Source organism: Campylobacter portucalensis (genome assembly GCF_009690845.1).
Taxonomy (GTDB): domain Bacteria; phylum Campylobacterota; class Campylobacteria; order Campylobacterales; family Campylobacteraceae; genus Campylobacter_B; species Campylobacter_B portucalensis.
Genome location: NZ_VWSJ01000011.1, coordinates 1 through 45,074, shown reverse-complemented (window position 1 = coordinate 45,074; position 45,074 = coordinate 1). Strand labels below are relative to the sequence as shown.

At 30.1% G+C, this 45,074-nt stretch carries 43 protein-coding genes and 6 tRNA genes; 9 read left to right on the top strand and 40 right to left on the bottom strand.

What is annotated here, in order from left to right; all coding sequences use genetic code 11:
* The first annotated feature begins 381 nt into the window (after nucleotides 1-381).
* Genes F1B92_RS04280 through F1B92_RS04265 form a run of 4 tightly spaced genes read left to right on the top strand, consistent with a single transcriptional unit; the run spans nucleotide 382 to nucleotide 4,041 of the window.
* A complete protein-coding gene (locus F1B92_RS04280) occupies nucleotides 382-1,497 on the top strand; it encodes a bifunctional 2-C-methyl-D-erythritol 4-phosphate cytidylyltransferase/2-C-methyl-D-erythritol 2,4-cyclodiphosphate synthase (protein ID WP_326833091.1) in 1,116 nt (371 codons plus the stop codon).
* Entirely contained in the window at nucleotides 1,494-2,378 is an 885-nt protein-coding gene (locus F1B92_RS04275; RefSeq protein ID WP_154570656.1) for a DNA-binding transcriptional response regulator, read from the top strand. Before F1B92_RS04280 ends, F1B92_RS04275 begins: the two co-directional genes overlap by 4 nt.
* Nucleotides 2,356-3,528 (top strand): sulfate adenylyltransferase, encoded by a 1,173-nt coding sequence (locus tag F1B92_RS04270; RefSeq protein ID WP_154570655.1) that lies wholly within the window; start codon nucleotides 2,356-2,358, stop codon nucleotides 3,526-3,528. The genes F1B92_RS04275 and F1B92_RS04270 overlap by 23 nt, the downstream gene beginning before the upstream one ends.
* A 12-nt stretch (nucleotides 3,529-3,540) precedes the next feature.
* On the top strand, nucleotides 3,541-4,041 hold the full coding sequence (locus F1B92_RS04265) for a phosphatidylglycerophosphatase A family protein (RefSeq protein WP_154570654.1): 501 nt from the start codon (nucleotides 3,541-3,543) through the stop codon (nucleotides 4,039-4,041).
* 411 nt (nucleotides 4,042-4,452) lie between these two features.
* Here F1B92_RS04265 and F1B92_RS04260 read toward each other — a convergent pair whose 3' ends face one another.
* The 29 genes from F1B92_RS04260 to hemB form a co-directional block, all read right to left on the bottom strand.
* The gene (locus F1B92_RS04260) at nucleotides 4,453-4,839 is read right to left on the bottom strand and encodes a Rha family transcriptional regulator (RefSeq protein ID WP_154570653.1); all 387 of its coding nucleotides are present in this window, start codon (nucleotides 4,837-4,839) and stop codon (nucleotides 4,453-4,455) included.
* Nucleotides 4,840-6,262: 1,423 nt separating this feature from the next.
* Nucleotides 6,263-6,820 (bottom strand): MOSC domain-containing protein, encoded by a 558-nt coding sequence (locus F1B92_RS04255; RefSeq protein ID WP_229770917.1) that lies wholly within the window; start codon nucleotides 6,818-6,820, stop codon nucleotides 6,263-6,265.
* A gap of 211 nt (nucleotides 6,821-7,031) precedes the next feature.
* Nucleotides 7,032-7,841, bottom strand: a complete 810-nt coding sequence (locus F1B92_RS04250) for a transporter substrate-binding domain-containing protein (protein WP_154570652.1) — start codon at nucleotides 7,839-7,841, stop codon at nucleotides 7,032-7,034.
* Between the two features lie 217 nt (nucleotides 7,842-8,058).
* Nucleotides 8,059-8,706 (bottom strand): uroporphyrinogen-III synthase, encoded by a 648-nt coding sequence (locus F1B92_RS04245; protein ID WP_154570651.1) that lies wholly within the window; start codon nucleotides 8,704-8,706, stop codon nucleotides 8,059-8,061.
* The gene (locus F1B92_RS04240) at nucleotides 8,707-9,519 is read right to left on the bottom strand and encodes a carbon-nitrogen hydrolase family protein (RefSeq protein WP_154570650.1); all 813 of its coding nucleotides are present in this window, start codon (nucleotides 9,517-9,519) and stop codon (nucleotides 8,707-8,709) included. It lies immediately after the preceding gene.
* A gap of 25 nt (nucleotides 9,520-9,544) precedes the next feature.
* Nucleotides 9,545-9,621, bottom strand: a tRNA-Arg gene (locus tag F1B92_RS04235).
* Nucleotides 9,622-9,769: 148 nt separating this feature from the next.
* On the bottom strand, nucleotides 9,770-11,845 hold the full coding sequence (fusA, locus tag F1B92_RS04230) for an elongation factor G (protein ID WP_154570649.1): 2,076 nt from the start codon (nucleotides 11,843-11,845) through the stop codon (nucleotides 9,770-9,772).
* A gap of 15 nt (nucleotides 11,846-11,860) precedes the next feature.
* Nucleotides 11,861-12,331, bottom strand: coding sequence for a 30S ribosomal protein S7 (gene rpsG, locus F1B92_RS04225; RefSeq protein WP_154570648.1), 471 nt, complete (start codon nucleotides 12,329-12,331; stop codon nucleotides 11,861-11,863).
* Nucleotides 12,332-12,397: 66 nt separating this feature from the next.
* Nucleotides 12,398-12,772, bottom strand: coding sequence for a 30S ribosomal protein S12 (gene rpsL / locus F1B92_RS04220; RefSeq protein WP_326833090.1), 375 nt, complete (start codon nucleotides 12,770-12,772; stop codon nucleotides 12,398-12,400).
* A 99-nt stretch (nucleotides 12,773-12,871) separates the two neighbouring features.
* Entirely contained in the window at nucleotides 12,872-13,270 is a 399-nt protein-coding gene (locus tag F1B92_RS04215) for a DoxX family protein (protein ID WP_154570647.1), read from the bottom strand.
* A gap of 51 nt (nucleotides 13,271-13,321) precedes the next feature.
* The gene (gene rpoC, locus F1B92_RS04210) at nucleotides 13,322-17,833 is read right to left on the bottom strand and encodes a DNA-directed RNA polymerase subunit beta' (protein ID WP_154570646.1); all 4,512 of its coding nucleotides are present in this window, start codon (nucleotides 17,831-17,833) and stop codon (nucleotides 13,322-13,324) included.
* Nucleotides 17,826-21,965 carry a DNA-directed RNA polymerase subunit beta gene (gene rpoB / locus F1B92_RS04205; RefSeq protein ID WP_154570657.1) on the bottom strand — a complete coding sequence of 1,380 codons (4,140 nt, stop codon included), beginning with the start codon at nucleotides 21,963-21,965 and terminating at the stop codon, nucleotides 17,826-17,828. The genes rpoC and rpoB overlap by 8 nt, the downstream gene beginning before the upstream one ends.
* Before the next feature lie 100 nt (nucleotides 21,966-22,065).
* The gene (gene rplL, locus F1B92_RS04200) at nucleotides 22,066-22,440 is read right to left on the bottom strand and encodes a 50S ribosomal protein L7/L12 (protein WP_154570645.1); all 375 of its coding nucleotides are present in this window, start codon (nucleotides 22,438-22,440) and stop codon (nucleotides 22,066-22,068) included.
* A 20-nt stretch (nucleotides 22,441-22,460) separates the two neighbouring features.
* Complete coding sequence (gene rplJ, locus F1B92_RS04195) at nucleotides 22,461-22,940, bottom strand: 50S ribosomal protein L10 (RefSeq protein WP_154570644.1); 480 nt, start codon at nucleotides 22,938-22,940, stop codon at nucleotides 22,461-22,463.
* A 93-nt stretch (nucleotides 22,941-23,033) separates the two neighbouring features.
* The gene (rplA, locus tag F1B92_RS04190; RefSeq protein ID WP_154570643.1) at nucleotides 23,034-23,735 is read right to left on the bottom strand and encodes a 50S ribosomal protein L1; all 702 of its coding nucleotides are present in this window, start codon (nucleotides 23,733-23,735) and stop codon (nucleotides 23,034-23,036) included.
* A 57-nt stretch (nucleotides 23,736-23,792) separates the two neighbouring features.
* Nucleotides 23,793-24,218: a 50S ribosomal protein L11 gene (gene rplK, locus F1B92_RS04185; protein WP_154570642.1), complete on the bottom strand. Its 426-nt coding sequence runs from the start codon at nucleotides 24,216-24,218 to the stop codon at nucleotides 23,793-23,795.
* A gap of 18 nt (nucleotides 24,219-24,236) precedes the next feature.
* A complete protein-coding gene (gene nusG / locus F1B92_RS04180) occupies nucleotides 24,237-24,767 on the bottom strand; it encodes a transcription termination/antitermination protein NusG (RefSeq protein ID WP_154570641.1) in 531 nt (176 codons plus the stop codon).
* A 7-nt stretch (nucleotides 24,768-24,774) separates the two neighbouring features.
* Nucleotides 24,775-25,005 carry a preprotein translocase subunit SecE gene (secE, locus tag F1B92_RS04175; protein WP_154570640.1) on the bottom strand — a complete coding sequence of 77 codons (231 nt, stop codon included), beginning with the start codon at nucleotides 25,003-25,005 and terminating at the stop codon, nucleotides 24,775-24,777.
* Nucleotides 24,972-25,047 (bottom strand) — tRNA-Trp (locus F1B92_RS04170). Before F1B92_RS04170 ends, secE begins: the two co-directional genes overlap by 34 nt.
* 9 nt (nucleotides 25,048-25,056) lie before the next feature.
* Entirely contained in the window at nucleotides 25,057-25,215 is a 159-nt protein-coding gene (gene rpmG / locus F1B92_RS04165) for a 50S ribosomal protein L33 (RefSeq protein ID WP_154570639.1), read from the bottom strand.
* A 60-nt stretch (nucleotides 25,216-25,275) separates the two neighbouring features.
* Nucleotides 25,276-26,475 (bottom strand): elongation factor Tu, encoded by a 1,200-nt coding sequence (gene tuf / locus F1B92_RS04160; protein ID WP_154570638.1) that lies wholly within the window; start codon nucleotides 26,473-26,475, stop codon nucleotides 25,276-25,278.
* Nucleotides 26,476-26,541: 66 nt separating this feature from the next.
* A tRNA-Thr gene (locus F1B92_RS04155) sits at nucleotides 26,542-26,616 on the bottom strand.
* A gap of 119 nt (nucleotides 26,617-26,735) precedes the next feature.
* Nucleotides 26,736-26,812, bottom strand: a tRNA-Gly gene (locus tag F1B92_RS04150).
* Between the two features lie 10 nt (nucleotides 26,813-26,822).
* Nucleotides 26,823-26,907 (bottom strand) — tRNA-Tyr (locus F1B92_RS04145).
* A 47-nt stretch (nucleotides 26,908-26,954) separates the two neighbouring features.
* Nucleotides 26,955-27,030: transfer RNA gene (locus F1B92_RS04140), tRNA-Thr, on the bottom strand.
* A gap of 105 nt (nucleotides 27,031-27,135) precedes the next feature.
* Nucleotides 27,136-28,392: a (Fe-S)-binding protein gene (locus tag F1B92_RS04135; protein WP_407643629.1), complete on the bottom strand. Its 1,257-nt coding sequence runs from the start codon at nucleotides 28,390-28,392 to the stop codon at nucleotides 27,136-27,138.
* On the bottom strand, nucleotides 28,392-29,756 hold the full coding sequence (gene hemN, locus F1B92_RS04130; protein WP_154570636.1) for an oxygen-independent coproporphyrinogen III oxidase: 1,365 nt from the start codon (nucleotides 29,754-29,756) through the stop codon (nucleotides 28,392-28,394). The genes F1B92_RS04135 and hemN overlap by 1 nt, the downstream gene beginning before the upstream one ends.
* Before the next feature lie 11 nt (nucleotides 29,757-29,767).
* A complete protein-coding gene (locus F1B92_RS04125) occupies nucleotides 29,768-30,235 on the bottom strand; it encodes a DUF2603 domain-containing protein (protein ID WP_154570635.1) in 468 nt (155 codons plus the stop codon).
* Nucleotides 30,236-30,282: 47 nt separating this feature from the next.
* The gene (gene hemB, locus F1B92_RS04120; protein WP_154570634.1) at nucleotides 30,283-31,254 is read right to left on the bottom strand and encodes a porphobilinogen synthase; all 972 of its coding nucleotides are present in this window, start codon (nucleotides 31,252-31,254) and stop codon (nucleotides 30,283-30,285) included.
* A 153-nt stretch (nucleotides 31,255-31,407) separates the two neighbouring features.
* On the opposite strand from hemB, the gene ribA reads away from it, so the two are divergent.
* The 4 genes from ribA to F1B92_RS04100 are packed head-to-tail and all read left to right on the top strand — an operon-like array spanning nucleotide 31,408 to nucleotide 33,076.
* Nucleotides 31,408-31,986 (top strand): GTP cyclohydrolase II, encoded by a 579-nt coding sequence (ribA, locus tag F1B92_RS04115; protein WP_326833089.1) that lies wholly within the window; start codon nucleotides 31,408-31,410, stop codon nucleotides 31,984-31,986.
* Nucleotides 31,979-32,515, top strand: coding sequence for a 16S rRNA (guanine(527)-N(7))-methyltransferase RsmG (gene rsmG, locus F1B92_RS04110; protein ID WP_154570633.1), 537 nt, complete (start codon nucleotides 31,979-31,981; stop codon nucleotides 32,513-32,515). Before ribA ends, rsmG begins: the two co-directional genes overlap by 8 nt.
* Nucleotides 32,508-32,705, top strand: a complete 198-nt coding sequence (locus F1B92_RS04105) for a hypothetical protein (protein WP_154570632.1) — start codon at nucleotides 32,508-32,510, stop codon at nucleotides 32,703-32,705. The genes rsmG and F1B92_RS04105 overlap by 8 nt, the downstream gene beginning before the upstream one ends.
* Nucleotides 32,705-33,076 carry a hypothetical protein gene (locus F1B92_RS04100; protein ID WP_154570631.1) on the top strand — a complete coding sequence of 124 codons (372 nt, stop codon included), beginning with the start codon at nucleotides 32,705-32,707 and terminating at the stop codon, nucleotides 33,074-33,076. Before F1B92_RS04105 ends, F1B92_RS04100 begins: the two co-directional genes overlap by 1 nt.
* 77 nt (nucleotides 33,077-33,153) lie before the next feature.
* Here F1B92_RS04100 and F1B92_RS04095 read toward each other — a convergent pair whose 3' ends face one another.
* The 11 genes from F1B92_RS04095 to bioB all read right to left on the bottom strand — a co-directional run bounded on the left by F1B92_RS04095 (nucleotide 33,154) and on the right by bioB (nucleotide 41,494).
* A complete protein-coding gene (locus F1B92_RS04095; protein WP_154570630.1) occupies nucleotides 33,154-33,309 on the bottom strand; it encodes a hypothetical protein in 156 nt (51 codons plus the stop codon).
* Between the two features lie 73 nt (nucleotides 33,310-33,382).
* Entirely contained in the window at nucleotides 33,383-34,978 is a 1,596-nt protein-coding gene (gene argS, locus F1B92_RS04090; RefSeq protein ID WP_154570629.1) for an arginine--tRNA ligase, read from the bottom strand.
* Nucleotides 34,978-35,193 (bottom strand): twin-arginine translocase TatA/TatE family subunit, encoded by a 216-nt coding sequence (gene tatA / locus F1B92_RS04085; RefSeq protein ID WP_154570628.1) that lies wholly within the window; start codon nucleotides 35,191-35,193, stop codon nucleotides 34,978-34,980. Before tatA ends, argS begins: the two co-directional genes overlap by 1 nt.
* Nucleotides 35,194-35,211: 18 nt before the next feature.
* A complete protein-coding gene (gmk, locus tag F1B92_RS04080; protein ID WP_326833088.1) occupies nucleotides 35,212-35,823 on the bottom strand; it encodes a guanylate kinase in 612 nt (203 codons plus the stop codon).
* Nucleotides 35,823-36,566: a hypothetical protein gene (locus tag F1B92_RS04075; RefSeq protein WP_154570627.1), complete on the bottom strand. Its 744-nt coding sequence runs from the start codon at nucleotides 36,564-36,566 to the stop codon at nucleotides 35,823-35,825. The genes gmk and F1B92_RS04075 overlap by 1 nt, the downstream gene beginning before the upstream one ends.
* Before the next feature lie 75 nt (nucleotides 36,567-36,641).
* Nucleotides 36,642-37,286: an ABC transporter ATP-binding protein gene (locus tag F1B92_RS04070; protein ID WP_154570626.1), complete on the bottom strand. Its 645-nt coding sequence runs from the start codon at nucleotides 37,284-37,286 to the stop codon at nucleotides 36,642-36,644.
* Nucleotides 37,287-37,288: 2 nt separating this feature from the next.
* On the bottom strand, nucleotides 37,289-38,341 hold the full coding sequence (gene tsf / locus F1B92_RS04065; RefSeq protein WP_154570625.1) for a translation elongation factor Ts: 1,053 nt from the start codon (nucleotides 38,339-38,341) through the stop codon (nucleotides 37,289-37,291).
* Nucleotides 38,341-39,132 (bottom strand): 30S ribosomal protein S2, encoded by a 792-nt coding sequence (gene rpsB / locus F1B92_RS04060; protein ID WP_154570624.1) that lies wholly within the window; start codon nucleotides 39,130-39,132, stop codon nucleotides 38,341-38,343. Before rpsB ends, tsf begins: the two co-directional genes overlap by 1 nt.
* 157 nt (nucleotides 39,133-39,289) lie before the next feature.
* Nucleotides 39,290-39,988, bottom strand: coding sequence for a polyphenol oxidase family protein (locus F1B92_RS04055; RefSeq protein WP_154570623.1), 699 nt, complete (start codon nucleotides 39,986-39,988; stop codon nucleotides 39,290-39,292).
* On the bottom strand, nucleotides 39,952-40,563 hold the full coding sequence (locus tag F1B92_RS04050; RefSeq protein WP_154570622.1) for a riboflavin synthase: 612 nt from the start codon (nucleotides 40,561-40,563) through the stop codon (nucleotides 39,952-39,954). Before F1B92_RS04050 ends, F1B92_RS04055 begins: the two co-directional genes overlap by 37 nt.
* Nucleotides 40,556-41,494 carry a biotin synthase BioB gene (gene bioB, locus F1B92_RS04045; RefSeq protein ID WP_154570621.1) on the bottom strand — a complete coding sequence of 313 codons (939 nt, stop codon included), beginning with the start codon at nucleotides 41,492-41,494 and terminating at the stop codon, nucleotides 40,556-40,558. The genes F1B92_RS04050 and bioB overlap by 8 nt, the downstream gene beginning before the upstream one ends.
* 86 nt (nucleotides 41,495-41,580) lie before the next feature.
* On the opposite strand from bioB, the gene mnmG reads away from it, so the two are divergent.
* Entirely contained in the window at nucleotides 41,581-43,443 is a 1,863-nt protein-coding gene (gene mnmG, locus F1B92_RS04040) for a tRNA uridine-5-carboxymethylaminomethyl(34) synthesis enzyme MnmG (protein ID WP_154570620.1), read from the top strand.
* Nucleotides 43,444-45,074: the final 1,631 nt, after the last annotated feature.

Sequence of the window (45,074 nt, the reverse complement as noted above, 5' to 3'; positions counted from 1 at the left end):
AGCATTTGAATCAAAAGGAATTCTATTAATTGCCGATATTAATCCAAGAGTTTGTAAAGCTGTTTGCATAAATTTCCTTTAAATTTCGTAGAGTTTGTATTGTATTCTTTTAGCATTTAAAATGTGCTTAAAAATTTAGTTAAACTATTAAACTGCACAACATTAAAGCTTTCACAATATAATTACAGTTTCAATGCTTAAATTTATTGTTTTGATTTTAAATAGTTCTAGATTAACTTTATCACTGCCGTTTGTTTTGTAGTTTATAAATAAATTTTATCAAATAATCCATTAAAATTTAAAGCCAATATTTTTGTTTAAACTAAGCTTTTTAAAAAGATAATTTAAGTATAATTGTAGCACTTTTAAAATGAAGGAAGAATTTTGGATATTGCACTTATTCTTTTAGCTGCTGGAAATTCCACTAGAATGGAGCTAGAAACAAAAAAACAATGGCTAAGAACAAAACACGAACCACTTTGGCTATATTGTGCAAAAAATTTCAAAAAAATGTATAAATTTAAAAAAATTATGATTGTAGCAAATAAAAATGAGATTAAATTTATGCGTCAAATTTGTGATGATTTTGAATTTGTTTGTGGGGGCGATGAAAGGCAGGTTTCCTTGCAAAATGCTTTAAATTTAGTGGATACAGAATTTGTAATGGTAAGCGATGTTGTAAGAGTTTATGTAAATAAAAATGTCGTTTTAGATATGATTGAAAATGCTTTTAAATTTGACTCTATTAGTCCTTATATTGGGGTTTATGATACAACTTATTTGGGGCTTGATGCAGTAAATAGAGATGAAATAAAACTTATCCAAACTCCACAACTTAGTAAAACAAAACTTCTAAAAAAAGCCTTAAAAAGTGGTAAAAAATTTACCGATGATAGTATGGCGATAAAAAGTGTGGGTGGGAGTTTAGGATTTATTAAAGGAGATAAAAGAGCTTTTAAAATCACAACAAAAGATGACTTAAAAATGCTAAATTTACAACCTCCATCAAGTGAAATTTTTACTGGAAATGGTTTTGATGTGCATAAATTTCAAGATGGTGATGGACTTATTTTGTGCGGTATTAAAGTGCCTTGTGAGTATAAATTTATAGCTCATAGTGATGGAGATGTCGCAATTCATGCCTTAATAGATGCTATTTTGGGGGCTTGTATGATGGGTGATATAGGAGAATTATATCCTGATACGAACGATGAATTTAAAGGAATTGACTCAAAAATTTTATTAAAAAATACATTAAAATTGATAAAAAATTTAGGATACACTCTTGTAAATGTTGATATAACAATAATTGCTCAAACTCCAAAATTACAAAATTACAAACACCAAATGAGACAAAATTTAGTTGAAATTTTAGGAATTGAAAGAGTAAATGTAAAAGCAACAACGACAGAAAAATTAGGCTTTGTTGGAAGGAGTGAAGGCATTGCTGTTATGGCTAGTGCTAGTGCTAGGTATTTTGATTGGATGGATGTATGAAAATTTTAATTATAGAAAATGAAGTTTATTTAGCTCAAAGCATAGCTACAAAACTTGCTAGTTTAGGGCATGATTGTGAAATTTTAACAAATATTGGTGATGTTTTAAAATGTGAAAATAAAGACGCCATTTTGCTTTCAACTGGAATTTTTGGCGAAAATATATATGAAGTCATCAAAAAATTTCAAAACTCAATCATAATCTTACTCATATCATACATAAGTAACGACACTGTTTCTAAGCCGATTAAAGCGGGTGCTAATGACTACATACAAAAGCCCTTTATGGTAGAGGAATTAATCAGAAAAATTCACCATTTTGAGGAATTTAAAAATATCAAAAAATTTAATGAATTTTATGTTAAATACCTAAATTCAAAATTTGATAACGTAATCTTGCCTAAAATATCTCTAAAAGATGTAAAATTTCCACTTTTTATAAATTCTCAAGATCAAATTTATGCAGATAAAATAGTTTTTTTATTATCACAAGAGCTTAAAAAACCATTTGAGTTTCTATCTTTTAAGGATAAAAATACAAAATCTATAATAAAAAATTCAACAATTCCTCTTTATATAGCTGATTTTTCAGGGTTAAATACCGCAGAAAAAGATGAAATTTTTAATATCATAGATAAAAAAGAGATAATCATCTCTAACACTAATGCAAATAATAAAATACCTTTTGAAACTATAACTATAGAAGATAAGCCTAATAAAATATATAGTGGCGATATTTTATCTATAGATGATTATTATAAAAGCATTATAATTTCTTATGAAAAATTATATTCAGATACTGAACTAGCTTTAAGGCTTGGAATTTCAAGAAAATCACTTTGGGAAAAGAGAAAAAAATATGGAATCAACAAAACAAAATAAAGCACTAAAAATTTCACTAGAAATTTATGGACTTTTTAAATTAATAGCTAATAAAATTTTATCAAACAAAAATCAACTTATGGATAAACATCAAATAGATGAAATTTACAAAAATGGCTATTTAGATGGAGAAATTATGCCATATGCTTTTATTTTTTCTCCAAATGAAGATAAAAATACAATAGCAAATTTAAAGCTAAATAGTTATGTAAATTTAAAGCTAGATAATAAAATAGTTGGTAGAATTTTTGTAAAATCTGTATTTAAATTTCAAAAAGAGTGGAAAAATATATCAATTTTTTGGGCAAATTCAGCACAATTTATGTCTGCAAATATAGATGAAAATGCACTTTGCATTAGCGGAGAGATAGAAATTTTTGATGATGATATAAAAAACATCAAAGAACAAATTTCAAATAAAATAAAAGAACTAAATGCAAAAAAAATAACAGCTTTAATGATGTGTGCAAATCCATTTCATAGAGTGCATGAAAGACTTGTTAGAATGGCTATTGATAAGGCTGATTTGCTTATAATTTTTTTGATTAGAAGTTTGAGGGAGGATAGATTAGATTATGAGCTTAGGCTAAAAACGATAAAGCATTTTATAAAAAATTTCTTACCAAATCAAATAGTAGCAGTCGTTCCGCTTAGAGATACAACTCTATTTACAGCACACAATAATCCTGAACTAGAAGCTATAGCCGCGTATAAATTTGGGGCTACAAAAATCGTAATAGGTCAAAATCACGGTGCTATTGGTATGTTTTTTGATGAAAATCAACCTTTTACAATTTTTGATAGAGTCAAAAATGCTCTAAATTTAGACGTTTTGGTGATGCCTGAGTATGTATTTTGTAATGAATGCAAGGCTATAGTAAGCACCAAAACTTGCCCTCATGGGCAACATCATCATATAAAATTTCATAGTCCTACAATAAGAACTTTGCTAAGAAAAGGGATTATGCCGCCTGAAATTTTAATGAGAAAAGAGCTTTCATCTATGATTTTAAGCGAACTTTTTCCAAATAGATTTGAAAATTTGCAACAAATTTATGATGAGCTTTTTCCAAATAAGGGGCTTTTAGAAATTCATAGTTATGAAGAATTTTACAAAGAGCTTGCAAATTTATATCAAATGAATTTATAAATAAGGATTAAAATGAATAAATTTAACACAAATAAACTTTTTTTAACTTTTTTTTATGTTGGATACATAAAGCCTGCACCTGGGACTTGGGGGAGTTTGGCTGGACTTGTGGTTGGATTTTTTGTGGCAAAATTTATCGGTTTAGAAACTCTATTTTTACTAGCGATTTTAATATGTTTAATTGCTATAAATTCTATAAACACATACGAAAAAAATGGTGGCAATCATGATGATTCTAACATAGTTATCGATGAAGTAGTTGGTATTTGGATAGCTCAAAGCATTACGCTTTGTTTAAACGAAAACTCATATCTAGCTTTGATTTTGTCTTTTGTGTTTTTTAGGGGTTTTGATATATTTAAACCATCAATTATTGGGCGAATTGATAGAAATGTAAAAGGTGGTCTTGGCGTAATGCTTGATGATGTATTAGCTGGATTTTTTGCTGGTCTTTTAGCTTTGATGGTAATGGGTGGGATGATTAAATTTGGATTTGAAAAATATATTTTTTAAAACTTTTTTATAGTTTTTAAGTTCATTTTGGCGTATTTTAAATATAAAAGTGATAAATTTAGAGATCCGCAAATACCTAAATTTATCCGCAATAGTGTAAAAATAGAGAAATATTTTAAAAAGACAAATGCGATATAGCAGAGGTTTGGTTTAGAAAATTTTCATATTAAATGAAAATTTTAAGTTTATAAAAATTCATAAAACTCACAAAATAGAGTGCAAAAATAAGCTTAAGTGATTTTTTAACTGCCAACTAAGGGTTTTTAAATAATTTTAAATACAATCCAAAATACTTAAAAATAGAAATTTCTAATGAGCTAAGATCTGTCGTTTTATTATTTAAAGTTTGCAATAAATATCAAATTTAATTAAAGTTTAGGCAATTAGTCATCAAATTTAATTGAAATGCTTTTAATATCTGTGGGCTTCTAAATTTGCTATTTTATCTGTGTAAAGACTAAATTTAAGGCGTTTATTCTCTTCCAACAGCAAATTAAACGCTTTTAAAAATTCAACTTTCCATTTATAGGCTTTCTCTCCTGTAAAGCCCATAACCAAAAGAGAAAAACCGTCACGAGTAAGATTATACATTGGTAAAGTTCGTCCTGTTGCGTCCTTGTATTCACTCAGCCGAAAATTTGGCTTAGTAAAATCATCTTGTGGTAAAGCTTTTATTGTGTCTAAAATATGCGTATGTCTTTTCTCGAAAACTTCAGCAACTTGTAGTGAGTTTGCAAAAACTTTATTATCTACTACTTTAAATTCAACCTCTACATTATTTATAATTATATTATTCATTTTATATCCTTTCTTGTTTTTGAAATTTCATTTTTCATTTTATTATAGTTATTTGCTAAATTTTTAAGAGACACAAATAACGTATAAGACAACTCCATTAAATCAATGTTTCCATTTTCGTCTTTAAAAGCCCTAGCTAACTCTAAAAATTCTTTTTTTTTAAATTAGGTGTTTTCATTTTAGCCTCCTTATAATATTGTTTATAACAACTGTAATCATTTTTTAGCCTTTATAGTTTTATAAATCCACACGCAAGTTATTATAAAAATAACACTCATTAAAATATCTAGCCACATTTTTACTCCTTTATGGTAAAATTATCAAGGGTATTAAGATAAAAGTTTTTTAGCCCCCGTTAAAGGGGTAGGATTTAGATAAATCCTAAAAGTCTTAAAATCCAGTAAAGGATTTGTAAAACTAATGCTAAAACTTGCAAGAACTTTAACATCTTAATACTCCTTGTTTTTGTTTCAAAGGTTGATTAGATTAACCTTTGATACTGTTTAAATTTAATTTGTGAATGTTAAGTGCGATATATGCAAGCAACAAAACCTCTATAGCTTCTATAATTTCACTCATTTTTAGCTCCTTATAGCTTAATGGCTATGTATAATAATGGCAATGAATTTACTAATCCTAAAATAGCATTTATTAGCTCCATTTTAACTCCTTATGGTATAATTGCCATAAGGGTAAAACAATGGTTTAAGGGGAACCACCCCTTAAGTTTATCTATGTTTGGCTAGATAAAGAATTAAAATCAAATCGATTATCGCGGTGGCTAGCTGGATAATCGCAGTGATTAATTCTATTGTTTTACTCCTTACTATAAAGCAAGTATTACAGCGTATTTGTTCGTAATAATACGAGATAGAAAACACTCTTAAATTCCCATTACACCTTATTTTTTTGAGTGGTTTGAAGAAAAAATTTATAATATTCTTAGACTACATTTAAACTCAACTCGTACTTTTAACTTAGCTTTGATAGTAAATTGCATTACAAAAAATGTAATATAAAGTCATCTATACTTTTAAAATTAAGTTTAATTTATCTTTTATATCGCACAAAAAAGCAAAAAATACTTTAAATTTAAGTCTGTTTTTCAAGTCCTTTATTTATATGAGTTAAATTTATTCTTACAATTTTTACCCTAAAATACTCCCTAGCTATCAAATATCATGTTTTCATCTATTTATCTACAACTCTTTAAAACATCGCAAATTTTAGCTATTTTGATGAAAACTCTTTAAAATTCTTCTAAATAATGATATTTTAAATTTATTAGCACTTAAGTTGAGTCAATTCTATCTGGTTTAATAAATCTCAAAGTCGAGATATTTATCTATAAAATTAGATAGAAATTAGAGTAAATTTATCAATTTTTCATATAGCTATCATCATAAATTCCTTTTAATCTACTCTAAATACTTCCATTCCACTCATTAGATAAAGTTTTGCAAATTTTTAATTTTTCAAATATATTTGAATTGTCATTTAGATTATAAAAAAGTTTGTTGAGTTCTAAAATACTTAAATTTACACTATATTTTTGGATTATTTTTACCTCATCACCACATTTTAAGATACTTTCTTCTAAAACCCTATAATACCACCCAGTAAGACCTGTTTCTATAATTTTGGCTGTGAAATTTTTGTGTTTAAACATCTTGCTTATCTTAAAGCAAGGTTTTCGTGGCTGACTAACCTGAATAACCAAAGAGCCTATTTTATGGATATCTTCGACACAAACACTGCTTTCATCAAGACCATTTATAGTTAAATTTTCACCCATATCGCCATAATTTATATTTTTGTTTAAGAATTTAGCCCAAATTTTGTAGTTTTTAGTAGAATTTGCAAAAATTGCTTTTTCTAATCCACCATGATTTTTTGTATCAAACACCATATCATTTTCAAAGCCAAATTTATTTGCATAAATTTTTTCAGTAATTAAAGTTTTTTCATAGCACTTTTCCATGGCTTTTCTAAGGAATTTTTATAATTCTTTTCTCCATATTCTCTAACTTCTCCAACTCCCACAAACTCAAGCTTTATCATAATCATCCTTTTTGGATATAATTATACTAGATTTTACAGAATTTTATCGCACAGGGTATAAAATCTTAAAAATTTAATTAGATTTTGAAGTATAAAATTTAAATCCGCACAAAATTTATGCGGATAAAATTTTAAAAAAACATATCATAAATAGAATCTACCAAAAAGTACTTCTTATCAAGAGTTCCTCTATAAAATGGTTCAAAAATTTCGCTATAAGCTTTTTGGAAAAAGCCTTCTTTGCTTAATTTTATGATAGTTTTATTGACAGCTTCTTTTAATTTTGGCGTATTTTTAGGCAAGCCAACAGACAAGTAGTGATCTTCTCCTATTTTTCTAAGAGAAACTACATAATCTTTATCCACCAAAGGATAAACGCCAACCATCTGTATCATTTGAGCATAATAATCAGCCTCGCCGGCTTTTAACCTAGTAAAACAATCTTTTGAGTTTTTACAATCAATAATTTGAAATCTTCCCATTTGTGTTAGATAAGTATATGAAGTCGTGCCTGGCACTGCTAAAATTTTCTCTCCAAATACGCTATTTAAAGAAGAAACTTGTTTATTTTTATGCGTCAAGATAGCATCAGACATTGAAAAATACGGTATAGAAAAATCTACCACCTTCTCCCTTTCAGGATCTTGAGCAAATGACGCTATTATGATATCAACGCTACCATTTTGCAAAAATTCTATCCTCTGCTTGGCATTTACTCCAACCAATTTTACCTTACCTCTATTTTCTAAAAGCTCATAGCCAATTTTTTTAGCCAACTCTACCTCAAAGCCCTCAAATTCTCCATTTGATGTAAGTTTTGCAAAAGGAAATAAATTCGTTCTAACGCCGATTTTTATCTCTCCTTTTTGTCTGATCTCATCTAAATCAGCAGCCAAACAAAACACAGCCAAACAAAATGCAAATAAAAATATCTTTTTCATTGCTCAATCCTTATTGTAAAATGGAGATTATTATAACATTTCAAAAAAAAAAAAAACGCTTAAAGTAATAATCATTTTAAATAAAAGTAAATATTTTTTCATAATTTTATAATTTTTCAAACAAAAATCATCTAATATCTTTAAATTTAGAAAATAGAGTTTAATAAACATGCGTCTATCTGCTATTATTTTTATTTTTTGAAAATTTATCTTGTTTTTAAAATGCTATAAATTTGGCTAATTTTATACACTCATTTATATTTTGTTTATCTGAAATAGATACATTTTTATAGCCCTTTAGCTCTTTTGCTGTTGCTTTGCCGATTGCTATTAGCTTATAGCTATCATCAATGTTGAAATTTTGCAAAAATCCTTTAACATTTGATGGAGAAGTAAAGATTAAAACGCTGTTTTTTGGTGGTATTTTAGATAAAATTTCATCTTTTGATAAATTTAAAATTTCTGTTTCATAAGCTAAAATTTCACTCAAATTTATATGATTTTTAATTAAAATTTCTCTTATATTTGAAACGCTATCTTTTGCTTTTAAAAAAATAACTTTTTTATTTTTTAAAAGAGGTATTATCTCGTGAGCAAATTCATTGCCGTGAGAATTTTTAGCTGTATAAATTTGAGTAAAACCAAAATCTAAAGCCGCTTTTGTAGTGCTTTGACCTATGCTAAAAACCTCTAAATTTACTAAGTTTATAGAGTTGTTTTTTAGGGCTTTGATGGAATTTTTAGACGTAGCAACTAAAGCATCAAAATCTGATAAATCAATACTAAAATTATAAAATTTAACACCACAAACTTTAATATTTTTAACCCTATCATTTTCAGTGTGAGAAACTAAAAAAATATCCATTTAATCAATCTCAAAAATAGGAAAATCTTTTATAAAATTTCTTCGCCTCAAAAGATTAATCTCGGCAAAAATACCGCACTCTTCATCTCTAGCTTTAGCTAAAATTCTACCATCAAAATCGCATATCATCGAGCAACCAATGGATGAAATTTTTGAATTTACATCTTTTGCTTGATTTGACACAACCATAAAACACGCATTATCAAATGCTCTAATTTGAGCCATATGATTGAAAATATCTCTTTCGAATTTAAGTAAATTTTCATCATTGAAAATTTTATTTTCCATAATCCAAGCAGTTGGTAAAACAAAAATTTCAGCCCCATTTTTAGCTAAATCTTTAAAAAAATTAGGATATCTTATATCAAAACAAATCCCAAGACCAACTTTGGCAAAATCAAACTCTACAACCCTCTTTTGATCGCCAGCACTTATTAAAGCACCCTCATTTCCGCCACAATAGTTATAAAGATGAATTTTTTTATATTTAGCTAAAATTTGTCCATCCCTATCAATAGCAAAAGTTGTATTAAAAAGCTTTGATTGTTCTTGCGTAATAACAGAGCCTGAAATGATATTTGTGTTGTATTTTTTGGCTAAATTCTGTAGCCTTTTAATAACATCTCCTCCATTTTCATTTTCAGGTGAATTTTGAAAATCAAAATGGCTAATATTAGTAGAAAAAAACTCGGGTAAAACAACTAAATCTAGCTTTTTATCGCTATTTTGTTTTATTAAATTATCTACTTTAGATAAATTTGCTTCTTTATCTCCAACTACTGAATTTATCTGAATACTTAAAACTCCTGCCATAAATTCTCCTGAATTATATTTGTAGTGGTGTCCTCAGCGAGATTCGAACTCACGGCCTCAAAATTAGGAATTTTGTGCTCTATCCAGCTGAGCTATGAGGACAAAAATTGTAATGAAAGCATAAATTTAAATTTAAAATTTATACGAATTTATCAACATTAACCTTGCGTTATAAATTTAAAACACAATTTAATAAACGAACATATTGTAAATTTAATCAATTAAACTAAGGGCAAAATCTGCCCTTAAATTAACCATTTCTTTTTTTAATTATCTCTTCACTAACGTTTTTTGGAACTTCTGCATAATGATCAAATTCCATCGAATATGTAGCACGACCTTGGGTTTGACTTCTCAAATCAGTTGAATAACCAAACATTTCTGAAAGTGGACAAAATGCATCTATTATTTTATTTCCGCCACGCTCGCTCATATTATTAACTTGACCTCTTCTTTTATTTAAATCACCTATAACATCGCCCATATAATCTTCTGGAGTTTCAACTTCAACCTTCATAATCGGTTCTAAAATAACAGCACCTGCTTTTCTAGCACCCTCCTTAAAGCCCATTGAAGCAGCAAGTTTAAATGCCATTTCGGAACTATCTACATCGTGATAACTTCCATCATATACAGTAACTTTAACATCTTCTACAGGATATCCTGCTAAAACGCCACCTTGCATAGCCTCTTGACAACCCTTATCAACAGCTGGAATGTATTCTTTTGGAATAGCTCCGCCTTTTATATCATTCACAAATTCATAACCACTGCCTGGCTCAAGCGGTTCAAGACGTAAATATACATGACCATATTGACCACGACCACCTGATTGTTTAGCGTATTTATACTCTTGCTCAACAGTTTTTCTGATAGTTTCTCTATAAGCAACTTGTGGCTGACCAACTTCTGCTTCTACTTTAAATTCTCTAAGCATTCTATCTACGATAATTTCAAGATGCAATTCACCCATACCAGAAATAATAGTTTGACCACTTTCTTCATCAGTTGTAACTCTAAAACTAGGATCTTCTTGTGCTAATTTTTGAAGAGCTATACCCATTTTTTCTTGATCTGCTTTTGTTTTTGGCTCTACTGCAACACTTATTACAGGCTCTGGAAATTCCATTCTTTCTAAAATAACCTTATCTTTTTCGCTTGCTAAAGTATCTCCTGTCAATGTATCTTTTAATCCCACAACGGCACCAATTTCGCCAGCATAAAGCTCTTTTATCTCTTCTCTTTTATTAGAGTGCATTCTAAGAAGTCGTCCAATTCTCTCTTTTTTGCCTTTTACTGTATTATAGACATAACTTCCGCTTTCTAAAATTCCTCTATAAACTCTAACGAAAGTAAGCTGACCAACAAATGGATCTGTCATAATCTTAAAACCTAAAGCTGCAAATTCGCCATCATCTGTTGATTTTACAATTACTTCTGTTCCATCTTCATATTGACCTTTAATATCTGCAACTTCATCTGGCGCTGGTAAATAATCAACAACAGCATCTAAAAGAGGTTGAACACCTTTATTTTTAAAAGCAGTTCCACACATCATAGGTACGATACTTAAATTTAAACAACTTTTCTTTATGCCATTTTTAATCTCAGATTCACTAAGCTCTTCTCCACCAAAATATTTTTCCATTAGTAAATCATCGTTCTCAGCAACAGCTTCTACTAATTTTTCTCTATATTCTTGTGCTTTTTCTAAAAGTTCACTTGGAATTTCTTTTTCAACGTAAGTTGTAGGCTTGCTTTCATCTTCCCAAACTAATGCTTTCATGGTTATTAAATCTACCACGCCTTTAAATTCATCTTCAGCACCGATTGGAATTTGGATAGGAACTGGATTAGCTTTTAATCTATCTTTGATTTGTTGTTCAACATTATAAAAATTTGCTCCAATTCTGTCCATTTTATTTACAAAAACTATCCTTGGAACACCATATTTATTTGCTTGTCTCCAAACAGTTTCGCTTTGTGGCTGAACACCACCAACAGAACAAAATACAGCCACCGCACCGTCTAAAACCCTCATAGATCTCTCAACTTCAATAGTAAAATCAACGTGTCCTGGGGTGTCTATAAGATTGATTTGATGGTCTTTCCAAAAGCAAGTAGTAGCAGCCGATGTAATTGTAATGCCTCTTTCTTTTTCTTGCTCCATCCAATCCATAGTAGCAGCACCGTCATGAACTTCACCAATCTTATGGCTCATTCCAGTAAAAAATAGAATTCTTTCACTTGTTGTTGTTTTTCCAGCATCTATATGTGCAGCAATACCGATGTTTCTTACCATATTTAAAGGTGTTTTTCTTGCCATTAAATATCCTTTCTATTACCAACGATAATGAGCAAATGCTTTGTTAGCTTCTGCCATTTTATAAGTATCTTCTTTCTTCTTAAATGAAGCACCTTTTGAATTTGCAGCATCTATTAATTCATATGCTAGTTTTTCTATCATAGTTCTTTCACTTCTTTTTCTAGCAAAAGATATAATCCATCTAATAGCAAGTGCTTGCTGTCTTGCTGGACGAACTTCGATTGGAACTTGATAGGTAGCTCCACCTACTCTTCTTGCTTTAACTTCTAATATAGGCTTGATATTCTCAATGGCATCATTAAAAATGTCAATTCCTTTTTGCTCTAAATTTTTACTATCTATTAAATCTAAAGCACCATACATAATCTCAGTGGCTACACTTTTTTTTCCATCATACATAAGTGAGTTAATAAATTTAGTGATTATTTTGTTTCCATAAATTGGATCAGGCATAACTTCCCTAACAGGGGCTCTTCTTCTTCTCATTTTATTCCTTCAAATTTTAATTTTACTCAAACTTAGCCAAAACTCGGGCTAGTCTGTTTAACTAAACTATTTTTTAGGTCGTTTAGCACCGTATTTTGATCTCGAAACTGTTCTTTTTGCAACACCTGCTGTGTCTAATGCACCACGAACAATATGATATTTAACACCTGGTAAATCTTTTACCCTACCGCCTCTTACTAAAACGATTGAGTGTTCTTGTAGATTATGTCCTTCGCCACCGATATAGCTAATAACTTCAAATCCACTTGTTAGCCTTACTTTGGCAACTTTTCTCAAAGCTGAGTTAGGTTTTTTAGGAGTTGTTGTATAAACTCTTGTACAAACACCTCTTCTTTGAGGGCAATTTTGCAACGCCGGTGATTTAGATTTAGTAATCACTTTTTTACGTTCTTTTCTGACCAATTGATTTATGGTTGGCACAATATTTTCCTTTCATCATTAAATTTATTAAAAAAAGCTAATTTTAGCAAACCTTGGCTTAAAAAATTGTAAATTTTTAAAAAATTTTGTTAAATTTTATTAATCATTTTTTAAAACAAATTTTCCACCCCCACAAAATAATAAACAAAAAGAGATGCCTAAATATAAATAAACTATCTCAGGAACCAATCCTCCAACTGGCGTAATGAAAAATAAAGAATTAGAATAAGCCGTATATAAAACAACACCAAATGTTAAGATTAAAATCAAGCAAGCAAATCTTGTATAAATTCCAACTATAATCATAATTGGGATTACAACTTCACTCACATATACAAAATATCCTAAAAATCCAGGAATTCCAGATTTTTCTAAAATAGAAATAACGTTAGATATTCCATATTTTATTTTAAAAATTCCATGATATAAAACACAAATTCCTAAGAATATTCTTAATAATAAAAGTCCAAAATTTGGTAAATTTAAAATTTTTAACATATTGTTTCCAAAGCATAATTTACTTCCAAAGAGTTAGTACTCTTTGGAATTTTATTTATTTGACTTTAATTTAATTTTTTTATTTTTATAAAGCCCAGTTCCAACTGGCACCATTCTTCCTAAAATAACGTTTTCTTTCAAATCTTCAAGATAATCAAATTTACCTATAATACTAGATTCTGTTAAAACTTTGGTAGTTTCTTGGAATGAGGCTGCTGAAATAAAACTATCACTTCCAATAGCGGCACTAGTAACGCCTAATAAAATTGGCTCAGCTATAGCAGGCTCTCCGCCTAATTTGATAATTTTTTCATTTTCTTCTCTAAATTTACGCCTACTAACCAAATCTCCAACGATAAAACTTGTATTTCCGCTATCTAGAATTCTAATTTGTCTAAGCATTTGAGAAACAATTATTTCAATATGTTTATCATTTATAGCAACACCTTGATTTCTATAAACTTGTTGAATTTCGCTAATCAAATAATAATGAAGTGCTTTTTCGCCTAAAATTCTAAGAACATCATGGCTACTAATAACTCCATCTGTTAATTTTTCTCCTGCATGTATAAATTCTCCTGGCCTTACTTGAATTTGACGGTTTTTGTCAATCAAATACTCAACGCTAGTTCCATTTGATGATTCTATAACAATCCTCTCTTTTGATCTAAGAGGTTTATCAAATCTTACCTTTCCATCAATTTCAGCAATTACTGCTATATTTTTTGGTTTTCTAGCTTCAAAAAGTTCACTAACTCTTGGTAAACCGCCTGTAATATCGTTTGATTTTGCAACGGCTTTTGGAACTTTAGCAAGAGTATCTGCTAAATTTACTCTAGCTCCATCACTAACAAAAATAGCGGTTTTTGGCTCGATTTGATATCTTAGAATTTCTCCATCATCAGTTGCTATTAATATATACGGCTTAATTCCTTGCGGTAAATATTCATTAATAACTAAACGAGTTTGACCAGTAAGCTCATCGTATTGCTCTGTAGCACTAAAACCAGGCTCAATATCTTCAAAACTAACAACACCGCTAGATTCTGCTATAATCGGTGAAGAATATGGATCCCATTCAGCAATCACTACTCTATCGACACTTTCTGGTCTAACCAAAACATCGCCCACCTTAACATATGAATTATCGTCAAGTTCAATTATGGAATTTCTAGGGATATAAAATCTATTAGCTTCTCTACCTTGGGTATCAGCTATAACCACAAAAAGACCTTTTTCAGATACTTTATAGCCTTTTTTTATGCTTTTAATTCTCTCTAAATCGCCGCCTTTTAATATAAAAAATTTAATTACTCCATTGGCATTTGATTTAATTACTTGACTAATTGGCTCTCCATCTGCTATTTTAATCTCACTTGCATAAGGAATACGGTTTGGAACATTCCATCCTTCTTTAACAACTTCAACTATGCTTTCATTTTCTTCAACACTATCTCCGCTTGCATAAGGCAAGAAGTATTTTCCCTCAATCTTACCACTAACACCTGCTAACTCATTAGGTTTTGCAAGATTATGTTTTCTAAGAGTAAATTTAGCCTCATCTTTGTTGGATGTAATAGTAATAATAATATCCTCATGGACGCTTTCTATATTAATCTTTCCGCTAAATGGTGCTTTTATCTTAGGTTCAACTATCAAAATAGCAGCATTTCTTCTATTTGAAACGATATATTTACCATTATTTTCATAAGCTTTTATATTATAATACCTCACAAAGCCCTCTTTTTTAGCAACAACTTGTCTATCTTGTTGCTCGGCCGATGCAGTTCCACCAATATGGAAGGTTCTTAAAGTTAGCTGTGTGCCTGGCTCACCGATTGATTGAGCTGATATAATTCCTACAGCTTCTCCTGGTTTTACTAATTTGCCCTCGCCCAAATTTACACCATAACATTTAGAGCAAACCCCTTTTTTAGCCTTACAAGTAATTGGAGTTCTAATACTTACAGATTTAATACCAGCTTCGCTTATAGCTTTTGCCATTTCTTCATCAAGTAAAGTTCCTTCTGGATATAAAATTTCATTTGTAATAGGATCTATCACATCATCACTCAAAACTCTTCCTAAAATTCTATCTTCTAAACTCTCAATCAACTCCCCATTAGAAGTAATTTCTGTAACTTCTATACCTTCATGAGTTCCGCAATCATCAATAGTAACTTTGACATTTTGACCAACATCTATCAATTTTCTTGTCAAATAACCAGCACTAGCCGTTTTTAAAGCAGTATCAGCAAGACCTTTTCTGGCACCGTGAGTTGAAATAAAATATTCCAATACATTTAATCCTTCACGGAAATTTGAAATGATTGGAGTTTCAATAATGCTTCCATCAGGCTTTGCCATAAGCCCTCTCATACCAGCAAGTTGGCGAATTTGTGCTGAACTACCTCTAGCACCACTATCTGCCATCATATAAATTGAGTTAAAGCCGCTCTTATCTGATTTGATCAAATTCATCATTTCGCTAGCTACTTGATTACCTGTCTCAGTCCAAATATCTAATATTTTATTATGTTTTTCGCTATCTGTTAAAAGCCCTACTCCATGTTGTTTTTGAATTTCTTGAACCTGTTTTTTGGCTTCATTTATATATTTATCTTTTGATTCTGGTATTATAATATCGGCTACTGATATAGAAACTGCAGCTTTTGTTGCCGATTTAAAACCTAAATTTTTTAAATCATCTAAAAATTTAGCAGTAATCTCAGTGCCTCCTATTTTATAGACTTGATCAACTAGATTAGAAATATCTTTTTTCTTCATTATTTTATTCCAAAGATTATCATCTATAAAATCAGGTATAACGGATTTAATTAATAATCTTCCAGCTGTAGTAAAGAGAGTTCTGCCATTAATCATTGTTTTAATTTTTGCATGGATATCTAAAAATCCAGTATCAACTGCTACCATAACCTCATCAACACTAGCGTAAATTTTATTTGTGCCAATAGCATTTTCTTTTTCTAAAGATAGATAATAAATTCCTAAAACCATATCTTGCGATGGAACGCAAACTGCTTTACCACTTGCAGGAAGTAAAATATTCATAGAACTTAACATTAAAGTTTTGCACTCAGCAATAGCTTCTTGAGAAAGCGGAACATGAACAGCCATTTGATCGCCATCAAAATCAGCATTAAAAGCAGCACAAACTAGCGGATGAAGTCTAATTGCCTTACCTTCAACTAAAACAGGATGAAATGCTTGAATAGACATTTTATGAAGAGTTGGAGCTCTATTTAGCATAACAGGATAATCTTTTACGACCTCTTCTAAGCACTCCCAAACTTCATTAGTTTTTTCATCAATCATTCTTTTAGCTTGTTTTACTGTTGTAGCATAGCTTTTTTCTTGCAATCTTGCTATAAGGTGGGGCTTAAAAAGTTCTAATGCCATAGTTTTTGGTAATCCGCATTGATCCATTCTTAAATTTGGACCAACAACAATAACTGAACGACCAGAAAAATCAACTCTTTTACCTAATAAATTTTGTCTAAAACGCCCTTGTTTGCCTTTAATTATCTCACTTAGTGATTTTAATGGACGTTTATTTGCACCTTTTACTGCATTTGCCCTTCTTCCATTGTCAAAAAGAGCATCAACTGCTTCTTGAAGCATTCTTTTTTCATTTCTTATAATAATTTCAGGTGCATCAAGTTCTAATAGTCTTTTTAATCTTGTATTTCTATTGATAACTCTTCTATATAAATCATTAACATCAGAAACGGCAAATTTACCACCATCCAAACTAACAAGAGGTCTTAAATCTGCAGGTAGAATCGGAAGAGCTGTTATCATCATCCATTCTGGGCGATTACCAGATGACACAAAACCTTCAATAACTTTTAATCTTTTTACAATGCTTTTCTTTTTGGACTCTGAATTTGTAGAACTCATTTCTTCTTTCAATTGTGATAAAATTTCTATTAAATCTAATTCACAAAGAAGATCTCTAATAGCTTCTCCGCCCATTCTTGCACGAAATCCCGTATCATAGAATTTTTGACTTAAGAACTGGTACTGCTCTTCATTTAAGACTTCATATTTTTCAACTTTTTTAGAATTTTCATTATCATAAAAAGCTTCACCAGAATTTTCAACTATATAAGCTTCATAGTAAAGAACTCTTTCTAAATCTTTCATCTTTATGTCAAGCAAAGTCCCAATTCTACTAGGAAGTGAATTTACATACCAAATGTGAGCAACTGGCGTAACTAGCTCAATATGCCCCATTCTACTTCTTCTTACTTTTGAAGCAGTGATTTCAACTCCACATTTTTCACACTTATGCCCCTTAAAACGCATTTTTTTATATTTACCACATAAACACTCATAATCTCTAACAGGACCAAAAATTTTAGCACAAAATAGCCCATCTCTTTCGGGTTTTAAAGTTCTATAATTAATAGTCTCTGGTTTTTTAACTTCACCATGACTCCATGATCTTATCTCATCGGGGCTTGCTAATTTTATCTGAACTGCATCAAAGTCGTGAGGTCTATCTTCTGCATTTATTTCAATTTTAACTAAATCACTCATCAGCGTCTTCCTTTTTATAAATATCAATATCAAGTGCTAATGATTTAAGCTCTTTTGTTAGCACAAAAAATGTCTCTGGAATTCTTGCACTTGGAACATTTTCACCTCTAGTTAAGGCTTTATAAGCCTCAAATCTTCCCTCAACATCATCTGATTTGATCGTTAGCATTTCTCTTAAGGTATAAGCTGCACCATAAGCTTCTAATGCCCAAACTTCCATCTCTCCAAATCTTTGTCCGCCACTAAGTGCTTTACCACCAACTGGCTGTTGGGTTACTAAACTATATGGTCCTGTGCTTCTTGCATGAACTTTTTCATCAACTAAATGGTGTAATTTTAAGTAGTACATACAACCAACATTTACTCTTTCTTTAAATTTTTCACCAGTAATTCCATCATATAGTTCTGTTTTTCCATCACTATCAATATTAGCTAATTCAAAAAGCTTAACAAAATCTTCTGGAACTATACCTTCAAAAATAGGAGCTGCAAATTTAACACCCTTGCTCCAATCTCTTGCATATTTTAAAAGATCTTGATCGCTTATTAAACTAAGTTCGTTTTTGGCGTCCATTAATTTTGCTGTATCTGCTATTTGTATCATCTTAGCTCTTAAATTTGATAACCACTCGCCTGTTTTTTCTTCTAAAATTTGCTCAATTTGCTCACCTAAACGCCAACCAACCAATCCTAAATGGCTCTCCATGATTTGTCCTATATTCATACGACTTGGAACGCCCAATGGATTTAAAACAATATCAACTCTTTGACCATTTGGTAAATATGGCATATCAACTTCTGGAACTATAGTTGAAACTATACCCTTGTTTCCGTGACGCCCTGCCATCTTATCACCAACTTTTAGTTTTCTTTTTGTGGCTATATAAACTTTAACTAATTTAACAACTCCGCTTGGTAAAATATCATCTTTTTCTAAAATTTCAAGTTTTTCATCATGCTCTTCTTTTAATTTACGCTTTTCATTTTGGAAGTGATTTTTTATATTATCATACTCTTCTTGTATTTTTTTGTCATAAGATTTTACAAATGTATTTAAAGTAAATCTATTTGAATGCTCAAGATCTTCTTTTTTAACAAAACTTCCTGCTTTATATGAATTTTTACCCAAAGTAGCATTTTCTTGAAGTTTATTTTTTATAAGTAAAGAGGTTACTTTTAGCATCTCTTCCCTATCTAGCATTAAAAGTCTATCGTGATGTTCCTTTTCTAATCCCATTTTTTCAATTTCGTATGCTTTTTGAGATCTATGATCTTTTTCATATCCTTTTTTAGTGAAAATTTTAACATCTACAACAACGCCTTCGGTAGAGCCTGTAACATACATTGATTTATTTGCCACGTGTCCTGCTTTTTCTCCAAAAATAGCTCTTAAAAGTCTCTCTTCTGGAGTTGGTTTTACCTCACCTTTTGGAGTAACTTTTCCAACTAAAATCATACCAGCTTTAACTTCTGTTCCTATTTTTACTATACCGCTTTCATCAAGATGAGCAAGCTCTTCTTCTTTTACATTTGGTATATCTCTAGTTATCTCTTCAACACCATCTTTTAACTCTCTAGCTTCTATTTCTTTTTCATAAATATGCACACTGGTATAAGCATCTTGACGAATCATCTTCTCACTCATAACAACAGCGTCTTCATAATTATAACCATGCCAAGGCATAAATGCTATTAAGGCATTTTTACCGATAGCAAGTTCGCCACCATCCATGCTAGCACCATCAGCAATAACTTGACCTTCTGATACAAAATCTCCTTTTTTAACGATCGGATGTTGCGAGAACATAGTATTTTGGTTTGTTCTAAGATTTTTTTCCATTGAATAATGATCAATAAAAGGACCATTTAAATCTTCGCCTAAAATAAATATATTTTTGCTATCTACTTTTTCAATAGTTCCAGCTCTTTTTGCCTTAATAGCCCCCCAAGAATCACGAGCAATGGTAGCCTCCATACCAGTACCAACCAATGGTGCAGTTGATCTTAGGAGAGGAACTGCTTGTCGTTGCATATTTGAACCCATCAAAGCCCTATTTGCATCATCGTGTTCTAAAAATGGTATCAAAGAAGCAGCAACGCCTGCTACCATACCAGAACAAAGATCTATTAATGATACTTCTTCTTTTTTTGCAAGAATAGTTTCGCCATCTTTTCGTGCTTCTAAAAAATCATCTATTAAATTTCCATCATCATCTATTTTTGCAGAAGCAGCAGCAATGACTAAATTTTCTTCTTGTGTAGCTGTTAAATAAACAATTTCATCTGTTACTTTACAATTTACAACCTTTTTGTAAGGCGCTTCAACAAAACCTAAATCATTAACTTTTGCATATGTTGCTAAAGTATTTATAAGACCTATGTTTTGACCTTCAGGTGTTTCAATAGGACAAATTCTACCATAATGAGTTGGATGAACATCTCTTACTTCAAATCCAGCTCTTTCTTTCACTAAACCACCCTCTCCAAGTGCTGAAAGTCTTCTTTTATGGGTTATCTCGCTTAAAGGATTAGTTTGATCCATAAACTGACTTAACTGCCCACCTGTAAAAAATTCAATCAATGTAGAAGTTATCGTTTTAGGATTTATTAAATCATAAGGCATAAGCTCATCAATATTTCCACCTAAAGTTATAAATTTATCTCTAATTGCTTTTTGCAGCTTCACAAATCCAAGATGTGTTTCATTTGCTAAAAGCTCTCCAATAGATCTAATTCTTCTATTTCCTAAATGATCTCTATCATCAATAAATCCTTGACCATTTTTAACTTTTATTAGATACTGCACAGTTTTTATGATATCTTCACTTGTCATTACAGTTACATATTCAGGAACATCTAAGCCAAGTTTATGATTCATCTTCATTCTACCAACTTTTGTTAAATCATATCTTTCTGGATTAAAAAATAGATCTTTTACAAAAGTTCTGGCCGCATCTTTTACAACTGGCTCTCCCGGTCTCATAACCTTATAAATTCTAATAGCAGCTAAATCATTTTCATCATCAATTCCTTCGGTTTGACTTAAAATTTTTAAGGTTTCATTGTCTTGTAAAAATGAATTTATGATACTATTATCAACACCTTTTGCAAGGTCATTTGCTATTTCAATACTTGTTTGGGTGGATAGAATTTTTTCTATTTTTGCTTCATCTAAGGATGATAGGATATCATATAGTACTTCTCCACTATCACCATCTATTACAGGGCTTGCTAAGTATCTTTCTAGTAAAAGCTCCATTGGATACTCAACAAATTTAATTCCCTCTTCTATTAACGCATCTGCTTTTTTCTTAGTTAATCTCTTTCCAGATTGATGAATTATATTTCCTTTTTCATCTTTTATATCATAATCTACTTTTGTACTATAATCATTAAAATCAAATTTTGTTACAAATTTACCATTTTTTATAAATAAGGTTTTGACTGGGTAAAATAGTTTAATAATATCTTGTTTTTTATATCCCATTGCCCTAAATAGGATAGTTATTGGCATTTTTCTTCGTTTGTTAATTCTAACATATAAAACATCTTTTACATCATATTCAAAATACAACCAACTGCCTCTATCTGGTATAATTTGTGCGGTATAAATTCTTCTATTAACAACAGTAGGGCTATCTTCTTCTTTAAAAATAACACCTGGACTTCTATGAAGCTGATTAACAACAACCCTCTCAACACCATTTATAATAAAAGATACTCTATCTGTCATCAAAGGAATATCACGTATTAAAATATCTTGCTCTTTTACATCTTTTACGCCTAATTTTTCACCTGTTTTTTCATCTTTTTCATAAATAACAAGCCTAATCTTCATTTTTAAAGAAACCGAGTATGTAAGACCACGCTCCATGCACTCTCTAACTGTATATTTTGGCTTTAAAATTTCACTACTTACATATTCTATACTTAGTCTATTTTGCGGATCGTGTATAGGAAAAATGGATTTAAAAACTTTTTCTATACCGCTATTTTTGGTTGAATCATTTATATTTATAAAATCATCAAAACTCTTTTTTTGTAATTGTAATAAATTTGGAATTTCAATCTCTTTTTTAACTTTTGAAAAGTCAATTCTAAGACGATTTCCGGAATAAAGGCTATTTAGCATATTATCACCCCATGGCAAAAATTTTGAAAGAAAGATTGGTGCTAAGTTAGCACAAATTTTAAGGGGAATGTCCCCTTATTTTATAATAACAAAATAAAACTTATTTAAGTTCTACTTTTGCTCCAGCTTCTTCAAGCTCTTTTTTAGCAGCTTCAGCATCTTCTTTACTAACGCCTTCTTTTAGAGTTGAAGGAGTTTGTTCAACTGCATCTTTTGCCTCTTTTAAGCCAAGTCCAGTTAAAGCTCTAACTACTTTAATAACATTTATTTTTTTATCTCCAGCATCAACCAAAACAACATCAAATTCTGTTTTTTCTTCTTCTACTGCCGCAGCACCTCCCGCAACAGCACCTGCAACCATAACTGGTGCTGCACTAACTCCAAATTTTTCTTCAAATTCTTTTACTAATTCACTTAATTCTAAAACTGTAAGATTAGAAATATACTCTAACACATCTTCTTTTGTAATTGCCATCTTTATTCTCCTAAATTATATTATGCTGTTTGTTCTTTTTTTTCTTTAAGCGCATTCAAGCCAATTGTAAAATTCTGAATTGGTGCATTCCAAACCTGAAGCAACATCGCAATAAGCTCGTCGCGACTTGGCATTTTTGAAAGTGCTACAACTTTTTCTACTCCGCAAATTTCTCCATCAATATGGGCTGATTTTATATTAAATAAATCATTATTTTCAGCAAATTTAGCAGCCACCTTAGTAACGTTAAGTTGCTCACCCCAAATGAAAATATTTGTATCTTTTAATACAAAACCATCAATTCCTGCATTTTTTAGTGCTAAACTAGCAAGAGTATTTTTAACAACTTGAACCTTAACATCCAAATCTTTTGCAGATTTTCTTAACTCTTCAAGTTTTTTAACACTCAAACCCTTAAACTCACTAACAACAATGCCGCTTGATTCTTTAAAGCTTTCACTTAAAGTATTAATAAGATCAGATTTTTTATCTCGTGTCAATTTTTCTCCTTTCCGATCAGTGATTTCAAGCAGAGAGAGTAAAACTCAATTAAGCTTATAGCCTCGGCTATCTCCAATCTAAGATATATTTTACTACCTTAAATCAATAAGTTCTTGAGTATCAAGACTAATTGAAGGACTCATAGTTAAAGAAAGCGTTGCATTTTTAATATATCTTCCTTTAGCAGATGCTGGCTTATGCCTATTTATAGCTTTGACAAATGTAGTTAAATTGCTAAGCAGTTGCTCTTCTGTAAAACTAACCTTTCCAATTCCTGCGTGAATATTGCCCTGTTTATCAACTCTAAAATTTACTTGACCACTTTTTGCATTATTTACAGCCTCAGCTACATCCATAGTAACTGTTCCTGTTTTTGGGTTTGGCATAAGACCTTTTGGCCCTAAAATTCTACCAACTTTACCAACAAGACCCATTAAATTTGGAGTTGCGATTAAAACATCAAAATTTATAACTCCCTTTTGGATATCTTCAATCAAATCGTCGCTTCCAACAACATCAGCACCAGCTTTTAATGCTTCATCAGCCTTTAAATCTTTAGCTATAACTGCAACTCTAACCGTTTTTCCTGTTCCAGCAGGTAAAACTACAGATCCTCTAACCATTTGATCTGCATATTTAGGGTCAACATTTAATTTTAACGCTATCTCTACTGTTTCATCAAATTTAGCAGAAGCAAGTGTTTTAACTACACTAACTCCTTCTTGTGAAGTGTAAATTTTATCTACTTCTATTTTTTTTAATAACTCTTCAAATCTTTTTGAATTCTTCTTCATAAATTTCTCCGCATTTAATTTGCTTCCACTTTTATTAATAACCTTAGTGGTAAAGGTTTAATCAACTACATTAATTCCCATTGATCTAGCAGAACCAGCTATAATTTTAGCAGCTTGCTCTCTATCTGTAGTATTTAAATCTGCTATTTTTTTCTCAACTATTTCTAGAATTTGAGCTTTAGTTAATTGACCTACTTTATTTTTTAAAGGATTATCTGATCCTTTTTGAATTCCTGCTGCCTTTTTAATCAAATCAGTCGCAGGAGGTTGTTTGGTAATAAATGTAAAACTTTTATCTGCATAAACAGTAATCACAACAGGAATATTAAAACCCGCCATATCTTTTGTTCTTTCATTAAAAGCCTTACAAAATTCCATAATATTCACACCCTTTTGCCCTAAAGCTGGACCTACTGGCGGACTTGGATTTGCCTTTGCGGCTGCTATTTGTAATTTTATCTCGCCTATAACCTTCTTAGCCATAAACTATCTCCTTTATTTTTAAACAATTTTTTCAACTTGTGAATACAAAATCTCAACAGGCGTGCTTCTGCCAAAAATAGAAACATTTAATTTTAGCGTGCCATGTATCATATCGTATTCTTCAACAGTGCCATTAAAATTAGCAAAAGGACCTTCAATAACTCTAACAACTTCTCCATACTCAAAAGATATTTTTGGTTTCGGAGCTGCTCTTGTATTAACTTTATCAAGAATAAGCTCTATATCTTTATCGCCTAATGGACTTGGTTTTTTAGACTCACCTATAAATCGTCCAACTTTTGGAAGCATTTGAATTCGATGCCAAAGTGCAGTATCTAACTCAAGTTCAGCAAAGCAATATCCAGGATACAAACTTCTTTCTTTTATTGCTTGCTTACCATTTTTGACATCAATTACATCTTCAGTCGGAACTACAACTTGTTTGATTCTGTCACCTAAACCATGACTATCAACCAATGCTTCAATAGCATTTTTAACACTCATTTCCGAACCAGCATAAGTTTGAATAGCATACCATTTAAAAGCCATATCAACCTCACACTATCTTAGGAATAGAAAAAGACATCAATAAATCAATTAAAGCTAGAAAAATTGAAATAATAGCAACAACCACTAAAACAGTTATAAACGCTGTCCTAACTTGTTGTGAAGTAGGAAATATTATCTTGTAAAGCTCTGCTTTTGCTTGATTTATGTAATTTTTAAATTTTTCCATATTAAACCTTAAATTTGTGGCAGGGCAAGAGGGACTCGAACCCCCAACCATCGGATTTGGAATCCGGCGCTCTACCATTAGAGCTATTGCCCTAAAATATAATTAGCCCTTTAGCTTAACTTCTTTATGAATAGTATGTTTTCTTAATCTTGGGCAATACTTTTTTAATTCTAACTTTGCAGTTGTTGTTTTACTATTTTTATAAGTACTATAATTAATATCACCACTTTCAGTGCATTTTAATCCTACTTTAATTCTCATTATATATCATCCCTTCTATAAATATAGGGCTAGAATTCTAGCCCATTTTTTTAAAATAAATTAAGCAATAACCTTTGAAACAACACCAGAACCAACAGTTCTACCACCCTCACGGATAGCAAATCTCGTTCCTTGCTCTAAAGCAATTGGATGAATAAGTTCAACTGTAATTTTAACATTATCGCCTGGCATAACCATTTCAGTTCCTTCAGGGAGAGCTATAGTTCCAGTTACGTCAGTTGTTCTTACATAAAATTGCGGTCTATAGTTATTGAAAAATGGAGTATGTCTTCCACCCTCTTCTTTTGTTAGTATATAGACTTCAGCTTCAAATTTATTATGTGGAGTAATTGAGCTTGGTTTGCATAAAACCATACCTCTTTCAACATCTTCTTTTTTTGTTCCTCTAAGCAATACGCCGATATTATCTCCAGCTTCACCTTGATCTAGTTCTTTTCTAAACATTTCAACACCAGTAACTGTTGTAGTTTGAGTTGGTCTAATACCTACTATTTCAATAGTCTCACCTACTTTTACAACACCTTTTTCTACCCTACCAGTAACAACAGTTCCGCGACCTGAAATAGAGAAAACATCTTCTATTGGCATAAGAAATGCTTTATCGGTATCTCTTTCTGGAGTTGGAATATAACTATCAACAGCATCCATTAATTCCATAATTTTAGCTGACCACTCACCATCATTACCAGCTTTTGCTTCTTCAAGAGCTTGAAGTGCTGAACCAGCCACAATTGGAGTATCATCACCAGGGAATCCATATTCATTCAATAATTCTCTAACTTCCATTTCAACTAATTCTAGAAGTTCATCATCATCTACCATATCTTTTTTGTTTAAAAATACCACAATATAAGGAACGCCTACTTGTCTTGAAAGCAAAATGTGCTCTCTTGTTTGAGGCATAGGACCATCAGCAGCACTTACAACCAATATAGCACCATCCATTTGTGCAGCACCAGTAATCATATTTTTAACATAATCAGCGTGACCAGGACAATCAACGTGTGCATAATGTCTAGCAACTGTTTCATACTCTATATGAGATGTTGCAATAGTAATACCACGCTCTTTTTCTTCAGGTGCATTATCTATATTGTCATAATCTTTTAGCTCTGCTAAACCTTTTCTTGAAAGAACCGCTGAAATAGCAGCTGTCAATGTAGTTTTGCCATGATCGACGTGACCAATAGTACCAATGTTAACATGTGGCTTACTTCGATTAAATTTTTCTTTAGCCATCTTTATCCTCCATAAATAATATCTTGTTTTATAAAATCTGTGTGTTTAGCATTATATCTGTTTTGATGGAGCTCATAGTGGGACTTGAACCCACGACCTCTTCCTTACCAAGGAAGTGCTCTACCTCTGAGCCATATGAGCAAAAAACTCATGGCAAAAGCAAACTTTCTACTAAATAAACATACACAAACAACTTTTATTGAAAATCTTAACTAAAATACTGCATAAAAATTTTACAGCTCCCAGTTAGATTTCTAAAATGGAGCGGGAAACGAGGCTCGAACTCGCGACCCTCAGCTTGGAAGGCTGATGCTCTAGCCAACTGAGCTACTCCCGCACAATTTAAATGGTGGTGAGACGTGGATTCGAACCACGGAAGACATAGTCAGCAGATTTACAGTCTGCCCTCGTTGGCCACTTGAGTATCTCACCTAATATAATTAAATATATTAGCATTATCTGGTCAAACACTGTTTAAATGGAGCTGGTGAACGGACTTGAACCGCCGACCTACTGCTTACAAGGCAGTAGCTCTACCGACTGAGCTACACCAGCACCAATGAATTTAAAAATGAAATTATAGCTTAAAATATCTATTATGTCAAGAGTTTTTAAGATTTTTTTCTTAAATTTAATATTTTTAAAATTTAATATTAAATTTTATTGCAATGCCTCTGCAATTAACTCAACAGGATTGACACATCTAATATCGCATTTATCGATATTTAAAACATTATTAAGCTGCATCCTGCACGCACTACATTCCGCACTTACAAAATTCGCATTAGTTTTTTTAATCATACCAGTTTTTTCAAGTCCAGCTTTTCTACTTAAATTATAACGATTTGTCTGCATGGTAACCCCACCAAATCCACAACATTTATTTGGATTTTTCATTTCTATTATTTTAAAATTTTTGTTTAGAAGATTTCGTGGCTCCTTATAAATTCCTTGCATTTTTCTAGCATGACAAGGATCGTGATATGTAATAGAAATATCTGTTCTGTTTTTATTGGCTAAAATTTCGCTTAAATTTGTAAATTTATCAAAAAATTCCGTAGCTAAAAATATCTTATCTTTTAACTCAATGGCTCTTTCTTGCCAAGATTTTTCATCGCTAAAAACATGCTCATAATCAACTCTAATCATAGCCGAACAGGTGGCTTCTGGAATAATAATTGCTTCTAAATTTAATTTTTCAAAATATTCAATATTAAATTTAGCCAAAGATTTTACTCTCTTAATATCGCCAGTAAAATACATTGCAGCCCCGCAACAGGCTTGTTTTTTCATCAAATGAACGTTAATTTTTAAGGTTTTGCAAATTTTTAAAATACTTTCACCAATATTTGTATAAGCATAATTTCCCATACAGCCTATAAACAGCCCTATTGTTTTATCACCACCGTTATCTATAAACTCAGGATGTGAATTTAAAAAACTCTTTTTTGAAGCAGTCGGTAAAAGCCTCTCTTTTTTTATAATTGGAAGCGAAAATCTAGCCTTCATCGAATTTGTAAATTTTTCATTTTGAATTTTAAACGCACAACTTTGAAAAATATAACCCATTTTAGCGGCTATATCTAAAATTTTTCTATGACTTAAAAACCAAAATGCTATTTTTTTATACCACGAAATACCATATTTTTCAGAAATATCAACCCTAACGCTCTCAATAGCTGTATCAACTCTTAAATTTTTAGGACAAGCCTCAACACAATTCGTGCATAAAAAACAGCTCTCAAATATCTGTTTTGCACTTTTATCTAAATTTAAATCGCCATTTTTATAAGCACCTAAAAGATCTAAAAATCCTCTAGGAGAAGTCGTTTCATCTCTATTTATATCATAAATAGTGCAAACTTGAATGCACTTTCCGCACTTTACGCAAGCATTGCTAATATCCAATAAATCAATCATACTGTTTTTGAAAACCTCTTCTCATTTTCTTTCATATACTCATCAAAACACATCGCAATATTTCGTATCAAAAGCGTGCCAGTTTGAGTTATTTCAATGCATTTTTCACTAACATTTACAAAATTATCATACTCTTTTAATTTTTCTAAGCTATGCCTAAAATGTTCTTTAAAATTTACATTAAATTTATCTTCAATCCTAGAAATATCTAAATAAAAATTACTCATCAATCCCATAATAACGGCTTTTCTAAGTATATCTTCATCTTTTAATAAAATTCCCTTACAAAACGGAAGCTTATTATTATCGATTGCATTTTCATACTCATTTAAATCCTTAAAATTTTGAGCATAATGCCTTTGTCCTTCGCCTATGCTAGTAAGACCAACACCAATTAAATTAGCTCCGCTTTTTGTAGTATAGCCTTGAAAATTTCTGTGCAAACTACCATTTTTAAGAGCTTTAAAAAGTTCATCTTCTGGTTTTGCATAGTGATCCATTCCTATCATTTTATAGCCATTTTGAGTCAAAAAATCATGTGTAAATTTTAAAATTTCAAGCTTTACTTTTGGAGTTGGGAGCGTTGCTTCATCAAATTTTCTCATCGATTTTTTAATCCAAGGAACATGAGCGTAGTTGAAAATGGCGTATCTATCGGTATTTAATTTCAAAGATAACTCTAAAGTATTTTTAAAACTATCTAAATTTTGATACGGAAGACCATAAATTAAATCCATATTTACTGATTTTATGCCATATTTTCTAACTAAATTCACTGCATTTTGGGTAGTTTCAAAAGGTTGGATGCGGTGAATTTCTGTTTGAACTAAATCATTAAAATCTTGCACACCAAAACTAACTCTATTAAATCCATTTTCTACAAAAATTTTAACTTGATCTTCATTTAAAAATCTAGGATCAATCTCACAGCTTATCTCAGCGTCTTTACTAAAATTTTTAAAATGACTTTTGATAGCCTTTATGATTCTCTCAAGCTCTTTTGCATCATAAAATGTAGGAGTTCCTCCGCCAAAATGCATCTGAGTTACAACCCTTTTTGTATTGACTAATTTGCTTAAAATTTCTAACTCTTTTTCTAAATAATCAATGTATCTATCCATCTTATCTTTTTTGCTAGTATAAATCACATTGCAACCACAAAAATAACAAGCCGACCTACAAAATGGAAAGTGAAAATATAGCGAAAGGGGAGTTTGATCGCTTTGATTTTTAAGTTCATTTATGTATGATTGATAGCTAAATTCTTCGCTAAATTCTAACGCCGTTGGATAGCTTGTATATCTTGGTCCTGGCTTAGAATACTTAGCAAATTCATCAAAATTTATGAAAGAATTTTTCATATCTCATCTCCTTACTCCATAATAGTATCTAAATTTACAAATAAATTCGGATAGTCTTGTTTGATTTTTTTTACTAATTGATTTAAATCGATATTTAAAATTTGAAGATTTGGATTTTGCTTCAAAATTTCACCTATTTTATTTAGACAAACGCTCCAAACATCACCAAAATCGACAGGCAAGTACTTCATTATAATCTTTTCAAGTCTTAATTCAAAATTTTCTTTTGCTAAATTTCTATAGCTTTCTATAAAATCATTAAGAGTTTTTACGCAGACCATCGTATGTAGATTACTATCCTTATCCACTCCAAACCAAGGCTCTTTACTCTTCCAAGAACCGCTTTTTAGAATTAAAGTTTTTGTGTTGTCATTATCAATTATATCAAAAACGGTTCTCTGTTTTGTACTTTTAATAGAACCTAAAATTTGAGTTATTTGCTCTATTTCGTTTTCATAAATTTTATATTCATCGCCCATACTTGCTCCTTGTTCTATTAAGCTAAAACTACCATTTTTTGATTATTTCAATTGGTATTTTTTAAAATTTTAGCTACTTCTTTTGCGTGATAGGTTATTATTAAATTTGCACCCGCTCTTTTTATGCTAATTAGCGTCTCCATCATAACCCTCTCATAGTCAATCACGCCTGCGATTTTCCCTGCTTGCAAAAGTGCATATTCACCGCTTACATTATATGCACAAATTGGAAGAAGAGAATTTTGTCTTAAATCTCTAATAATATCTAAATATGCTAAAGCTGGTTTTATCATCAAAATATCAGCTCCTTGTTTTTCATCCTCTAAACTCTCGCTAATTGCTTCAAAGCGATTTGCTGGATCCATTTGATAAGTTTTTCTATCTCCAAAACTAGGAGAACTTTCAGCCACATCTCTAAAAGGTCCATAATAAGAAGATGCAAATTTGGTAGAATATGCCATAATCGGTAAATTTTCATATCCATTTTTATCAAGGGCTTCTCTTAAAGTTTTTATAATCCCATCCATCATTCCACTTGGAGCTATCATATTAGCACCATTTTTAGCGTGTACTAAGGCTTGCTTTGCTGAAATTTCTAATGTTGCGTCATTATCTACACTATCGCCACACAAAATACCACAATGACCGTGATCAGTGTATTCACAAAAACATAAATCAGTTATTACATATAAATTTGGAAATCTCTCTTTTATCTTTCGAAGAGTTTTTGCAATTATACCATCATCACTTAAAGCATCACTTCCAACACTATCTTTAATCTCTGGAATTCCAAAAAGCAAAATAGCCTTTATCCCTAAATTTACAATCTCTTCACACTCTTTTAAAATTTCATCAACGCTTAATTGAAAAACTCCAGGCATTGAGGCTGTATCAATTCTAATACCGCTTCCAGGAACGACAAAAAGAGGATAAATAAGATCATTTACACTTAAATTTGTTTCTTTAACCAAATCTCTTATATTTGAATTTACCCTAAGTCTTCTAAATCTTCTAAACATAATCTTCACCTCTTTAATTTTCTAAACCCATATAGTTTATCACAACCCTTATAAATAATAGCTAAATTTAAAAAATGTCATTGTCTATTTATTAGCAAAATGAAATATTATTTTGATATAATAAGCATTTTAATTCAATATTAGGAAGCAGTTGTGGATATTGAAATTTCAGAATTTGCAAATTTACCAACAGTGTTTGGAAAGTTTAAAATAATAGCCTTTAAAGAGAATTTTAAAGAGCACTTAGTGATTATGAACGATTTAATTGATAATAAAAATGAAGCTGTAAATGTAAGAATTCATTCAGAGTGCATTACAGGAGATACATTAGGTAGCTTAAAATGCGATTGTGGTGAGCAATTAAGAGCTAGTTTAGATTATATAGAAAAAAACGGCGGGCTTATTTTGTATTTAAGGCAAGAAGGAAGAAATATCGGTCTTTTAAATAAAATAAATGCTTATGCGCTGCAAGACAAGGGCTTTGACACTATAGAGGCAAATCATCAATTAGGATTTAAAGCAGATGAAAGAACTTATGAAATAGTGGATTTTATATTAAATCATTTTGGGATAAAAGAGATAAATTTACTTACCAATAATCCAGAAAAATTACAAGGCCTAAAAAGCGTGAAAATAGTAAAAAGAATTCCAATCATCATAAAAGCAAATAAATTTAATAAAAATTATTTAGAAATCAAAAAAAATCAAATGGGGCATTTGCTTGATGAATGAACAAATTGCTAAATTTTGCGAAATTTTAAATCGTTTTAATAAAATTCATAATCTAACAAATTATAAAAATTTAGATAGCGTGATAAAAGATAGTTTAAGTGGTGCAAAATTTATAACAAACGATCCCAAAATAGCCATTGATGTTGGTAGCGGGGCTGGATTTCCTGCGATATTTTTAGCTATGTATTTTGAAAATTGTCAGTGGCATTTGTTTGAGCCAAATTTTAAAAAATCAAGTTTTTTAACCTGCGTTAAGCTAAATTTAGGGCTTAAAAATATCGCCATCCACTCTAAAAAAATAGAAAAAGATATTAAATTTAAAGCAGATTTAATAACATCAAGAGCTTTAATGAGAGCTGATTTACTTTTAAAAATTTGTAATGGATTTTTTGACGAAAATACTTTATTTATACTATATAAAGGCTCAAATGCACATAATGAAATACAAAATTTAAAAGCAAAAAAAATAGAAATTCATCAAGAAAAAAATAGAAATTTCATAATTTTAAATGGAGTTAAAAATGGGTAAAATTTTGATATTAATTTTAATTTGTGCATTTTGTTATTTTTTGATTTTGCCTAAATTTAGAACCAAAAAAGATAATAAAATCCAAAATTTTGTAGAATGCGATAAATGTAATACTTTTGTTGATATAAAAGAAGCTATCATAAAAAATCAAAAATATATCTGCAAAGATTGCTTAAAAAGGGATAGATAATGCAAATTATAGGGCATAATTTAATCAAATTTGACTACCTAAATTTAATCAAAAATATAGATGAAATTTATAAATTTGATAATTTATTATTCACATATAATGAAGATTTTATAAAAATTTCCATAAAAGAAAATAAAAAATTTTCAATACTTGCAAAAACGGAAGAAGAGATTGTTTTAGCTAACGCTATGGGGGCTAAATTTATAGTTCTTGAGAATTTAATCCTTACAAAAAATGCTATAAATTTAGCAGAATTTTATCTTTTTGATAGCAAAATAGCCATAATATGCGATGATTTAAAAACTGCTATTTTAAATAAAGTTGATGTTTGCATATTTAAAAATGCAATAAAAAATAATTTTTATGAGTGATTAAATTTAAACTCAAATTTAAAATATCATCAAATTTGATCTAAATTTAACACTTTAATTTGTCAATAAGCATTAGCTCAATTTTCAAATTTTTCTTTTATTGATTTTACCTCATCTAATATCTCATAATATAAAATATCATTATGATGAGTTTTATACAAAAACTCTCTAATTTCCATTAAACGCAATTCATCTGGGATCAATGAAGCACAAAAATCAAGTCGTTTAGCCAAAATCGCTTGAACTTGTGAAACCCGCCTCTATCAATGCCTCTTTTTGCATAATTGTTGCCATCAACACCCCTAATTAATCTTTTATCATTATATTTTTTGCACAAATCCCCATCAAATCAAGTCCTGTTCTAATACAAAGCCCAACAATTCCAAAAACTTTTAAAAGTTCATTTTCCAATTCACTCCCAAGAACTTTATTTTCGTTATAAAATTTATGAAAATTTGAAGCTAAATTTCTTAAGAATTCAGGAAGTTTTTGAAGTTGTCTGGTATTAAATGCATCTTCTAAAATTTCATTTAAAGTAAGTGCCTCAAATACTAAATTTAAAGCATTTTCATCTAAATTTTTAAAATCAACACCAATCACATCATCAATTCTTTTTTTAGATTTTGCAAAAATTTGATTTATTCTTGCATGTGCATAATTTATATAAAAAATAGGATTTGAGCTATCTTGTTTTTTTAATTCATCAACATCAAATTCAAGTGCAGTATCACACTTTTTACTAATAAAAATAAATCTTAAAGCATCGCTTCCAATCTCATCTAAAACATCACTCATCAAAATAAAATTACCAGCTCTTTTACTCATCTTAAATACTTCGCCGCCTTTTAAAAGTCCTACCATCTGAGATAAAATAACTTCTAATTTATTCTCATCATATCCCAAAAAATGGATACTTGCTTTAATTCTTTGAATATATCCATGATGATCTGCACCCCAAATATTAATATATCTATCAAAGTCTCTTTCAAATTTATAATTGTGATAAACAATATCTCCAGCCAAATAAGTAGGTCTTAAATCTTCACGTATAATAACCCTATCTTTTTCATCGCCAATTTGAGTAGATTTTAGCCAAATTTTGCCATCTTTATTGTAAATTCCATCGCATTTTTCAAGTTTAGATATAGTATCATCTAGCTTATTATATAGAGATTTTTCGCTAATCCAATTCTCAATCTCAATATTTGCATTCGCTAAATCTTTTTTTATGATTTGTAAAATTTCATCTTTACCCCACAAACTTAACTTTTCTATATTTTTATCATCAGTAAAAATTTCATACCCAAAAACTTCAGCCGCCTTTTTTGCTAAATTTTGTGTATATTCGCCACGATAAAAAACTTCAGGAAATTCTACATCTTCTTTTAAAATGTCGCTTTTACCAAATAAAAATATAGATAATCCAAGCAAATCCATTTGATTTCCAGCATCGTTTATATAGTATTCAGTTGTGATATCATAGCCAACATATCTGCCAATCCTTGCTAAAGTGTCTCCATAAACAGCACCTCTAACATGCCCTATATGAAGCGGTCCCGTAGGATTTGCACTAACATACTCTAATAAAATTTTGTTATTTTTGCTTTTAGATTTTGCAAATTTTATACCATCTTCTAAAGCTTTAGTAGCAATTTCATTTAATAATTCTCTTTTTAACTTAAAATTTAAATATCCATTTACAGCACTTACCTTAAAAAATTTACTTTCCTCAAATTTTAAAGCCAACTCTTTTGCTATCAAAATCGGAGATTTTTTTAACTCTTTTGCAAGAGCAAAAGCCACAGGTGCTGCGTAATGAGCTAAATTTTTATCTTTAGGTTTTTCTAAAACAACGTTTAAATTTAGTGTTTTTTCTATTTCATTTTTTACAAAATTTTTCATTAAGATTTTATACTCTCTTTTATCTCTTCATTTTGAGTTTTTATTTCAACTTTTTCTATTTTTTCTATATTTTCATCATCTGTTTCCATCTCTTTTTTAAAGGTTTTTATGCCCTTGCCAACTCCTTTTGCAAGTTCTGGAATTTTTTTTGCTCCAAAAAGCAAAACAATTATTGCTAAAACTACTAGCCAATGCCCCATACTCATACTACCCATTTTTTCTCCTTTCAATCCTTAATATACCCAGTTATTAATTATAGACTTAAAATCTAAATTTGATGTTTTAAATTTCATTGCTATAAAAATAGACTCAAGTGCTTTATAAGCCTCGCTTAAATCGTCATTTATTATCAAATAATCATACTCATTAATACACATAATCTCATTAGTTGCATTAATTATACGATGATTGATGTCTGATAAAGTATTTTTAGATCTAAGTTCTAATCTTTGCTTAAGCTCTTTTTTATCTTTGGTTGTTATAAAAACAGAAGTTAACCCTTTTGTAAATTTACTTTTTACTATTTTAAAGCCTTGAACATCTATATCAAACACAACCATTTTGCCATCATTTAAGGCATTTAAAACTGGTTTTAAAGATGTGCCATAATAATTTTCATGAACCAAAGCCCATTCTAAAAATTCATTATTTTCTATGCCTTTTTTAAATTCATCACAACTTATATAATGATAATTAACACCGTCTTTTTCACCATCTCTAATATCTCTTGTTGTGCTGGATATAGAAAAATAGATATTACTTTGATTTTTCATAAGTTTTTCGATTAAAGTACTTTTGCCACTTCCACTAGGGCCAGAAATGACTAAAATTTGACCTTTTTGCACTAGTTTTTATCCTCAAAAGTTACAGAAACTACAATTTTCATATCTTTTAAAATATCTTTTAAATCGCCATTTAGCAATAAATTTTCTACACCTTTTTCAATCTCGTTTTTCAAAATATCTTTTGTATTGCAATCTTGATTTTTATAAGTTTCCTCTTCTGAGCTTAATGGCTTTAAGGATACATCTTTTTTATCATTTAAAGATTCATCTAAAATATTTATTTCTAAATTTTCATTATCCTCATTTAAGATATTTTCACAACTCGATTTATCGTTTTGAGATTGTAAATTTAGAGCAATCTCATCCAAGGGTATATCATCATTTATTTCTAAATTTTCATAATCAAAAAAGTTATCTTGGTCATATAAATTATTTGAAGCATCAAATTCATTATCAATCTCTTCAATTTCTTTTAAGGTAGCATTAATCTCACTAATGTCTTGTGCAGTTTTCTTTTCTACAATATTTTTTTTACCTATATCTTTTAGTATTTGAATCAATTCGGTAGGCAAAAATGGTTTTATGATTTGATTTTTAAAAGAATAGGCATCACTTAAATTTTTAGGCAACAAAAATATAGTTTTGTTCTCATCAAAATTTAACAACTCCTCATCTTTTTCAACATCCTTGATTAAAATATCATAAGCACCATCTTCTACTAAATCAAAGCCGCCTCTATCGCAACTGATTTCAACAAGAGTAGAAATACCAAGTTTATCTTGGCTATCTAAAAAAACTTTCATTTCAATTCCTTATTATGTAAATATAACCTTTATTTTATGATAATTTTAGTTATTTTTTGCTTAGTTATACAAAATTTATGAAATTTTTTCTAAATTTTTATTATTTAAATGGTAAATCGTCGAACATCTGTTGGCTAAATTTTCATCATGAGTTACTAAAATTAAAGCACCTTTTACTGATTTTATATAACTAAATAAAATTTCCATAACATCATTTGCTGTATTCTTATCTAAATTTCCTGTTGGTTCGTCTGCAAAAATGATTTTGGGTTTTTTGCTTAAAATTCTTGCTATGCTAACACGCTGTTGTTGTCCGCCGCTTAATTCACCAACTTTTTGTGTCAAAATATTTTTTATTTTTAATTTTTCTAGAATTTCATCATCTATTTTTTGCTTCGTAAGAGTGGCCACAAGCTCAATATTTTCATAAGCCGTAAAACCTTTAAAAAGATAGTGTGATTGAAAAATAATACCAAAATCACATCTTCTAATTTTTAATCTATCATCGTTATTTAGCGTGTAGATAGATTGATTATTATAAAAAACTTCACCATTGTGCGGTTTTAGAAGCGTGCATAGTATGTGTAAAAGAGTGGATTTACCACAACCACTCACTCCTAAAATCGCAGAACTTTCATTCTGCGAAATAGTAAAATTTAAATTTTTAAAAAGAGTGTAGTCAAATTTATGAGTTAAATTTACACCCTTTAAAAGTTCCATTTTTAGCCAATTTGAGCTGCAACTTCTGCAGCAAAATCATCAACTTTTTTTTCTAAACCTTCGCCAACTTCATATCTAACATAAGAAGTTAAAACAATCTCTGCACCAAATTCTTTACTTTTTTCGGCAATAATTTGCTCAACTGTTTTTTTATCGTCTAAAACATAAAATTGGCCCATTAGGGTTAATCTCTGATCTAAAATTGTATTATCTGCCATAAATCTATCAATTTTTCCTGGTAAAATTTTATCCCAAATTTTTTCTGGTTTTCCCTCTTTTTTTAATTCTTCTTTAATATCAGTTTCAACTTTTGCCATAATTTCATCATTTATTTGAACTCTGCTTGCAAAAGAAGGTATGTTGTGAAGTGTCTTTCCTAATCTTTTTAACTCTTCATTTTCTTTTTCTAGTTCGCCTTTTAGTGCTAAAAATTCTTTCTCAACAAATTCTAAATCTAAATCTTTATAGCTTATAACGCTTGGTTTCATAGCTGCTGCGTGCATGCAAAGTTGTTTTAAAAATTCTTTTACTTTCTCTGTATTATCGCCATTATATTTTGCCGAAATAGCAACTGCAACTCTACCATTTGAGTGCAAATAAGCATTTACAATATCATCACTAACACTCTCAAATCTTCTAACAACCAAATTTTCACCAATAGTTGCAATTTGTGATTTTAGATAATCTTCAAAAACTTCACCATTAATTTTACTTGCATTCAACTCTTCTACTGTTTTGATATTTTCATTTTGTATATGAGAAGTAACTAAATTCACTAAAGATATAAATTTATCATTTTTAGCAACAAAATCAGTTTCTGAATTTATCTCAACTAAAGTGGCTTTTTTACACTCAGTATCTACAATTACGCCAGCAAGACCCTCACTTGCAAGTCTATCTGCCTTTTTTGCTGCTTTTCCAAGCCCCTTTTCTCTAAGCAAATCAACCGCTTTTTGCATATCGCCATTAGTTTCAACCAAGGCTTTTTTGCAATCCATCATACCCGCTCCAGTGCTTTCTCTAAGCTCTTTTACCATTGATGCACTAATATCCATTACTCTTGTCCTTCTAATTCTTCAAAGTTTAAATCTTCTTCGCTAAATTCTTCACCATTTTCTTCTTCTGAAGATTCTTCGCTATTTGTTTGTTTTATATTTCCATCTTCATCTATCATACTTTTGCCTTCATTTATAGCTTCTGCCATTTCTTGACAAAATAATTGAACAGAGCGAATAGCATCGTCATTTCCTGGAATTGGATAAGTTACTAAATCAGGGTCGCAGTTTGTATCAAGTGGAGCAACGATTGGAATACCTAATCTATTTGCTTCATCAACTGCAATTTTTTCTTTTACGATATCAACCACAAAAATCATATCTGGAAGTTGCTTCATATCTCTAATACCGCCTAAATAATCAAGAAGTTTTTCTTTTTTTCTTCTTAGCATTAAAGCTTCTTTTTTAGTCAAAAGATCAATTGTGCCATCTTCTTCCATTTTTTCTATTTTTTCAAGTTTTGCAATTGATTGTTTTATAGTTCCAAAATTTGTAAGCATACCGCCTAACCAGCGATGATTTACATATGGCATATTGCATTTTTGAGCATACTCTTTTAAAGTAGATCCAGCTTGTTTTTTAGTGCCCACAAAAAGCACCGTTTTACCTTCTGCTGCAGCATCACGAACGATATTATAAGTTTTTCTAAAATATCTAATAGTTTGTTGTAAATCTATGATATAAATACCTTTTCTCTCGCCAAAAATGAATTTTTTCATCTTTGGATTCCATCTTCTAGTTTGATGTCCAAAATGAACGCCACACTCCAATAAATCTCTCATTGTAACCATGAGTTTCTCCTTAAAAATTTAGTTTTTACCTCCATACACCTTAACTTTTTGCAACCAAATAAGGATTTGTATGTGCGAAATAAAGAGCTGATGATAGCAAAATTTATATAAAATTTAGTTTAAATAATTGTAAATTTTAAATTTATATATTTAATTTTTATTTTAAAGCACAAATTCCAGCGAATCTACCCGTGATTTTTTCTCTTCTGTATGAAAAAAAATTTTTATCACAATGTGTACAAATTTTAGAAACTTCACATCTTTCTAAATTTAAAGTCCTAACCTCATCAAAAAGGGCTTTTTGCATATTAAATTTAGATTTGTTTATAAATTTATTGAAGTCTTTTAAATTTAAATTACCAATATCATAGCAACTCCCCTGAATAAAAGGCGTAGTAAAAAGATTTATATTTTTTGCATTAAACTCTTTTTTCATTAAATTTATTGTTTTGCTAGTAAGTTTTTTTAAAATTCCAGCTCGCCCAGCATGCACAACGCCAACGCACTCTTTTGAAACCAACATCACGCCCACACAATCAGCCACCATAACAGCAAGTGCTATGTTTTTTAAATTGGTAATAACAGCATCGCAAGGAGGAAGACTTTGATTTTCATCTATCAAAATTTCAACGCCATCGCCGTGGATTTGCTCCATAAAAATTAAACTCTTAAGATCTAAATTTTGCTTTAGTATTTCTCTATTTTTTATGACTAAATCTCCATCATCTCCAACATGCAAACCTAAATTTAAGCTATCAAAATCATCTTTTGAAACACCGCCAAATCTGTTTGAATACCCTGCAAAAGCAAAATTTTCATCTAATACAAACTTGAAATTCTCTCCACATCTTCCCAAGAAAGCCCTTTTTTATCTAAATTTAACGCCCTTGCTACATATCTTGCAAGTAGATCTGTTTCTATATTGACACGCCGACCAACTTTATATCTGCCAAAAAGTGTATCTCTCATCGTAATAGATATGATGGTTAGACGAATTGCATTATCTAAAATTTCATTAATAGTCAAACTCACCCCATCAACTGCTATGCTTCCTTTATTTGCTACAAATTTCATAGCTTGGGAAGGTAATTTTATATAGAAATCAAAGCCTGTTTTTAACTCTGATATTTTATAAATTTCACCGATAAAATCGATATGACCCTGAATTAAATGCCCATCTATCTTATCTCCAAATTTAAGCGCTTCTTCGCTATGAACAAAGTCCTTAAAGTTTTCAATTGCTAAATTTTTAACACTCTCGCTACTAACTTCTACGCTAAAACCACCATTAAATTTAGAAATTACACTTAAACAAGCACCATTTATAGCTATACTATCTCCTAAATTTGGATTTAAATTTGATTTTAGAGTTAAAATTTTACCATCAAAATTTACAACCTGAGAAATCTCTTTTATAAGTCCATTAAACATCGCTAAATCCTAGTTTTCTAGCCATTTTTATATCATTTTCTATAGCATCACCTTTTGTTGTTAAAAAATCACCAGTTAGTGCAGAATTTACTCCCCCTTTTAATCCAATCTCCACAAATTCTCCAAGATTATTTCTACCACCTGCATATCTTAAAAACACATTTGGCAAGATAAATCTAAAAATAGCCATTGTTCTTAAAATTTCATCTTTAGGAAGTGGGGGTTGATTTTGAAGCGGAGTTCCAGGAATTGGCGTTAATATATTTAATGGCACACTACTAACTTCTAAATTTCTTAGTTCAAAAGCTAAATCAATTCTATCTTCCATACTCTCCCCCATTCCAAATATAGCACCACTACATACATCAAGACCAACTGATTTGGCGTTTTCAATAGTTTGAATTCTATCATCATAACTATGAGTTGTGCAAATTTTTGGATAAAAATTCCTTGAAGTTTCAAGATTATGATGATATGTCTTAAGACCAGATTTTTTTAAATTTTCTAAAATTTCTACACCTACAATCCCAAAAGATCCACATAAATGCAAGGATGTTTGTTCATCTAAAATATTGTAAATTTCTTCTATTTTTTTGCTTTTTGTTAGACCTCTACCGCTTGCAACAAGTGAAAATCTATGTACGCCTTTTTCGTTATGATATTTAGCAGATTTTAATATAGTCTTGCTATCTAAAAGCGGATACTTTGGAGAATTTGTTTTAAAATAAGAAGATTGAGCACAATACGCACAATCTTCACTACAGCCACCAGATTTAACGTTTATAATTGCACAAAGATTAAATTTATCACCACAAAAATGCTGTCTAATTTCATTTGCATCGCTCAATAAATCTTCTAATTTAGCATTAAAAACTAAATTTAAAGCCTCTTTTTTTGAAATTTTATAGCCATTTAATATTTTATTTTTCATTGCAAATCCTTTGTTTCGGGCTGATATTATAATGTATTAAACTTAATTTTGGTAAAATTAGGGCTTTAAAATTTTAAGGAATAGATATGAATTATGATATTATAGTAGTTGGTGGTGGGCATGCGGGAATTGAAGCGTGTTTGGCTGCTGCAAAAATGGGCAAAAAAACTCTTCTTATTACAATTTTAGCAGAACAAATCGGTGCTGCTAGCTGTAATCCTGCAATTGGCGGTTTAGCAAAAGGGCATCTAGTAAAAGAAATTGATGCTCTTGGTGGTCAAATGGGAATTACAACTGATATATGCGGAATACAATTTAGAATTTTAAATGAAAGCAAAGGTCCAGCCGTTAGAGGAAGTAGAGCTCAAATCGATATGGATAAATATAGAATTTATATGAGAAATCTACTTTTGCAAACTCCAAATTTAGATGTAACACAAGAAATAGCCACTGAAATTCTAACAGAAAATGGCGAAATTTGTGGAGTAAAAACTCATCTTGATAGCATCTATCACACAACAAAACTCATTATCACAACAGGAACGTTTCTAAATGGTTTGATTCACGTAGGCACAAATAAACTTGAAGCTGGCAGGGTTGGGGAATTAAGTAGCAAATCTTTATCAGAGTCATTAAAAAATTTAAATTTAAAAGTTGGTAGATTAAAAACAGGAACTTGCTCAAGAATTCTTGGAAGTAGTATTGATTTTAGCGTTTTAGAAATGCAAGATGGCGATGAAACGCCAAAACCTTTTAGCATAAAAACTAAAAATTTCAACCCTGATCAGCTACCTTGCTATATAGCTTACACAAACGAAAATACTCACGAAATTATAAGAAAAAATTTTGATAAAGCACCTATTTTTACAGGTCAAATAGAAGGTGTAGGGCCTAGGTATTGTCCAAGCATTGAAGATAAAGTTAATCGCTTTAGTGAAAGAGAAAGACACCATCTTTTTGTAGAGCCTCAAACTATGCAAGCTACAGAATACTATATAAATGGGCTTTCTTCATCGCTTCCATTTGAGGTGCAAAAAGCTATGATTAAAACAATAAAAGGCTTTGAAAATGCAAAAATAGTTCGTCATGGCTATGCGATAGAATACGATTTTATCGAACCAACAGAGCTAAAGCATACTTTAGAGACAAAAAAGATAAAAGGGCTGTTTTTAGCTGGACAAATAAATGGCACTACTGGATATGAAGAAGCTGCTGCTCAAGGACTTATGGCAGGAATAAATGCGGTAATTAGCTTAGATAAAAAAGAGCCTTTTGTTTTAAGAAGAGATGAAGCATATATTGGAGTTATGATAGATGATTTAGTTACAAAAGGAACAAAAGAGCCGTATAGGATGTTTACAAGCAGGGCTGAATATAGACTTTTATTAAGAGAAGATAATGCACATTTAAGGCTTTCTAAATACGGCAACGAGCTAGGACTTTTAGATGATGAAACTTTTGCATACTCAAATCAAATTAAACAAAACATTAAAAAAGGTATGGAGATTTTAACAACCACACAACTAACTCCGTCTAAAGAAAATAACGAATTTTTAGCAAATTTAAACGAAGAGGCAATCACAAATACAGTTACTCTTCAAAAAATAGTTGCTAGAAAAAGCTTTAATAGAGAAAATTTAAGAAAATTAAATGAATTTTTTCAAAATTTAGATGATGAGAGCTTGGAGCAAATTTTAATCGAGTGTAAATATTATTTTTATATCCAAATGCAACTAGATGAAGTTGAAAAAATGAAATCAATGCTGGATGTAAAAATACCTAAAGATATGAATTTTAGCGGTATTTCAGGGCTTAGCAATGAAGTGGTAGAGAAATTAAATAAATTTAATCCGCCAACTCTTTTTGCTGCAAAACAAATAAGCGGAATCACGCCAGCTGCAATCGATTTGCTTCATATTTATATTAAGATGCAAAGTAAAAATTCATAATAAGTTTATATTATTATTTGAAGAAGTTATTGCATAAAAAATATTTATAAAAATTCTAAGATAAAAGTGAAAAATAGGCTTATTTTAAAAGATAAATTTAATTTATCTTTTAAAAGTAATTAAATTTATTTTAACTATATTTTTGTCTAGAGAAATGGGGTAATTTTTTATTTTAAAATATTTTAGCGAACTTAATATCTCCATTTTTTAGTTTTTTGGATACAAATATGAATATCAAACTATAATAAAAATATAACTATCAAGCATTTAAAAATAATCTAAACGATAAAAAATAAAATACATTAATAATTTTTATAGCCATTTTTAGGGATAAATTAAAGTTATTATAAGAATTGATTTTTCAAGAGAAACAAAGATGGTTATCGCAGATAAAGATTTATCAAATCAATGCAAAATATCCATAAAGATACGAAAATGATAGATATAAAACAATATCAACAAAATTGCCACATATTTACTGGTGTTGTATTGCGATAAATAATTTACTAATTTCTAGTTTTATTGCAAATTTACCACTAGTTTTATCTATATCTTTCTTAGCCGCCCAAAACCGTAGCAAGATTTAAATTTACTTCAACTTTTACTAAATTTGATATTGTAACTAGTGAAACAACAGATAAATTTTAAAATCAATAAATTGATTTTTGGCAATTTTTTTACAATTTGCTTTTTTTTAATTATTGATCATTTAAAAAGCTAATATTTATTTGATATTTTTCTATATTGTGCATAATGGTTTTTATTATGTATTTATTTTTAATGGTAAGCCAATAGACTACAAAGAATTTGAAAATTTAGGACGCTTAAAAGACTAGCCAAGCTTTTAATTTAATACCTAATGGACTTACAAAAGGTTTATATTATATAAAAAATAGTTAATTTATATAGGTTGAGCAATAATCTTGGAGTAGATTTAGAAATGAAACCTTATCAAAAGATTTAGTAGTTAAATTAAAGCTACTCGGTAAATTTACGGGATTAGCTAAAAGACAAAGACAGTTTGCACACAAAAGCCTTATGATTAAAGGTCAAATAGCTACAAAAATAATGGAGTTTTAGAATATAAAGCAAAGTATTATGACGTAAAATCAAATTTTATCCAAGTTTTAAAACTTGTTTTAATTATAAAAACTTAGCTTATCGCAAAAAGTTTATGTATGTGATGAGAGTGGATTATAGATGGGGGTTTAAATAATAGTTTTAATTTATTATAAATTAACACCTGCGGACTTAACGGCTCTGCTAGATGATTTAAAGATAAATCAAATAGTAGCCAGCAGGAATGAAGCAAAAAATGCAATAGAAATCTTATTTATATATTTTCTGGGTTTGTTTTATGATTTTTTTGGGTTGTCTAGATATATGCTACTTGCTAAATTCACTAACCAAAAGTCGCCATTATTTATCAAATTTAGTTTTATAAATTTGATATTGTTAGGTTGTTTTTGTTATCAAAATTAATTTGTTAAATTTAAGGCTGTTTATCGAAGTTGCGTTGTTAGATTTTTAAAAAATATTTTCTCATTTAAAATATAAATTATTAAAGCTTTTAACTCTAAAATCATCAATTAGCATTAGGTTGTTTTTGTTTATATTAGTTTAATACGGCT

Excerpts from the sequence above, each read along its gene's own strand:
- F1B92_RS04275 (WP_154570656.1), top strand. The coding sequence starts at position 1,494 with ATGAAAATTTTAATTATAGAAAATGAAGTTTATTTAGCTCAAAGCATA.
- F1B92_RS04270 (WP_154570655.1), top strand. The coding sequence starts at position 2,356 with ATGGAATCAACAAAACAAAATAAAGCACTAAAAATTTCACTAGAAATT.
- F1B92_RS04265 (WP_154570654.1), top strand. The coding sequence starts at position 3,541 with ATGAATAAATTTAACACAAATAAACTTTTTTTAACTTTTTTTTATGTT.
- F1B92_RS04260 (WP_154570653.1), bottom strand. The coding sequence starts at position 4,839 with ATGAATAATATAATTATAAATAATGTAGAGGTTGAATTTAAAGTAGTA.
- F1B92_RS04255 (WP_229770917.1), bottom strand. The coding sequence starts at position 6,820 with ATGGAAAAGTGCTATGAAAAAACTTTAATTACTGAAAAAATTTATGCA.
- F1B92_RS04250 (WP_154570652.1), bottom strand. The coding sequence starts at position 7,841 with ATGAAAAAGATATTTTTATTTGCATTTTGTTTGGCTGTGTTTTGTTTG.
- F1B92_RS04245 (WP_154570651.1), bottom strand. The coding sequence starts at position 8,706 with ATGGATATTTTTTTAGTTTCTCACACTGAAAATGATAGGGTTAAAAAT.
- F1B92_RS04240 (WP_154570650.1), bottom strand. The coding sequence starts at position 9,519 with ATGGCAGGAGTTTTAAGTATTCAGATAAATTCAGTAGTTGGAGATAAA.
- fusA (WP_154570649.1), bottom strand. The coding sequence starts at position 11,845 with ATGGCAAGAAAAACACCTTTAAATATGGTAAGAAACATCGGTATTGCT.
- rpsG (WP_154570648.1), bottom strand. The coding sequence starts at position 12,331 with ATGAGAAGAAGAAGAGCCCCTGTTAGGGAAGTTATGCCTGATCCAATT.
- F1B92_RS04215 (WP_154570647.1), bottom strand. The coding sequence starts at position 13,270 with ATGTTAAAAATTTTAAATTTACCAAATTTTGGACTTTTATTATTAAGA.
- rpoC (WP_154570646.1), bottom strand. The coding sequence starts at position 17,833 with ATGAGTGATTTAGTTAAAATTGAAATAAATGCAGAAGATAGACCTCAC.
- rpoB (WP_154570657.1), bottom strand. The coding sequence starts at position 21,965 with ATGCTAAATAGCCTTTATTCCGGAAATCGTCTTAGAATTGACTTTTCA.
- rplL (WP_154570645.1), bottom strand. The coding sequence starts at position 22,440 with ATGGCAATTACAAAAGAAGATGTGTTAGAGTATATTTCTAATCTTACA.
- rplA (WP_154570643.1), bottom strand. The coding sequence starts at position 23,735 with ATGAAGAAGAATTCAAAAAGATTTGAAGAGTTATTAAAAAAAATAGAA.
- rplK (WP_154570642.1), bottom strand. The coding sequence starts at position 24,218 with ATGGCTAAGAAGGTTATAGGCGAGATAAAATTACAAATAGCAGCCGCA.
- nusG (WP_154570641.1), bottom strand. The coding sequence starts at position 24,767 with ATGGCTTTTAAATGGTATGCTATTCAAACTTATGCTGGTTCGGAAATG.
- secE (WP_154570640.1), bottom strand. The coding sequence starts at position 25,005 with ATGGTTGGGGGTTCGAGTCCCTCTTGCCCTGCCACAAATTTAAGGTTT.
- rpmG (WP_154570639.1), bottom strand. The coding sequence starts at position 25,215 with ATGAGAATTAAAGTAGGATTAAAATGCACTGAAAGTGGTGATATTAAT.
- tuf (WP_154570638.1), bottom strand. The coding sequence starts at position 26,475 with ATGGCTAAAGAAAAATTTAATCGAAGTAAGCCACATGTTAACATTGGT.
- hemN (WP_154570636.1), bottom strand. The coding sequence starts at position 29,756 with ATGAAAAATTCTTTCATAAATTTTGATGAATTTGCTAAGTATTCTAAG.
- F1B92_RS04125 (WP_154570635.1), bottom strand. The coding sequence starts at position 30,235 with ATGGGCGATGAATATAAAATTTATGAAAACGAAATAGAGCAAATAACT.
- hemB (WP_154570634.1), bottom strand. The coding sequence starts at position 31,254 with ATGTTTAGAAGATTTAGAAGACTTAGGGTAAATTCAAATATAAGAGAT.
- rsmG (WP_154570633.1), top strand. The coding sequence starts at position 31,979 with ATGAATGAACAAATTGCTAAATTTTGCGAAATTTTAAATCGTTTTAAT.
- F1B92_RS04105 (WP_154570632.1), top strand. The coding sequence starts at position 32,508 with ATGGGTAAAATTTTGATATTAATTTTAATTTGTGCATTTTGTTATTTT.
- F1B92_RS04100 (WP_154570631.1), top strand. The coding sequence starts at position 32,705 with ATGCAAATTATAGGGCATAATTTAATCAAATTTGACTACCTAAATTTA.
- argS (WP_154570629.1), bottom strand. The coding sequence starts at position 34,978 with ATGAAAAATTTTGTAAAAAATGAAATAGAAAAAACACTAAATTTAAAC.
- tatA (WP_154570628.1), bottom strand. The coding sequence starts at position 35,193 with ATGGGTAGTATGAGTATGGGGCATTGGCTAGTAGTTTTAGCAATAATT.
- F1B92_RS04075 (WP_154570627.1), bottom strand. The coding sequence starts at position 36,566 with ATGAAAGTTTTTTTAGATAGCCAAGATAAACTTGGTATTTCTACTCTT.
- F1B92_RS04070 (WP_154570626.1), bottom strand. The coding sequence starts at position 37,286 with ATGGAACTTTTAAAGGGTGTAAATTTAACTCATAAATTTGACTACACT.
- tsf (WP_154570625.1), bottom strand. The coding sequence starts at position 38,341 with ATGGATATTAGTGCATCAATGGTAAAAGAGCTTAGAGAAAGCACTGGA.
- rpsB (WP_154570624.1), bottom strand. The coding sequence starts at position 39,132 with ATGGTTACAATGAGAGATTTATTGGAGTGTGGCGTTCATTTTGGACAT.
- F1B92_RS04050 (WP_154570622.1), bottom strand. The coding sequence starts at position 40,563 with ATGTTTAATGGACTTATAAAAGAGATTTCTCAGGTTGTAAATTTTGAT.
- bioB (WP_154570621.1), bottom strand. The coding sequence starts at position 41,494 with ATGAAAAATAAAATATTAAATGGCTATAAAATTTCAAAAAAAGAGGCT.
- mnmG (WP_154570620.1), top strand. The coding sequence starts at position 41,581 with ATGAATTATGATATTATAGTAGTTGGTGGTGGGCATGCGGGAATTGAA.